The organism is Nonomuraea sp. NPDC049419, from assembly GCF_040676995.1.
In the GTDB taxonomy this organism is placed as follows: domain Bacteria; phylum Actinomycetota; class Actinomycetes; order Streptosporangiales; family Streptosporangiaceae; genus Nonomuraea; species Nonomuraea salmonea.
The window spans coordinates 230,057-287,118 of record NZ_JBFAQB010000010.1 but is presented as its reverse complement, the minus strand read 5'-3'; the positions used below and the strand labels follow the sequence as shown (position 1 = coordinate 287,118).

The window sequence follows — 57,062 nt, the reverse complement described above, 5'->3', positions numbered from 1 at the left end:
CTCCGTCCACAGGTACGCCGACGTGCCGGACGGCTCCACCCCGCACTGCACGCCGTGCCCGAACCCCATGAGGTACATGTGCCCGAGGATCGTGCCGGACAGGCTGAGTTTGGTCAGGCAGAGGTCGCCGGCCGCGTTGGAGCCGGAGCCGTTCTTCACCTGCAGCGTGTAGATGTGGCCGTTGCGGTTGTCGAAGGCGAAGGACTGCAGGACGGTCTCGTCGTACAGGGCCTTCTTCCAGATGAGGGAGGTCGAGGGGGCGGTGAGCTGGAAGCGGCCTTCAGCGGCGCGCGCCGGCGGGGAGGCCAGCGCGGCGGCAGCGGCCGTACCTGCGCCGATGGTGAAGAGGCTCCTACGGGAAACGTTTACAGCGGGCATGCGTAACGGTCACCTTCCTGGTGCTGGAAGCCGAGCGGACAGGCGCGCCGTCAGGTTAACACCGGGGTGTCAGGGGGGCGAGGGGTTGGAGTTACCTCCGTAACATTCGTGACATATAAGGCGAAAGAGGTCGGGGCGGAGTGCCCAGATCTCGGATGGCTGGCGTGTCATCGTCCGCATAGGTGGCGGTCGCGGCAATCATGCTTGCTGTGTTGAGCAGGAGGTCCTTCCTGGCGGCGGGGTTCACGACCGGCCTGCCGTCCCTGGTGCCGTCGGCCGGTTTCGGCGAGCCGTTCACGCTGGGCGTCGCCAGCGGCGACCCCGACCCGGGCGGGTTCGTGCTGTGGACCCGGCTCGCGCCGGACCCGCTGGCCGAGGACGGGTTCGGCGGGATGCCGCAGGAGCCGGTGCCGGTCCACTGGCAGGTCCTCGCCGACCCGGCGGGCAAGACCGTCGTCCGCAGCGGCACCGAGCCGGCCGTCCGCGACTGGGCGCACAGCGTGCACGTCACGGTGACCGGGCTGCGGCCCGGCCGTCCGTACTGGTACCGCTTCAAGGCCGGCCCGTACGTCTCGCCGACCGGCCGCACGCTCACCGCCCCCGCCCTCGGCACGATCGGCCGCCCGCTGCGCATGGCGGTCTGCTCCTGCGCCAACTACCAGCACGGCTACTTCACCGCGTACGCCGCCATCGCCGCCGAACAGCCCGACCTCGTGCTCAACCTCGGCGACTACATCTACGAGCAGGGCAGCGACCACCTGCTCGGCCCCGGCGGCAACGTCCGCGACCACGGCGGCCCCGAGGCCGTCACGCTGGCCGACTACCGGCGCCGGCACGCCCTCTACAAGACCGACCCCGACCTGCGCGCCGCCCACGCCGCCGCGCCCTGGGTGGCCGTCATGGACGACCACGAGGTGGTCAACAACTGGACCAACCTGATCCCCGCCGAGCGCCGCCAGGCCGCCTTCCGCGCGTACTACGAGCACCTGCCGCTACGCCCCGCCGCCCGCCCCGGCGGCGCCGCCGTCCAGCTCTACCGGCGGCTGCGGTGGGGCGGCCTGGCCACCCTGCACGTGCTCGACACCCGGCAATACCGCGACCCCCACCTGTGCGGCGCCGGCTTCAGGGACTGCCCGGCGCCGGACGGGCCCAGCCGCACTATGCTGGGCCTGGACCAGGAGCAGTGGCTGCTCGACGGCTTCCACCGCTCGCGCGCCCGCTGGGACCTCGTCGGCCAGCAGGTCTTCTTCGGCCAGCGCGACCGCGACCCCGGCCCGGGAAGGCTCGTACGCCAGGACGCCTGGGACGGCTACACCGCCGCCCGGATGCGCGTCAGCGAAGGCTGGGTGGAGGCAGGCGCGCGCAACGTCGCCGTGCTGACCGGTGACGTGCACGCGCACTGGGCGGGCGACCTCGTCCTCGACTACGACGACCCCGCGGCCGGCCCGATCGGCGCCGAGTTCGCCGTCACCTCGATCACCACCGGTGGCGACGGCACCGACGTCGACCCGGTCACCGACCCGCTGCCGGCCGTCAACCCGCACCTGAAGCTGCACCTGCGCCACCGCGGCTACCTGATGCTGGAGGTCACGCCGAGCACGCTGACCGCCGCCTTCAAGATCGTGCGGTACGTCAGCCGCCCCGGCGCGACCGCCGAGACCGCGGCCACCGCCCGCCTGCACGACCGCGTCCCCGGCCTGGGCGCGGCTACGGCGTGAGGAGCACCTTGACGGCGCGGCGCTCGTCCATCGCCCGGTAGCCCTCGGCGGCCTGCTCCAGCGGCAGGGTCAGGTCGAAGACCTGCCCGGGGTCGATGACGCGGCGCCAGATGAGGTCGATGAGCTCGGGCAGGTACTCGCGCACGGGGGCGGGGCCGCCGTGCAGGTGGACGAGGGAGAAGAACAGCTCGTCGCCCGGCAGCGCCACGTCGTGGGCGTAGCCGACGAACCCGATGTGGCCGCCGGGCCTGGTGGAGCGGATGGCCTGCGTCATCGAGCTCTGCGTGCCGACCGCCTCGATGACACTGTGGGCGCCGAGCCCGTTCGTCAGCTCCATGATCCGCGCCACGCCCTCGTCGCCGCGCTCGGTCACGATGTCGGTGGCGCCGAAGCGGCGGGCCAGCTCCTGGCGCGACTCGTGGCGGCTCATCGCGATGATCCGTTCGGCGCCGAAGTGCCGGGCGGCCAGCACCCCGCACAGCCCGACCGCGCCGTCACCGACGATCACGACGGTCTTGCCGGGCCCCGCCGCGGCGGCGATGGCGCCGAACCAGCCGGTGCCCAGCACGTCGGAGGCGGCCAGCAGGCTCGGGATCAGCTCGGGCTCCGGCATGCCAGGGGTGGCGACGAGCGTGCCGTCGGCGAGCGGGATGCGGGCGTACTGCGCCTGGGTGCCGATCGAGCCCATCAGGACACGGTTGACGCAGCCGCTCTGGTAGCCGGCCCGGCAGATCTCGCAGGTGTTGTCGGAGGCCCAGAACGAGCCGACCACGAACTGGCCCGGCCTGACCGTGGCGACCTCGGGGCCGACCTCCTCGACGACGCCGACGTACTCGTGACCCATGGGAGCCGGGTCGCCGTTCTCCTCCAGGCCCCGGTAGGGCCACAGGTCGGAGCCGCAGATGCAGGCCGCGGTCAGGCGGATGATCGCGTCGGTGGGCGCGACGATCTCCGGGTCGCCGCGCTCCTCGACACGGACGTCGCCGGGACCGTGCAGCACTGCTCCGCGCATCGTGGCTCTCCTTCGGACGTTCTCCCGTACGCCTTCCTTGTTTCCGCACGCGGCCGTCCGGTTGCCGTGCAAGGCGAAGTTTGGCCTGTTCGAGGGGCTTCGCCGACCTACGCGGGACAGATTCCGAGAGCTGGCGCCCCGCCCAATAGGATCATCGTCCGCCCCGAATGGAGTCATTGTGATGGATCGTCGTCATTTTCTGGCCCTGGCCGGCGCCGCCGCCGGTGCGGGCGTCGCCGCGCCCGCGTACGCCGCCGGCTACCCCTCTTACGACAGCGGCGTGCCCGCGGAGGCGCACGGCAAGCTCGGCGAGCTGGCCCCGTACGGCATCACGGCGCTGGCCTTCACGCCGTCCGGCGGCTGGGTGATCGTCACGCAGGACGGCCGCTACTTCGCCCGCGGCATCCCCGACGCCTGCTTCACCGAGCTGGGCGCGCTCGTCAAGGCCGGCCGGCGCATCCACTGCGTGGCCTTCCCGCCCGAGGGCGGCGACCGCTGGGTGATCACCACCGACAAAGGGATGTCGGCGCGCGGCCTGCCCGAGGAGTGCCGGCAGCGCATCGCCGCCTACTACGACGCCGGGCAGCAGGTCGTGTCCGTCGCGTTCCCGCCGGCCGGCGGCAACCGCTGGGTCGTGGCCGCCACGAACGGCTTCTACGCGCGGGGCGTGGACGACGAGTGCTACCAGATGATGCGCAACCTGACGCAGGGCGGGCGCCGCGTCACGCACGTCGCCTTCCCCAAGGCCAAGGGCTGGGTGGTCGTGGCGCAGGACGAGTATTTCGCGCGCACCATCCCCGACGCCTGCTACACCCGCATGAACACCCTGCACGGCGGCGGCTGGCAGGTGCACGCCCTGGCCTTCGCCCCGTCGGGCGGCTGGGCGCTCGCGACGCGCGGCAAGGTGCCGTCCCTGCCCGCCGACCGGGTCAGGCAGGTCGAGAACGCGGTCGCGGGCGGCACGATCTGGCAGCGGATGAGCGCGTACAAGACGCCCGGCGTCTCCGTCGCGGTGGTCACCGGCAACAAGATCACCTGGTCCACCGGCTACGGCTGGCTGGAGGCCGGCAGCGGCGCGGCGGCCCACCCCGAGACGGCCTTCCAGGCCGCCTCCATCAGCAAGGCGGTCGCGTCCGCCGGCGTGCTGCGCCTGCTGCAGACCGAGAAGATCGCCCTGAACGCGGACGTCCGCCCCCTCCTCAACTGGACCCTGTCGCGCCGCTCCTGCCTCACCTCGACCGCCGTGCCGACCATCGACCGGCTGCTCACCCACCGCGCCGGCGTCATCGGCCGCGGCTCCACCTCGCCCGCGGACGTCTGCTCCGGCTTCGACGCCGGGGGCGGCGGCTTCGCCGGCTACGGCCCGGGCGCCACCGTGCCGACGCTGCCGCAGGTCATGAACGGCGCGGGCAACTCGCCGAAGATCGAGCTGACCACCGCGCCCGGCGCCGAGTACCACTACTCCGGCGGCGGGTTCGTCCTGCTGCAGCGCATGGTGGAGGAGCAGAGCGGCATGCCGTTCGACCAGTACATGACCGAGCAGGTCCTCGCCCCGCTCGGCATGAAGACCAGCTCGTACGCCATGTCCCCCGGCTTCGAGCTGGCCGCGGGGCACACGACCACCGGGGCCGTCATCGCCGGCAAGCGCAACCGCTATCCCGAGTCGGCCGCCGCCGGCCTCTACACCACGGTCCTCGACCTGAGCCGCCTCATCTCCTACCTCAACCGGGCCTGGAAGGCGTCCGGCGACATCGCGGGCCCGCTGACCAGGGCCTCGGTGCGGACGCTGCTCAGCCAGGGCCCGCAGCCCGGCATGGGCCGCGGCCTGTTCATCGCGAACGCCGGCACCGACCGCTTCTCCTACACCCATGACGGCTCCAACTACGGCTTCAGGTCGCTGTTCCAGGGCTACCCGGAGCTGGGCGCCGGTTACGCGGTGCTCGCCAACGGCAGCAACACGGCCCTGGTGACCGAGATCGGCGCCGCCATCAGAAAGGTGTACGGCTGGTCGTGACCGTACGCGCTGGATCCCTCCCGTCCCATCCGTGATCTTCTCCTCGTCCGGAGGTCCCTCATGCATGCCGTCAACGTGGCCTTAGCCCTCGTCACCGCCTTCCCCGCGCACGCCGTCGCGCCCGAGCCCGACCCCGTCGCCGCCCTGCGCACCCTCCTTGCTCGCGGGGCCGGGGCGACGACCGAGTTCTACGGGCAGGCCTCCACCGACATCTCGCGGGAGGTGGTGCGGAACGGCAGGCGGACGTTCATCGGCAGCGGCATGGCGCTGCGCGGCACCGGCAAGGTCAAGCTGGGGCGAGCCGGCGTGGTCGCCTCCGAGCACGTCCGTCACCTCAGCATCGGCAACAGGCACCTGGTGGTGGACGAGGCCGCCAAGGACCCCTATTACGCCGGCCTACTGCCCACCGTGGGCACGCTGCGCTCGATCAGCGTGGGCGGGCGGCAGTACCAGCTCGCGCCGGGGAAGAAGTCGTGGGTGGGGGTCGGGCGGGCGAGCGGGGCCGCCGCCGCGTTCGGCGACCAGTTCATCAACGTGCTGGAGCCCGCCACGTTGCGCAAGCTGCTGTCAGGGAAGGTCAAGAAGACCGTGTCGTCCTGGCAGAAGGACCATACGACCGGCCGCCGCCAGCGCATCTACCACGTGACAGGGACGGTCACCCTCGAAGAGCTCTACCGCGTCTCGCCCAGCTTCCGTGAGGCGGCGGGGCCAGGGGCGAGGCGGGGAACGGCCGAGGTGACGTGGACGTACATGTACGACGACCGCGGCTGGCCGTACCGGGTCGGCTGGCGCTTCTACGCGCATCCCCGGCCGCAGGTCAAGGGGCTCGGCGACGACCGGATCCTGCGCGGGCACTTCGCCACCCAGTACCGGTACTGGGAGAAACCGATGCGGATCACCGCGCCCAAGGCGCGGCCGGGCCGGGGGCTGGCGACCGACGACCTCGCCGACGTCCTGAGCGCCCCCAAGCGCTGACCTGTACGGGATGTGCGCCGGCATCCCGCATGATCGCCTATCCGATCACAGAATGTCAGCATGATTACTCTCAGTCACGGGCATAACGCTCATCGTCTCACCAAGGGGCTACCTAGTCGGACATATGCCTAAGTGTCGGGGGAATCGGAGGCGTCGGCGATGCGGAACGGCGGCACCCTACTCATCAGCACGTGCGCGGTGGTGCTGCTCTGCACCGCCGCGTGCACGTCTTCGAGCGGCCCGGGCGGCCCTGGCGGCTCTGGCGGTCCTGGCGGCTCGCTTGAGCGGGCGCCCCTCCCGCCGCCCCAGCTGGTCATCACACCGGCGCACGGGGCCAAGAAGGTGCCGCCGGACACCGGGATCGGCGTCAAGGTCACCGGCGGCAAGATCACCGCGGTGTCCGTCGTCGACGCCAAGGGCCGCGCGGTCGGCGGCGCCCTGACCTCCGACGGGACGTGGCGGCCGACCTGGCCGTTCAAGCCCGCCGCCGCGTACACCGTGCGCGTCCAGGCCGCCGCGCCCGACGGCGGGAACGTGATCACTGAGCGGGCCGCGTTCACCACCCTGAAGCCGAAACGCGTGCTCGAGACCGGCATGTCCCCGCTCGACGGCGAGAAGGTCGGCATCGGCATGCCGATCCAGCTCCTGCTGTCGAAGCCCGTGACCACGCAGAAGGACCGCGCGGCCGTCGAGCGGTCGCTCACCGTCCACATGTCCAAGCCGGTCGAAGGGGCCTGGAGCTGGGTGAGCGACCGGGAGGTGCAGTACCGGCCGCGCATGTACTGGCCGACGGGCGAGAAGGTCACCGTGGTCGCCCACCTGGCCGGCCTGCGGATCGGCCGCGACCTGTGGGGCCTCAAGGACCGTACCGTGCACTTCACCGTCGGGCCCCGGCACATCACCACGATCAACAGCAAGACCCACCGGGCCGTCGTCCGTGACAACGGCAAGGTCGTCAAGACCATCCCGGTCAGCCTCGGCAAGCCCGGCTACGAGAGCTGGTCAGGCACCATGATCGCCCAGGAGAAGGCGCCCGACTTCCTCATGGACTCCGCGACCATCGGCATCCCGGGCGAGTACCTGCACCACACCAAGTGGAACGTCCGGATGACCTACAGCGGCATGTTCTTCCACGCCGCGCCCTGGTCGGTCGGCGACCAGGGCCGCCGCAACGTCAGCCACGGCTGCGTGAACGCCAGCACCACCAACGCCCACTGGTTCTACAACTTCACCCAGCGCGGCGACATCATCCGCGTCACGGGCACCTCGCGCAAACTGCGGTTCGGCAACGGGCCGACGCCCTGGACCAAGTCGTGGCAGGAATGGCTGGCCGGCAGCGCACTCAAAACCTCAACCGACGCCTGACCGGCCTTTCCTTAGGAGTGCCACGATGCTCACAACCATCACCGGCGTGACCGCCCTGGCCTGCGCCCTCACCCAAACCCCGGCCTGGAGCGCCGTACCGGCGGGCAACGCCCCGATGTGCGTCGCCGTCTGGCAGACGACCGGCCGCATCACACAGACCGGCTACGCCCGCAACGACTGCCGATCCCGCCTCCGCCTCAAAATCATCTGGGGAAGAGGCGGCGACGGCGACTGCCAGACAGTAGACCCAGGCAAGACCATCTCCTCCCAGGTGTTCAGGGGAGTACGCGCCTTCGACGGCGCGAACACCTGCTGACACGTGGGGCGTGGCCTCGTCCCGGCAGCCCCTGGTACTCCGGTGACATTTTGCGATCATGGTTCGGATCTGCGCTGGTAGTGGCAGCGTCGGGCTCTGGCTTGGCTCTTTTGACGAGCTCTGTCTCATCCACGATCAGGACACCGCCGGGGCCGAGCCGGTCGACAGCGAACGAGCGCACGTCATCATGCACGGCGACGGCGTCCCAGCGGGCGGTGCGCAGCAGCAGCCGCAGCGTCTGCGGGCCGTCGACGGCCGCGTGTCCGGCCAGGAAGTGTCGTCGGCCCGCCGCAGGCTGTCCCGTTACCGGCCGGTGCCGGCCGCGGCCTGGGCGAATGCCCGTACGCGTTGGGTCGCATTGCTTTTCAGCCACATGGCTCCCCACTGGATGGGCGGAGCGTCGTGCAGGGGAACGTAGGCGATGTCGGGGCGCGGATAGAACCGCACGACGTGTTCTCCCACGGGGAAAACGCCGCGGCCGGCCGCCACGAGGGTGAGCGTCTCGGCGAAGCTGTCGGCCCGCGGTCCTTGCGGCACCGGCTTGCCCGCCGGGGTGTGGGCGGGGGTCCTGGCGTCCTGGAACGCCTCAGGCGTGTCGGCGGGCATGCGGATCACCAGCTGGTCGGCGAGCGCCTCCAGCGACAACGTGTCGTGGCGGGCCAGTGGGTGACCGGCCGCCACGGCGAGCATGCGCGGCTCGGACAGCAGGACGGGGCCGGCGACCAGGTCGGGATGGGTGGCGAAGAGCAGGTCGGTGATCAGGATGTCGATGTTCCCCGAAAGCAGCCGTGTGAGCGCGTCGTGGACTTGTGTCTCGCGGAAGTGCACCTCGCAGTCGGGGTGCCGGGCGGAGAACGCGGCCACGGCCTTGAGCAGCAGTTGCCCGGCGATGGCGCTGAGGAACCCGACGTGCAGGTCGCCGGTGACGCCGCGCCCGGCGTCGATGGCCCGCTGCACCGCCTGCTGCATGCCTGCGGCGAGCGGGGCCAGGTCGTCGGCCAGTCGCCGGCCGATCGCGGTGAGCCGGACCTTGCGGCTGGTGCGTTCGAACAGCGGCGCGCCGATCATGCGCTCCAGCTTCTTGATCGTCTGGCTCACACTTCCGGTGCTGATCCGCAGCCGTTCGCCTGTGCGCCCGAAGTGCAACTCCTCGGTCAGGGTCAGGAAGACCTCGACCTCGTGGCGCTCCAGCATCACACACCCATCGTTTAGCTCACGTGAACGGTCTTAGCGTAATCGCCCGTTGATGCCCTCCACCCCTGGACGGGATGGTTGACCCACGCCACCACGCGTAACCTGCGCGATCAAGGTGGCGGCACCCTGTCGAATCAGCCAAGGAGCGATCGCGCATGTCCACCGAACGCAAGATCGTCACCGGTCTGTTCATCTCGCTGGACGGCGTGGTGGAGGCACCGGAACGGTGGCACTTCCCGTACGTGAACGAGGAGATGCACGCTGCCGTGGACGAGCTGCACACCCAGGCCGACACGTTGCTGCTGGGGCGGGTGACCTACGAGGCCTTCGCCGCCGTCTGGCCTTCCCAGACCGGCCGGCTGGCCGACACGATCAACGGGATCCGAAAGCTGGTCGCCTCCACCACCCTGCAGGAGCCCGGCTGGAACAACGCCGCTGTGATCGACGGAGACGTCGTCCCCGCGCTCAAGGACCTCAAGCAGCAGCCGGGCAGGAACATCAACCTTTCGGGCAGCATCAGCCTGACCCGCGCGCTGCTGGCGGCGGGCCTCCTGGACGAGTTGCGGCTGCTGGTGCACCCGATCGTGCTGGGCTCCGGACAGCGGCTCTTCCCCGACGGCATGACGCAGGTGCCCCTGTCACTCACCCGTTCGGCCACCTTCACGACCGGCGTGCTGGACCTGACCTACCAGCCCGGCTGACACCCCACCTCACAAGAACGGAAGACACCCATGACCAGCCTTGAGACCAAGACCCTTCCGGTTCCTGGAGCACAGCTGCACTACGAGGTCCGCGGATCAGGGCCCTTGCTGCTGATGATCCCAGGAGCACCCGCCGACGCCGGGGCGCTGGCCGGAGTCGCCGCCTGCCTTTCCGGCCATTACACCGTCGTCACCTACGACCAGCGCGGCATGTCCCGCAGCTCCCTGACCGGCGCGGCCGAGGACCAGAGCGTCGCGGCCTTCAGCCGGGACGCGCACCACCTCCTCGCCACCCTGACCGGCGAACCTGCCTACGTGCTGGGCAACAGCGGTGGCGCGCTCACCGCCCTCGATCTGGTCGCCCGCCACCCGGACCAGGTGCGTGCCCTGATCGTGCACGAGCCGCCGATCCCCGAGATCCTCACCGACGCCGCGCACTGGCGAGCGGTGTTCCAGGAGGTGCACGACATCTTCCGCAGCCAAGGCGCAGGGGCCGCGATGGGCAGATTCATCACCACCGTTGACGGAGAGGACAGCGTGCCTCCAGCCATGCCGGACTTCTCACAGATGCCGCCCGAGGCACTGGAGATGATGGGCCGCATCCAGGGGAACCTCGACCACTTCCTCGGCCACGTGCTGCTGCCGGTGCTGCGCTTCCAGCCCGACCTCGCCGCGCTGCGTGCCGGCCGGGTGCCGATCGCCGTCGGTGTGGGAGCCGCCTCGGGCCAGGGGGTGCCCGTCAAAGCCGCCATGGAGCTGGCGGACCGCCTCGGCGTCAAGGTGGTTGAATTTCCCGGCGATCACCAGGGACTGGCCATCGACCCCGCCACCAGCGCAACGATCATCCACGAGACCTTCGCTCGCATCGATCTGGCAGGTTCCGCCGCAGGGTGATCCGCCGGCCGGCCTTCTTCTCGACGGGGACGATGTCGGCGGCGCCTTCGTAGCCCAGGCCGGCCGGGCTCGGCAGGTCCGAGCGGACCGCGGCCAGGGCGGTGACGACGCCTATCTCCGGCTCTACGTCGGGTGGTGGCAGGTCCGGGGTAAGGAAGCGGTCCGCCGCGCGCCCTGGCGGGGGTCAGTCGCGGGCGCCCTGGAGGAGGCTTTCCAGGCGTTGTTCGACGGCGGCGAGGCGTTCGGTCAAGGGGCGGCTGTGCAGGAGGTCGGCCACCTGGTCGGCTTCCTGCTGGTCGAACTCCACGGTGGCGATCGGGGTGTCGGGGACCTGCCGGTCGTACACGATGAGGGAACGCTGTCCCGTCGGGCTGATGATCACCGCGAGGTGGTCGCCTCGGCGGGTGTCGAAGTGGCGGACGACCCCGCCGCCTGGGACGGGGGTGTGGGTGATGTTCACCGGTGGGTGTCTCCTTCCTTGAGGCGTACGGCTGCCGCGGGACGCGGGGCTCCCTGCGCCGGACGCGGGCGACCAGACCGGGCAGGTCGGCCAGGTCCTGTCGGCCGACCTCCCGGCGCGGCTCCGCCTCGGCGGCGCTGGTGGTCGCCGTCAGCGGGTCGTCCGGCGTCGTCGCGTACCGGACGGAGTCGTCCACGGACGCCACGGCGGTGGCCTTCCGCGCGCCCCCGCTTACCAGCTTGGCCGCCGCCCGCGCACCGGCACCATTGGGCTCAGCACCCATCTGCACGGGTGAACACCATGCAGAGGCATGGCCCCTGACAAGGGGTCCTACGGACGGAAGCGTTCCCGTTGGGGCGCGCGTCGGCGCGTGCGGAGGGCTAGCGGACGCGGATGAAGACCGGGTTGGAGTAGAACCACAGGTCCTCCCAGGGACTTTCCTTCCCGTCGGCCTGCGGCTCCATCTCGTCGGTGCTGGTGCCGCGCACCCGCAGGTAGCTGTCGTGCCCGACGTCGCGCAGCGTGTACCGGATGACGCGGTCCTGGCCCTGGCGGCGCCAGTCGTTCGGGCCGAAGCGGGCCACGACCTTGGTGGTGGGGTTGGTGTCGGCGTCCAGGTTCGAGCTGACGCCGGTGACCTGGCCGACGATGAGGTCGACGCGCCGCACCTCGGGGTGGTCGCCGTTGCCGTTCTTGCCGTCCAGCGGGCGGAAGCGGATCTCCACCTCGACGTCGTTGCGGCCCCGGTTGGTGACGACGAGCGTCTCGCTGACCGTGGCGCTGCGGCCCTGGCTGCTCGCGGTGACGTCGAGCGCGGTGATCAGGTCGCCGGTGGTGACGAAGATCCGGCCGTTGCGCAGGGCGTCCATGATGTCGCCGTAGTCCTGGCGGGCGGCCACGTACGTCTTGCTGTACTCGCCGGGCCAGAAGTCGGAGCCGCCGCGGGTCCAGTGCACGTGCGAGTCGGAGGTGGCGGTGATCCACCAGTGGCGTCCCTCGCCGAGCAGGGAGTCCCACAGTCCGCCGACGCGGGCGGTCATCTGGTCGAAGCCGCCGTACGTGGGGTGGTTGCCGTAGCCGCCTCGGGCGCCGCCGTTCAGCGGGCCGGCCTGGTGCCCGGGAGCGCCCTCGAAGCCGACGTACACGTCGGGGGCGGCGTTGTTGCCGTTACGGAACTCGCGCGGCGTGTCCTGGCCCCACACGCCGAGCCCGGTGGCCGACCGGGAGGCGTGGTGGGCGATCACCAGCGGCTTGCGCGGCATGCCGCGGGCGGCCTTGAGGAACTCCACCATCTTGGCCTCGGTGTCGCGGCCTGGGTCGTTCGGGAAGGCGTCGAACTTGGCGAAGCGGCTCTCCAGCTCGAACAGCTGCTGCGCCTCACCGTCGTGGTGCGGGATCATCAGCGTGTGGTGGTCGAGCGCGGGCGCGTCGAACTCCATGCCCCAGAACTGCAGCACCTCGGGCACCAGCACGCGCGAGCGCAGCAGGTCGGGGTAGGCCTGCTCGAGGTTCACCTTGGAGTGCGTGGGGCCGCCATGGTCGGTGCACATCGCCCAGGTCAGGCCGAAATGCTTGGCCATGATCGCGTTGGTGACGATCGGGTAGACGGCGTCCGCGCCCTTGTGGAAGGTGGGCGGGTTCGTCTTGGTGTCGAACTCGCCGCTGTACTCGGAGTGGACGTGGTGGTCGCCGGCCCGCCACATGCGGCCCTTGTTGCCGCCGTTGCCGAACCTGCGCTCGTCGTCGGCCTGCGCGGGGGTGCCGCCGACGAGGGGTGCCGCGGCGGCGAGCGTCGCGCCGACGCCCGCGTACTTGACCAGCCGGCGGCGGGAAAGCCCGGAGTGCTCGGTCTCCTCGGCCTTCTTGTTCTTCACAGTGCTGCCTTTCCTGCAAATAAGGGTGACAGCCGACAAACCTCCAAGACGGGCATGAACGCCTCATGAACCACCATCGGCGGCAGCGAGAACAGTGCACGCAGGGCGAAAAGCGTTTGAGGAGGTACGGGGGCGCCGGTTAGCGTGCCGCTCATGACCCCCCTCGTACGGCACCGCCTGACCCGCGAGCAGACCGGCCCCGCGCTGCGCGCCTTGAGCGAGTGGACCCCGGCCGACCTGCCGGGCGGCGGCCTCCATCCTGGCGACGTGGGCTGGTACCTCCGCTTCGACGACGCGGTCGTGCACCTGTGGAGCGCCGGCGGGACGCCGGTGGCCGTCGGGTTCCTCGACGGGCACGTGCTGCGCGTGACCGCCGCGCCGGAGGCCGACCTGGAGGCCGTCGCGGCGGACGCCGAGGAGGTGCTGGGGCCGGACGACGACCGTACGGACGGGCTGCCCATGCCCGGATGGACACGCGACACGGACGAACCCTGGACCGCGCTGACGTGGACCCCGCGCCCGGTCACCACCCGCGCCGAGCTCGTCGGCCCCGGCACCGCCGCCGACCGGGTGCTGGTGCAGCGCGCCGCGTTCGCCGGCTCCACGTTCACCGTCGAGCGCTGGCAGGCGATGAAGGGCTCGCCGGCGGGCGGGCTCCTGGTGGAGACGCTCGTCCGCACCCCGTCGGGAGCGCCCGCCGCCGCCGCGACCGGCTGGTTCGCCGGCGAGGGCAGATGCGGGCTGCTCGAACCGGTCGGCACCGACCCCGAGCACCGCGGCCACGGCTACGGCCGCGACGCGGTGCTGGGCGCCTGCGCCGCGCTCGCCGAGCGGGGCGCGAGCGCGGTCGCCGTCGTCACCCCGTCGTCCAACGAGGGCGGGGTGGCGTTCTACCGCTCGGTCGGCTTCACCGTCGTCCGCGAGAACCTCGACTGGGCACGCGCCTGACGAAAACGCGCCTCGACGGGCCGAAGGTCCTCTGGGGTGTGCGGGTTTTCGGCCCATCGCCCAGCGGCGGGAATGAGCGCGGCGGGCCCGTTGTTGATCTCGGGCATGGCTGATCAGAGCGTTGAGCTGAGCCCCACCGACTGGGTACGCGACCAGACGAAGAAGATCCTGGAAGCGGGCACCACCGAGGTGGCCGACATCCACGGCTTGAAGGTGGTGCTGCTGACCTTGCGCGGCGCCAAGACCGGCAAGCTGCGTTACACGCCGCTCATGCGGGTGGAGCACGAGGGCGGCTACGCCGTCGTGGCCTCCAATGGCGGCGCCGCCGAGCACCCGACCTGGTACCACAACCTCAAGGCCCACCCGGAGATCGAGCTCCAGGACGGCACCGTCACCCGCACCTACGTCGCCCGCGAGGCCGACGGCGACGAGCGGGCGGCCTGGTGGGAGCGGGCGGTCGCCGCCTTCCCGCCCTACGCCGAATACCAGGAGAAGACCGACCGGCTGATCCCGCTGTTCGTGCTCGACCCGAAGTGAAGGTGACCGCCGCCGTCGCCCGTCCGGCACTAGGAGGCGACGGCGGCGGAGCTCATCAGGTGCCGGCGTTCATCAGGTGCCGGCGTTCATCAGGTGTCGGGGTGCTCAGGTGTCGGGGTTCTCAGGTGTCGGCGGCGAGCGCGCCGACCGTCACCCGCCACTCGCGCAACCGGCGGTCCTTGGTGACGTCGAGCTGCGTGTAGGGGTCCTGCTCGACGAGCGCCTGCGCCGCGCTCTCGTCCTCCGCCCGCAGCACGATCATGCCGCCCGCCAGGTCCGTGTACGGGCCGGCGGCGACGAGGCTGCCCTGCTCCCTGAGCTTCTCCAGATGGGCGACGTGGTCATCGCGGCGCTCGGCGCGCAGCGGGGTGTCGTGGTAACCGTAGGTCAGAACGAACAGTGCCATAACGGGCTCATTCCTTTCAGCGTTGTACCTGTCAGCTCTCCAGCCCGTACACCCGTCGGGCGGTGCCGGCGAAGACCGCCTCCTGGTCGCCGGGCGGGAGGTGGGCCAGCGCGTCCTTCCACGCGCCGACCAGTGGGGGCATGGTGGTCCAGAGCTTCTCCACGGGGAAGTTGGTGCCGAACATGGCGCGCCCGGCGCCGAACCGGCCGATCACCTCGTCGGTGACGAGCGAGATGAGGCCGGGGTCCACCCGGTGCACGAACGTGCCCTGCCCGGTGAGCTTGACGACGACGTTCGGCAGCCCGGCCAGCGCCGCCAGCCCGGAACGCCACGACCGCACGTACGCGTCGCCGATGAGCATGCCCGCGTGCACGAGCACGAACGTGACCTCGGGAAAGTCCCCCACCAGCTCGGCCGCGTCCGCCATCTGCTCGGGGAAGACCTGCAGCTCGAACAGCCAGCCGAGACCGGCCAGCGCGCCGACGTTCTTCCTGAACACCGGGTCCTTCATCCGGTCGGGGGCGTCGGCGAAGCGGAACTCGGGGCGCTCGTGCCAGTGCAGCTGCTGCCGGACGCCCCGCACCAGCGGAGTGAGGGCGGCCTGCCGCCGCATGACCTCGGGGGCGTCGTCGGCGAACATGTCGGCCGCCGCGACGACCGCCGTCGGCCAGCCGCTCCGCTCGTGCACCTCGCGCAGCCAGCGCACCTCGTCCTCGACCCGGTCGAGCGGCCAGTTCGTCTGCACGTAGACGGACTGGGCGATGCCGCAGGCGGTGGCCTCGGCGACGTACTCGTCGATCAGGTAGTCGCGCCTGATGGGCTCGTACGGGCCGAAGATGCGCGGCACCATCGGCCCGGACAGCCACGGCTGGTCGGCCACCCGCCAGATGTGGTGGTGCGCGTCGACGATGGGGCCCGTGTACATGACGATCACTCCCTGCCCAGAAGCCGTACCTGCTCGTACGCCGTGCGCAGGTCACGGACGCCGGCCAGCGCGTCCAGGTGGCCCAGCACGGCCGACATGCCGCGGGTGACCGGCCGGTACGCCGGGTCGCAGGCCAGCGGCGACCACCACAGCAGCCGGTGGCCGAGCAGCGACAACCGCCGTACGGCCGCCCGCATCGGCTCGCAGTCGCCGCGTTCCAGGCCGTCCGACAGCACGATCACCAGGGCTCCGCGCGCCATCGTGACGTAGCGGGCGTTGCCCAGGAACTCCTGCAGCGCGGCGCCGATCCTGGTGCCGCCCTCGGCGTCCAGGACGACCTCGCTCAGCGCGGCGACGGCGGTGTCCACCTCGCGGGCCCGCAGCGCCGCGGTCACCCGGGTCAGCCGGGTGCCGAAGGTGAACACCTCGGCCCGCTCAAGCCGGGCGGTCACCGCGTGCGCGAAGCGCAGGTAGGCGGCGCTGTGCTGCTTCATCGAGCCCGACACGTCGATGAGCAGCAGCACCCGGCGGTGCCTGCGCGGCCGGTCGCGGCGGCGCAGCGTCACGATCTCGCCGTGGGTGCGCCAGGACTCGCGGCAGATCCTCGCCAGGTCGATCCACGGGCCGCGCCTGGCGGGCCTCCTGCGGCGCGAGCGTACGGACGGCACCGCGCGGGGCAGCTCCCTGCGCAGCAGCGTGAGCAGCGCCCGCTCGTCCTCGCTCGCCTCACCGAACCTCGGACGCCGCTCGCGCTCGGCCCGCCCTGCCTCGCGGCCCGCCCGGCCGCCGAGCGCCGCCGCGAACGGCGACTCGTCCCCCTTGCCCTGCGGCGCTGGCGTCTCGTCCTCGGGGGATTCCTCGCCGGGGACGTGCCGGGTCCCTGCCGTGCCGAACCAGCGCTCGAACGTGGGGGTGTAGACGTCGAGGTCCTCGCGGGCGGCGGTGAGCGTGCCCGCCCCGATCCAGTACAGGTGCGTGACGTCGCGCGGGCCCACGGCCTCGATCGCCCGCAGGAACACCAGCCGCCGGGGGACCGGCACCCGCAGACCCTGCTCGTGCAGGTCGCGCAGGAAACCGTGCACGTGGTCGGCGACCCGATCGGCGAAGCCGGGCTCGGTCGCGGGTGCTGACGCCGGCCCTTTCGCGGGGTCAGTCACAGAACACCTCCGCCGCGTGCCGTTCGACCAGGGCCAGGTCCTCCTCGTGCTTGACGAGCAGCCCCGCCGACCTGCGCATCGCATCGGGCCAGCTCGCCCCCTCGCCGGCCAGCGTGCGCACGCCGCGCGCCCACGACGTGGACTCCGCGATGCCCGGCCGCTTGAGCAGCGCGAGCGCGCGGATGCGGTGCACGGCGTCCACCAGGCGGGCGGCGCTGCGCTCGTCCAGCCCCGGCTCCTGCGCCTGGATGATGGCCCGCTCGCGGTCCGCGTCGGGGAAGGGGATCCAGTGGTAGAGGCAGCGGCGCTTGAGCGCGTCGTGCAGCTCGCGGGTCCTGTTGGAGGTGAGCACGACGAACGGCGCGCTCGCCGCCCGCATGGTGCCGAGCTCCGGGATCGTGATCTGGAAGTCGCCGAGGAACTCCAGCAGGAACGCCTCGAACTCGCTGTCGGCCCGGTCGATCTCGTCGATCAGCAGCACCGCGCCGGACGCCGCCCGCAACGCCCGCAGCAGCGGCCGCTGGAGCAGGAACTCCTCGCGGTAGAGCTCGCCGACCTCGCGCCCCTCGACCTCGGCGGCCCGCAGCGACAGCAGCTGCTTGGGGTAGTCCCACTCGTACAGGGCCTGGGAGGCGTCCAGGCCCTCGTAGCACTGCAGCCGGATCAGCTCGCGGCCGAGCACCCGGGCCAGCACGTTCGCGATCTCGGTCTTGCCGACGCCCGGCTCACCCTCCAGCAGCAGCGGCAGCCCGAGCACGCCGGCCAGGTGCACGGCGGTCAGCAGGCCGTCGCCCGCGAGATAGCCCTCCGCGCCGAGCCGGCGGCCCAGCTCGTCCTGGTCGGCGAGCAGCGCGTCAGCCGGCCCCTCAGGTCGCACGGCCGGCCCGCAGCTCGTCCAGCCCGCGCAGCACCTTCTCCGGCGTGAACGGCATGCTCGTCAGCCGTACGCCCACCGCGTCGTACACCGCGTTGGCGATCGCGGGGATCGGCGCGTTCGCCGTCATCTCCCCGATCCCCTTCGCCCCGAAGGGCCCGTTGTCGGCGGGCCGTTCGAGGAGCACGCTGGTCTGCGCCGGGATGTCGGCGGGCCCCGGCATCAGGTACTCGGTGAAGTCGAGGGGGCCGTGCTCGCGCGAGTGCGGATAGTACGGCTCCGTCGACTCGAACAACGCGTGCGACAACCCCATCCAGGCGCCGCCCTCCACCTGCTGCGTCGCGATGGCCGGATTCAGCGCCCTGCCCACCTCGTAGGTGTTGTAGAGCCGCAGCACCTCGATGACGCCCGTCTCGTCGTCCACCTCGACCTCGGCCACCGTGCACGCATGCGCCTGGCAGGAGTCGGGGTCCATCTCCCCGGTCTCCGGCACCACCGGGCTCGGCTCCTTCAGGAAGATGCCCCGGCCTGAGATCGTCCGGCCCTGGCGGAAGTGCGCGGCCAGCGCCACCTCGCTGACGTGGATCTTCTTCTCCGCCGAGCCCTTGAGCCGGACGTAGCCGGTGCCGTCGGTCTCCAGGTCGCCCGCGTCCACCTCCAGCTCGTCGGCGGCCACCTGCAGCATGACCTCCCTGGCCTCGCGCGCCGCCATGATCACCGCGTTGCCGACGCGGTGGGTGCCGCGGCTGGCGAACGTCCCCATGCAGTGCGGTCCCGTGTCGGTGTCGGCGGTGTCGACGATGACGTTCTCGATGGGGATGCCGAGCGTCTCGGCCGCGCACTGCGCGACGACCGTGCGCAGCCCCTGGCCGAGGTCCACCGAGGAGAGCGTCACCACGAAACCGCCCATGGTGGTGGCGTGCACCAGGGCCTGGGACGGGTCGCCGCCCAGGTTCATCCCGGTCGGGTAGTTGACCGCCGCGTACCCGCGTCCGCGCCGCAACGCCATCTGCTCAGCCCTCCGCTCGCTCGGTCGACGACATCGCCCGGTACTCGGGCGGCAGCTCGTGCCCCACCAGATCGGCGGCGCGCTGGATCACCTCGACCAGCGCCGTGCCCGACGCGATCTTGCGGTGCGCCTTCATGTCGCCGTCGCGGTAGGCGTTGAGCAGCCGCAGCCGCAGCGGGTCCATGCCCAGCTCCCTGGCCACCAGGTCCATGTGCGACTCCAGCGCGAAGTCGCCGATCGTCACGCCGAAGCCGCGCATGGCGCTGGACGGCGTCCGGTTCGTGTAGACGCAGTAGCAGTCCACGTGCACGTTCGGGATCGTGTACGGGCCCGGCATGTGCGCCGCTGCCTTCGTCACGCCGTAGGGGCTGTGCCGGGAGTAGGCGCCCGCGTCCACGTACAGCCTGACCTGGCGGGCGACGATCCGGCCGTCGTCCATCACGCCGTCCTTGATGTAGATGCGCTCGGCCGCGCGCGTGGACGACACCTGCATCTCCTCGGCACGGCTGTAGACGTACTTGGCGGGCCGGCCGGTCAGCAGGGCCGCCAGGCAGGCCAGCGGCTCCACGATGACGTCCACCTTGCCGCCGAAGCCGCCGCCCACGGTGCCGCCGACGACCCGCAGGTCCGTGGGCGGGACGCCGAGGATGAGCGCGGTGTTGTCGAGGGTGAAGAAGGCGGCCTGCGTGTCGCTGTGGATGCGCAGCCGGCCGTCCCCCTGCGGGACGACCACGCAGCCGGTCGGCTCGGTCGGCGCGTGCTCGATGGGGGAGGAGTCGTAGCGGCCCTCGATGATGCGGTCCGCCTCGGCGAAGCCCCGCTCGACGTCGCCGAAGCGGACCCGGCGGCAGTGGTGGCCCTCGTAGACGAAGTGGTTGGTGCCGGCCTGCTTGATGATCGGCGCGCCCTCGGCCAGCGCCTCCTCGACGTCGAGCACGGCCGGCAGGTCGGTGTAGTCCACCACGACCTTGGCGGCGCCCTCGCGGGCGGCCTCCTCGGTCTCGGCGACCACGGCGACGATCGGCTCACCCCGGTACAGCACCCGGTCCTCGGCCAGCACCGGCTCGTCGTCGGGGCCGACTCCGATCAGGCGGAGGACGACGTACCAGTTGTTCGGCACGTCCTCGTGGGTGATGACGCGCAGCACGCCCGGCACCTGGAGGGCGGCGGAGACGTCCACGCTGTTGATGCGGGCGTGGTGGCGGGTGGAGCGGTGGATCTTGACGTGGGTGAGGCCCGGCGGGGTCATGTCCTCGAAGAACGCCGTGCGGCCGGTGACGTGGGAACGGGCGTCCGAGCGCTGGACGGGGGAGCCGATGACGGCGAAGTCGCCCGTCCGCTCCTGGGTGAAGTACGCGGTGTCGATGGGGGTGAGGCGGGGCGTCATCGGTCGGCCCCCGCGGTCTCGGGCGTCGCGGGCTCTGGCGTACCGGGCTCGGCTGCCGCCTGGCGGCGGCGTTCTGCGGCCGTCAGGACGGCGGTGATGATCGGCTCGTAGCCGGTGCAGCGGCAGACGTTCCCGCAGATGGCCTCGGCGACCTCCTGGCGGGTGGGGTCCGGGTTACGGTCGAGCAGGGCCGTGGCGGACATGATCATCCCGGGGGTGCAGAAGCCGCACTGCGTGGCGAACCCGTCCACGAACGCCTGCTGCACGTCGCTGAGCCGCTCGCCGTCCGCCTGACCCTCGATCGTCTCCACCGCCGCGCCGTCCACCGTCACGACGGGGATCAGGCACGCGACCACCGGCCGGCCGTCCAGCAGCACCGTGCAGCTGCCGCACCCGCCCTGCGCGCACCCGCGCTTGGCGCCCATCAGCCCTAACGTCTCGCGCAGCGCGGCCAGCAGCGTGGTCGAGGGCCGGGCGATCAGCTCGCGTTCCGCGCCGTTCACCTTGAGCGTGACGATCCTTGACGGCATGCGTTCCCCTTTCATGCCCCGAGCAGGGCGCGACGCAGGTGGACGGGGTAGACCCTGGCGCGGTACCAGGCCGAGGCGTAGGCGTCGCCGACCGGCTCGAAGGCGTCCGCCTCCGCCGCGCGGGCGACGGCCTCGGGGGTCAGTGGCTCGCCGAGCAGCGCCCGTTCTGCTCCGGTGGCGCGGACCAGGCGGTGGGTGAGCCCGCCGACGGCCAGCCGTACGTCGGCGACCACGCCGTCCTCGACCGTGATCCTGGCCGCGACCGTGACGATGGAGCCCGAGTTGAGCCGCCGCCTGGCCGCCTTGTGGAAGCGGAAGGTGTCCGGCGCCGGGGCGGCGAACCGGATCCGCGTCACCAGGTCGCCCTGGGGCAGGCCCTCGGCCGCGATGCGTTCCAGGGGCTCGCGGCGGGCGCCGTTCGCGCCCAGGACGTCCAGCTCGGCGTCCAGGGCCAGCAGGGCCGCCGCGAGGTCGCCGTACGGCTGCGGCACGAAGAGGTTGCCGGCCACGGTGGCGAGGTTGCGGACCGGCGGTGCGGCGATCGAGCGCACGCAGGGGGACAGGTAGGGGAGCCGGGGGTCGTCCTCCACGTCGGCGAGCGTGGTGGCCGCCCCCAAGGTGACCGTGCCGTCCTCGGCGTCGATGCCGCGCAGGCCCGCCCTGCGCAGGCTGACCAGGCGTACGTCGGTGCCGGCCGTGTCGTCCAGCTTGGCCATCAGGTGGGTGCCGCCGCCCAGGGGGAGTGCACCGTCTCGGAGGTAGGCGTGCGCCGCGTCGGCACTGTCCGGCATCTCAACCGATATCAGCATCTGCGCTCCAATTATCGATATCGATAATTTGAAGGTAGATGAGATGATTCGAGAGTCAAGAGGGACTTTGAAGGGAGGTCTGGTGCCAGAACCCACGGCCCACACAGCCCATCCGTCCACCGCGCCGCGCTCCGCCCGGCCGACCCTGAGCCGGCAGATTCGCGACGGCCTGCTGCGCCGGATCGTCACCGGCGAGCTGGGCGAGGGGGAGCGGCTGATCGAAACGAAGATCGCCGCCGAGTACGGCACCAGCCAGGCCCCCGTCCGCGAGGCGCTGCGGCAGCTCGAAGGGCTCGGCCTCATCGAGAGCCGGCCCCGGCACGGCAGCCGCGTGCTGCCCTTCGCCGAGCAGACGATCCGCGAGGCGTACATCATGCGGGCAGCCCTGGAGGAGACCGCGACCAGGCTGGCGATGCTGGCGGAGGCGCTGCCGTTCGACCTGCTGGAGGCGGCGGTCGAGGACATGTACGCCTGCGCCCGCGCCGCCGACATGACCGGCATCGGCCTGGCCAGCGCCCGCTTCCACCGCCACGTCGTCCAGGCCGGCGGCAACGGCCTGCTGACCCGCGCCTGGGAGGCCCTGCAGATCGAGGCCCGCACGGCCATCGCCCTGATGGTCACCAGCCCCGAGCTGGAACGCGTCGCGGACGAACACCGCGACCTCCTGGACGTGATGCGCACGGGGGACGTCGAGTCGGCCTGCCGCCACGCCAGGGACCACCAGTGGGCCTACGCCGACACCCCCCACGACCCCTACGGCACCCCCCGCCCCCGCCTCCGCCCTCAGCAAACCTGACCCTCACGCGGGCAAGGGGGGAAGGACGGGAACGAGGCAGAGCCGGGCTATCGCCCGTGCCATGGGCCACTCGCTGACCCTGACGAGCAGGGCGGCCGGACCGACCTCGGCGGTTGAATGCCCTTTTCGTACGGTCTGGGCTATGGTCGGGCTTATGACGGGACCGTGGGGCACCACGACACCACGAGGCTCCCTCACGCGGTGCGGCGTGATGGGCCTGCTCCTGCTGTCCCTGCTGGCGGCCGGCCTGATGACCGGCGCCCACAACGGCTGGTACGAAGCCGACCAGGTCCCCCGATCGGCCCTGGCCCCCAGCAAGACCAGCGACGAACACGCCGGCGACGACGGCCTGTCCAGCCTGCCACCGCAGGCGACCAGCGTCCGCGAACATCCCGTGCTGACGCTGTGGCCGCCCCTGCGCGGCATGCGGCACGCCGAGGCCGCCCACCTCGCGCTGCTGCCCGCGCCACGTCCCGAAGGGGACCTGACCGGCGACCCCCAGCAGTTCGGGCACCGCACCGCGGGCTCACGCAGCCCACCCCTGATCTGACGCCACCCCTGTCTTCACGATCACCGTCACTCCAGCGTGCCGCTGGAGCAACCCCGTATCCGATGGGGACGCCGTCCTTTCCTTTCGCGTCCAGCGAGGAGCAGATCAGCGTCATGGCCGACGACAGATCAGTCCACACCCACCTGCAGCACTACGCCGAGCACCTGGAGCGGCTCGAGGAGCTGCGCGAGCTGCTCGACGACCGGCTCGCCGCCACCGACCCCGTGCCCGACAGGGCCGCCGCCGGCCGCATCAGGGCCGCACTCGAACGCATGGACCGCGGGCTCTACGGCATCTGCCGGGGCTGCGGGATCTTCATCTCCTTCGACCAGCTGCTCCAGGCACCGGACCGGACGTCCTGCGACGCGTGCTCGCAGCTGCGCGGCCAGGAGGAAGCCGCCTAGCCCCTGGGGTACGACCTAGGAGGTTCCCCAGTCGGGAGCGTTCCGCTGCCGGGAGGTGCGGCCGCGACCTAGGATGGCGGTCACCGACCTCCAGCGATCGGACGGCGGTGAGACGTGCGATGAAGCGGGTCGCCTCCCAGCAGGCCGGCTACGACGTGTTCATCTCCTACAGCCACAGCCGGGACACCGGGCTGGCCGAGGCGCTGCAGTCCGAGCTGCAGCGCTTCGCCTGCCCCTGGTACCGGCCCAGAGCGCTGCGCGTCTTCCGCGACAAGACGGACATGGCAGCCAGCCCGCGGTTATGGCCGGAGATCGAGAGGGCGCTGAGCGCGTCCCGGTGGTTCGTGCTCATGGCCTCCCCTGACTCCGCCGCTTCCCCCTGGGTGTGCAAGGAGGTGGAGTGGTGGCAGCGCCACCGGTCGCCCGAGCGCCTGCTGATCGCGCTCACCGACGGGACGATCACGTGGGCGGGGGGCGACTTCGATTGGGCGCGTACGGACGCGATCCCGCAGTCCCTATCACGATATTTCGCGTACGAACCGCTCTGGATCGACCTGCGGCCGCTGCGCCCGCCGCCGGGCACGACGGGGCGTCCCCGGCTGGGCGGCGTCGTCGCCGAGTTCGCCGCACCCGTCCACGGCCGGCCGAAGGACACGCTGGTCGGCGAGCACATCAAGCGACAGCGGCAGACCAGGCGGGTGATCCGCCAGGTGATCGCGGCGCTGTCCACACTGGCCACCCTCGCGACCGCCGCCGCCGTGGCGGCCGTCGTGCAGCGCGACGAGGCGGTCAGGCAGGCGCTGATCGCGACCGCCGGGCGGGCCGCCGCCGAGTCCGCGGCCATGGCGCCGGACCGGATGGACGTCGCGCAGCTCCTGGCCGTGGAGGCGTACCGGATGTGGCCGGACGAGCAGACCCGCGCGGCGCTGCTCAGCGCGGTGACGGCGAGCCCCGCGCTGGTACGCCACCTCCAGGCGGGCGCACCTGTCTCGGCGGTCGGCGGCTCCCAGGACGGGCGGGTCGTCGTCGCGGGCACCCGTGACGGGCGGGTGCTGTGGTGGCGGGCGGTGGACGGGGCGCGGGCGGGCTCCGCCGAGCTGCCCAGGCCGGTCAAGGACGTCGCCGCCGACCGTACGGGCCGGGTGGTGGCCGCCACCGACGGCACCTCCCTCCTCACGACGCCCGCCACCCGCCTCCCGAAGACGTGGGGCGGCCCCGTGAACGCCGTCGCTCTGTCACCGTCCGGCCGCTTCCTGGCGGTGGCCGTCCCCGGCCGGCTCACGAGGGTGGACCTCACCACGGGTGCCCGGCGCACCACACGTACGTTCAACAGGCCCGTGGACGTGGCGATGCCCAGCGACTCCACGATCGTGGTGGGCGATGTGGCGGGGAAGTGGGAGTACTACACGGGCACGAACCTGCGGCCCACGCTCAGCTCGCGCCACTCGGTGATGGGCGCGCACGGTTTCGCGCCCACGTTCTCCAACAACGGCGCCTACTTCACCCACACCCGCACCAATGGCGGGCCCATGCCGCTCTATCCGACCATCCGGCCGCTGACGATCACGAACGACTCCGCACCGAAGGAAGCGCGGTCTCACGGCAACTCGCCCCAGGCGATCGCCCTGAGCGACGACGGCTTGCACTTGGCGGTGGCCGATGGCACCGCGATCTACGTCTCCTCCGTCGATCTGGGGGGTGAGCAGGTCACGCTGCCCGGCAGTGGTGCAGTGATCGAGGGCGGCCTGCGTTTCCTCGGCGACCGCGATCACCTCGTGTCGGCTGCCGGTGACGTCGTCACGGTATGGGATCTGCAGCACGCGGGACGTATCGGGGAACGGGCCAAGGTGCGCCTGCTCGACTCGTGCAGTGGCTGCGACGCGCCGCGAGCCGAGGTGAGCGCCGACGGCAGGCGCGTGGCCGTGCAGACCGTGGGTGAGCTCGTCGCCGTGCACGACTGGAAGGGGCGGAGCAGCCACACCTTCGAGGCAGCGGGACAGCTTCTCGGGTGGAGCGCCGACGACGCCCGGCTCTTCACCGCCCAGACCGACCACCTGGAGACGCTCGACATGCGGGACCTGACGCGTGCCAGGAGCCCCCTCAGAGATGAGCTGCTCGGCACACCGATCGCCGTCACCCCGGACGGGCGCAACCTGCTCCTGAGCGACATGGGCGCTCTTGAGATCCGCGATGCCATGACCGGCGTCGCACGCGCCCGGATCCCACCGCCGACGGAGGTGACCGGGGCCTACCGGTCGGTCGTCGACTTCGAGCGCGGCATCGTCGTGGCCCAGGGCGACGTCGGGACCACGGCGTATGCCGTCGTGTACGACCTCGCCGAGGGCACGAGCCGCGTCATCGGATCCGGCTCCTCCCAGTACGTCGCGACCGGCGGCGGAAACGTCGTCGTGCAGCGCCGTGACGGCCCCCTCGAAGTGTGGGACCACACCGGCACCACCCTGCGCCGCACGATCCCCCGTGACACGACCTTCAGCCCCCGCGAGCTGCCCCCGCAGAGCGTCCCCGCCGTCAACGACACCCTGGTCGTCCAGCGAAAGTCGGACGGGGTGATCGTGCTCACCGACCTGAACACCGGCACCGACGTCGGCACCCTCCGCCTGCCCGGCTCCTGGGCGCAGTTCAAGACCTCGATGCGGCTGACGGCGGACGGCTCCCACCTGATCACCGCGACCGACCCCGGCGGCTCCCCGGGTCTGCTCGTCCGCTGGCGCCTGTCACCGTCGCCTGGACCGAGGCCGCCTGCGCCGCCGCCGGCCGGAACCTGACCCCGGAGGAGTGGCGCCGCCACATCGGCACCCCGCCCCCGGACGACCTGTCCTGCACCCGTCAGAGGTAGCGGGCCAGGAAGCCGAGGACCGTGCGGGCCAGGGTGACGCGGTGGTCCGACAGGGCGTGGTCGGTGGGCAGGACCTCGTGGTGCAGGCGCTTGACGGGATGGGCCTGGTACGCCGCCACGAGCGGGTCGTGGTGCACCTCGGACGGGGTGACGTCGTCGCGGCCGGTGCCGATGAGCAGCACCGGGCGGTCGGCGAGCAGCGGCGCGAGCCCGGCCAGGCGCCACGCGTCCCCGGCCGCCTCCATCTCCGCAACCAGGGCCTCACCGCTGGTGCCCTGGAGCGGGCCGAGCGAGTCGGCGAACGCCTCCGTGTAGACCGCGCGGTGGGCCGGATCGTCGCGGATGAGGGCGGCGACCGTGCCGAAGTCGAACCCGGCGATCGAGGCGACGGCGGCGATGGACGGGTCCGCCGCCGCGGTCATCAGCGCGGCGAAACCGCCCAGGCTGTGCCCCACGACCGCGATCCGCCCGGGATCCAGGCGATGGGCGGCCGCGAGATCAGGCTCGCGCAGCCTGGACACCACGGTCGCCGCGTCCTCCAGCACGTGGGCCCACGACCAGGACCCGCCGACGCCCCACGAGCCGCGGTAGTGGAACACCAGAGCCGCGTACCCCGCCCGGCGCAGCGCCTGCGCGAGGTCGAAGTTGCGCTCGTTGCCGGGAAAGCCGTGCAGCAGCACCACGACGGGATGCGGCCCTGGCCCGCCGGGCACGTGCAGGACGCCCAGCAGGTCCGTGCCGGCGCTCTCGAAGGTCAGCGCCGGGGTGGTGGCCGGGAAGCCGGGGTCGAGCGGCGGGTCGTCGGCGAGGGGGTCGGTCATCGTTACGCTCCCAAAAAGGCAATTCGGTGTGGCCGGTAGCAGCTTGCCATACCCAGCCCCCGTATAGAGGGAAAGGACCGCATGGTGAACACGCTGAATCTATGGCGCCGGCCGCTGGGAGAGGTGCCCGGCGAGGTCTGGGAGCGTACGGACCTGGAGGTGCTGATCCTCGCCGAGACCGGGCTCAAAGCCCTCCCGCCCGAGATCGGCCGACTCCACCGGCTGGTCACCCTCGACCTCGGTCACAACGAGCTGACCACCGTGCCGGACGAGCTGGGTGGGCTGACCGCCCTGAGCGGCTGCCTCTACCTGCACGACAACCGCCTGCGCGAGCTGCCCGGCACGCTCGGCGGGCTGCAAGGGCTGCGCTACCTCAACGTCGGCGAGAACGAGCTGACCGCCTTGCCGGAGTCGCTCGGCGGCATGGCCTCGCTGATCGAGCTGCGCGCCCAGCACAACCGGCTGACCACGCTGCCCGCCGGCCTCGGAGGGCTGTCCCGGCTGCGCGAGCTGTGGCTGCGCGGCAACGCGATCGAGCGCCTGCCGCCCGAGATGGCGGGCCTGCGCGAGCTGCGCCACCTCGATCTGCGCGACAACCGGCTCGCCGAGCTGCCGGAGCCGCTCGCCGGCCTGCCGCTGCTGCGCCAGGTGGACCTCAGGAGCAACCGCCTCACCGGGTTGCCCGGCTGGGTGACCCGCATGCCCGCTCTGGAGAAGCTCGACCTGCGCTGGAACCCCTGCGACCCCGACCCGTCCCTGCTGGCGGAGCTGGAGCAGGCCGGCTGCGTCGTCCTGATCTGACGCAAATTCATGCAAAGCAAGTAGGAAATATTGACTTCACCGGAGGGTGATCGTATCTTCGAGACCATGAGCCAGGGCCTCCTCCTGACCCGGCGCCCGCACGTGGACCACGGCCACGTCACCAGCGCGCAGTGTCGCTGATTCACGGATCCACCTCGCCCCGTGCCCGCTTCGGGGGTGGGCGCGGGGCCGGCACCGCCCTTCCCCCCGGCTCCCATCTGGAGGAACCAACGTGACGCGAGAAATGCACCTCAACGCCTTCCTCATGGGCGTCGGCCACCACGAGGCGGCCTGGCGCCACCCGCGCAGCGCACCCGCCAGGCTCACCGACGTCCGCCACTACCAGGAGCTGGCGAGGATCGCCGAGCGCGGCACGCTCGACTCGGTGTTCCTCGCCGACGGGCTCGCGCTGGCGGGCAAGGTACGCCACAACGCGCTCGGCGGCCTCGAACCGCTGACCCTGCTGACGGCCCTGGCCACCGTCACCGAGCGCATCGGGCTCATCGCCACCGTCTCGACCACCTACAACGAGCCCTTCCACGTGGCCCGCACGTTCGCCTCGCTCGACCACATCAGCGGCGGCCGGGCCGGCTGGAACATCGTCACCTCGGCCGGCGAGGCCGAGGCCGCCAACTTCGGCGTCGAACGCCCCGCGCACGCCACCCGCTACGCGCGAGCCACCGAGTTCCTCGACGTGGTCACCAAGCTGTGGGACAGCTGGGAGGACGACGCCATCGTGGCCGACCGGGCCGCCGGCGAGTACGCCGACCTGGCCAAGATCCACCCGATCGACCACACCGGCGAGCACTTCTCCGTCAAAGGCCCGCTGAACACCTCGCGCACCCCGCAGGGCCGCCCGCTGCTCGTCCAGGCCGGCTCCTCGGAGGACGGCAAGGAGTTCGCCGCCCGGCACGCCGAGGCCGCCTTCACCGCCCAGCAGACCCTCCAGGACGGGCAGGAGTTCTACGCCGATCTCAAGCGGCGCCTGGCCGCGTACGGGCGGCGGCACGAGGACCTGCTCGTCCTGCCCGGCATCTCGCCGATCATCGGCTCGACGGAGGAGGAGGCGTACGCACTGGAGGAGGAGCTGGAGGAGCTCATCATCCCCGCGTACGGGCTGGCCCAGCTGTCGTACATGACCGGCGTCGAGCTGACCGATGAGCACCTGGACGGCCCGCTGCCCGACGTGCCGGTCGAGACCGAGGGGGCGCAGAGCCGCCGCAGGCTCGTCGTCGAGCTGGCCAGGCGCGACGGCCTCACGGTCAGGCAGCTGCTGTCGCGGCTGGCGGGCGGGCGCGGCCACCGTGTCGTCGCCGGCACGCCCGAGCAGATCGCCGACCAGCTCCAGGAGTGGTTCTTCAACGGCGCGGCGGACGGCTTCACCATCATGCCGCCGCTGCTGCCGAGCGGCCTGGAGTTGTTCGTGGACCACGTGGTGCCCGAGCTGCGGGCGCGCGGGCTCTTCCGGCACGAGTACGGCAGCCACACCCTGCGCGCCCACTACGGCCTGCCCCGCCCGCGCTCCCGCTACGCCGCCCGCCGCGAGCCGGCCGCGGTCTGACGGTCACCGCTGGGCGGCGAGCCCGACGCCCAGCCCGACGAACAGGGTGCCGGTGGCCGCGTCCAGCCGCCGGCGCACCTGAGGGCTGCGCTTTCGTGCCCGTTGGGCAGAGGACGGTTTTTCCGTTCTGGCAAGGGGAATGCATCGGCCAGAACGCCTACGAGGGCTTTCGTCCACCAAGGCACGGCGGGATTCGGGGCATGCCGGTCATTAGGGCTAAGGGGCAGCCTGTGCCGGAGATGAATTTCGACTGGGAGGGTCTCCTCCGTCTCGTCGCCAACCACCTCTACAGCGAGAAGAAGGTCTTCATCCGGGAGCTCATTCAGAACGCCCATGACGGGATCAGGCGGCGTGCCCGGAATGACGCCGGCTTCGGGCGGATCGACATCGAGACCCGCCCGCAGGACCTGGAGATCACCGTACGTGACAACGGGATAGGGATGAACGACGAGGACCTCATCCACTACCTCTCGAGCATCGGCAAGAGCTTCACTCGCCTTCAGCAGGAGAACACCGAAGGACTGATCGGTCAGTTCGGCATCGGTTTTCTGTCGGCCTTCGTGGTCGCGCGGCGGGTGCAGGTGCGCACCCGCAAGCTCAACGAGGAACAGGGCTGGCTCTGGGAGAACGACGGCAGCAAGGAGTACCGCCTCACTCCCTGTGAGGTGTCGGCTCCCGGCACGACGGTGATCGTGTCGCTACAGGGTGAGGAGGATCGGGGCCTCATCCAGGAGTCGGAGGTGCGGAACCTCATCAGGAAGTACGCGGACATGCTCACCGTGCCGATCCACCTCAATGGCGGCAGCGAACCCGAGAACACCATGCACATGCCGTGGGAGAAGGCCGGGATCACCGAGGGGGAACTGAGGTTCGACCTGCACGCGTACCTGACGAAGACCATGAGCGACTCGGTGCTGGAGGCCATCCCGGTGCGGCTCAATGAACCGGTGCGGGTCGAGGGCGTCCTCTACATCAGCCGGACCAGGTTGGTGAACATCGACCAGCCCCGGACGGTGCGAGTCTTCCAGAACCGTATGTTCCTCTGTGAGAACGCCGCAGACGTGCTTCCGACCTGGGCCCGGTTCGTCAACGGGGTGATCAATACGCCGGACCTGACCCCCACCGCCGCCCGCGACAACTTCATTCGCGACGAGGCGGCCGGCCGCCTGAGCGCAGCACTGGGCGACGTCATCATCCGTCACCTCGAAGGCTTGCGCCAAAGCGATCCGGAACGTTTCACTGACATCATCCGCTACCACCGGTTAGGTTTCCTCGCGGCGTGCTACTACTACGACGCCTTCTTCGAGAAGTTCGCCCATCTGCTCCTCTGGCGCACCAATGATCGGGTCCCCGGACGAGCTGACACCGGGCTCCCGAAACCGGCGGAGGTGCTCCGCACCCTTCCCGAGATCATCGCCGACATCCCCCGTGACGAGGGCGAGCCGGTGCGGCTGGCCTGTTTCACCACGGCGAGCACCGCCAGTCAGTATTTCGATGTCGCGAACGCCGCGGGCAGGGTCGTGGTCGACGCCAGCTACCCCTTCGAGTCCGAACTGCTTGAGGCCTACACTCGTCTGCCGGACGTGCGGCTTGAGCTGGTCCACGTCGACCGGGAGGACGACCCAGGCTTCTTCAGCCCGCCAGACGCGGAGGAGAACCAGCAGGTCCTCGGGCTGGCGGAGACGATGTCGCTGGTGCTGCGCACCCCTGCGGGCGCAGGCATCCGCGTGGAGGCCAAGCGCTTCAAGCCCGTCGACATCGCCGCAGTCCTCCGGTCCGACGCGGTCACCCGCGCCCAGCAGAAGGCCGAAGAGGTGCGCCTCGACCCGAACGTCTCCGACGACCTGCGCGAGATGGCCGAAGAGCTGACCCGGATGACCGCTCACCAGTCTCGCCGGTTGACGATCAACGCGGACAATTCGCTCATCCGCCGGCTCGCGCGGCATGACTTGAACAGCCCCGACGTGCGCGAACTGATGCTCGGCGTCTACAACAACGCGATCCTGGCCAACCAGGAGCTGATCACCAAGCAGGACGCGGCCATCTTCCACCACCAGTTCCAGGACCTGATCGCAAAGGGACTGGAACTACTGGAGGTCAGAGAAGAACTGCTCGCATCACAGGAACGGATGCGACGGGAGGAGGAACGGCGACGTCCCACGCAGCGAGCTCGGCACCGGATCTTCTTCATGATCACCCCGTTCGCCGACCGCTACACTCCTCTCATCTCCGCGTGCCGACGGGTGGTCGAGGAACGTTGGAAGGCGCAGCTCATCGTGGCCAGCGATCAGCACGCGGACCATCGGCTGCTGGAAAACGTCGAGTCGCTGATGAGCCAGGCGCACGGCTTTCTGGCTGAGATCACCCACGCCAACCCGAATGTCATGTTTGAGCTGGGAGCGGCTTTCGCTGAGCGGCACCGGCGCCCATTCGCTCTGCTCCGGGAGCAGAGCCAGAGCCCGGACCTGCCGGCGGACCTGCGGTCCCTGCTGTATATCGACTACACGTTGGATGCCGCGGACCTCGACGGGCACCTGAACCAGGAACTGCGCAAGAACACGCAGATCCGCGAACTGATCGACGGCGCCGGTTGGGACAGCTATGTATCGCCGGCCAAACTGCGCTCGATCATCCCGATCAATCTCCAGCAGAGTGTCATCGAGCGCCTGGCCACGAGATTTCCTACCGCCGAGGACTGGGCGCGGGCGACGCGCGAGGATGTCGCTGCCATCCTCGGCAAAGGAGACGAAGATTTCGCCGATGCGATTCTCAACCGAACGCAGCACAAGCTATGAACGCGGAATCACAGCTCCGAGAGCTTGAAGCGCAGGCGATGGCGGCGCGTAACGCAGAACAAAGTAGATCCGCGGCTTTCCTTTTCGAGCGTGCGCGGGGTGTTGCTCTGGATATGGGCCTGGCTGGCAGGGCCTTCGATCTAGGAATCCGCGCGGCTGAAGCCCATGGCGTCGCTGGCGATAGACTGCGCGGGCTGACGCTTCTCACCGAGTTGCTGGCCGAGGTGCCCGCTGATGCTAGTCGATGGGCGATCTACAGTGCGAGCCACCAACGTGTTGAGTTTCATCTCTATGACACAGAAGAACCGGATTATCGTCGGATCGACAAGTTGATCGACAATCTGGACGCCTTGGGTGCGGAATTGGGATGGCCGGCCGACCGGAATCGCGATATCCCTTATCATCGGTCACGACTGCTGACATATCAGGGAAGATGGGCGGAATCCCTTGAGTGGGCGGAGGTCGCCTGGGCACGTCAGCCAGGAGAGGGCATCGACCCGTCCTGGATCGCTTCATCGGCCGCAACCCGCGCACTGAACCTCGGGGACGTTGCGGCGGCCAAGCGTTGGCTGGCCTTGATTCAATCCGATCACTGGCCCAAGTACGCACAGACGGCCAGAAGCGCGATCCGGCTATGTGTGGCCTTGTGGGAGAATGACGGGTCCGGCGCTGTCGCTGCTCTGCTCCAGGCCGAGGAGGGCGAACGCTCCAGACAGCGTGAAGCCAGGGCGGGCCTGATGGAGCCGGGCATTTCGGCCTTGCTGGTCAGCGGATCATATGGGGATCCGCTTGATCCACGGCATCCCGCGAACATGCGCCATGCGAGTTTCCCGAAGGGTTATCTTCGCGTGCCGTATCAAGCTTACCTGTGGCATTGCAGCAAGGCCCGGATCCGGCTCGCCGGGCTTCGTTACGCGGTGGGGATGGCGCCGGTCGACGACTGCTATTATCGCAAATCTCAAGAACTGGTTCCGCGTGCTTCCGCCAGGCTTCCTGCCGAAATCAATTCGCGCGTCAGGACTGCACAGCAGGCGTGTGACGACTTGCAGCTCGTCGCGGACCGGCTCGACAATGCCTTTGATTGTTCCTTTCGGCGAGAAGGGGTCGCAATGTTGCGTGGTCGAATCCAGGAGATCGCCGATAACTGCGCGCTATAGAGAAGCTCTGCAAGAAGCGATGCTGACCCACGTGGTGTCTCATTCCGAGGACCTGGTGGCAGCCGGGAAGCGCAGAAGACGGCGGAACATCATCCTCTGACATCGACGTTCGCCATTGACTCACGGTGGGGGAGGTGGCGAGGATCGCGACATGGCACGCACAGAACACCGGTCCCGCAGCAAGGTGCACCTCCTGCCCAAGTCGCCGGCCGACGACGTGGCCGGGCTGCCGCCCGACGTGCCGGGCACCCTCTACGTCAGGGGCAGCGGCGGCGGGATCAGGGTGGCGCCCGACGCCGGGTTCGAGGTGGTGTTCGGGCGCAGCGAGCTGGACGTGCACGTCTGCGTCGGCCCCGACGACCCGTACGTCAGCCGCCGCCACGGCTCCATCACCCGCGAGGACGGGCACTGGGTCCTGCGCAACCTCGGCACCCTGCCGATCCGCCTGCCCGGTGGCCGGCTGGTGCTCACCGGGCACCGGGCGCCGCTGACGGCCGCGTACACGCCGCTGTTCATCGTCGCGCCGGAGCAGGAGCACCTGCTCGAAGTACGGGTCGTCACGGCCCCCGCGGCGCGGAAGACGCGCAGCCGCGAGGAGGCCGACACCCGCGAGCCGAACGGCTGGGCGCTCAGCGACGTCGAGCGGCTGGTCCTGGTCTGCCTGGGCCAGCGCTACCTGCGTCCCGAGCCGTGGCCGCAGCCGCTCACCTGGTCACAGGTCGCCGACGAGCTGAGCCGCCTGCGCCCCGACGAGCAGTGGACCGCCAAGCGCGCCGCCCACGTCGTCACCCAGACCCGTAAGCGGCTCAGCGCCAAGGTGCCCGGCCTGCTGGAGGAGGAGATCCCGCCGCCGCTCGGCAACGCGCTCAACCACAACCTCATCACCGCGCTCCTGACCAGCGCCACGATCGGCCCCGCCGACCTCCGCCTGCTCGACGACCCCGAGGACTCGCACCCGTAGACCTCCGGGGTTGCCGGGTGGTCGCGCGCGGGCCAGGAGCGGGAGATCGCGGGCGCGGTGGTGGAGGGGCCTGGTGCCTGAGGACGCGCGGATCGCCGGGGACGGGCCGGCCGGGCGCGGGAGGGAGGTGCACCCGTGCGCTCACCCGGCGGGCAGCCGCTCGAAGCGGGGCAGGCGGGTGAGGTCGCAGGCGACCGTGACCTGGGCGGGGCCTTCGAGCACCGTGCCGTCGTCGGCGCGCCAGCGGCCCTCCGGGAGGACGACCGTCCGTTCGGTGGCGCCTTGCGCGATCACCGGCGCCACGATGAGGTCGGGGCCGAGGAAGAACTGGTCGGTGACGTCGTCGAGGCCGGCCGCGTGGTACGCCATCGGCCGCACGATCGGCTCGCCCGTGGCGGCGGCGTGGTCCACCAGGCCGAGGATGCGGGGGAGCAGCGAGGCGCGGACGGCGAGCGTGTCGCGGACGGCGGCCAGGTGCACCGGGTCGAGCACGCGGGTGGGCAGCACAGAGAACTGCATGATGGGGCTGAGCGCGGCGATCTGGGCGTAGCGGACGAAGAACTCCTGATCGGTCGCCCCCTGCGCGGACACCGACCCGATCTCACCACCGCCGATCATGTCGGGACAGACGAACGGATGCCCGATCATGCCCTGCGCGAGCATCTCGGGGATCAGCGACCCGATGCCGGAGGGCCCCCACAGCGGCGGCTTGTCCTGCAGCCGCTGGACGAGCGGCTGCCCGCCCATCCGCCAGCACGCACGGAACTCGTTGTACGGATACCGCAGCCCCACCCGCGCCCACGCCTCGCACAGGTCGACCGGCTCGGCGGGCTCGGCCGTGCGGTCGCCGGCCCGGTAGTCGCGCACGTCACCGGCGTCGAACTTGAAGCCGTCGATCCCGGTCTCCTCGATGAGCGCGTCGAGCCGGCCGGTGATCCACGCGACGGCACCGGGGTGGGTGAGGTCGAGGGTGGCGCTGAACCCGTTCCACCACCGCCGGATCGCGGTCTCGCCGGCAGCGTCGCGCAGCAGCAGCCCCCGCCCTTCGAGCTCGCGGAAGACGGCGGAGTCGGGGCTGACGAACGGCACCACCCACACCATCACCGAGCAGCCCAGCGCGTGCAGCTCGGCGACCATGGCGGCGGGGTCGGGGAAGCGGGCCCGGTCGAAGCGCCAGGTGCCGTAGTCCTCCGCCCACAGGTCGTCGATCAGCACGACGCCGGGCGGCATCCCGCCCTCCAGCAGGTCGCGGGCGAAGCGCAGCACGCCGTCCTGGGTCGGCGTGTACGGGTGCTCGATCCACGTGTTGTACTGCGGACCGGAGAACAGCGCGCGGGCGGGGGCCCGCCCGGACGGCGGGAAGAAGCGCCGCGAGGCCGACAGGAACGCCTCGCGCAGCGTGCCGCCCGCCCTGCCGACCTCGATGCCGCGCCCCGACAGCCGCAGAACATCGTCCTCGAAGGCGAACGTGAACGGCCGCTCCGACCACACCACCCGACCCCGCGTGGACAGCAGCACGGGGGCGCCCTGGTTGGACGGCCCGAGAGGCTCCCTGGGCGCGGCGAGGTCGCGGGCGAACGGCCGCGCGCCGAACGGCATCGCCAGCCCTTCGTCCACGGAACCGCCCCACCACCGCTCACCCGCCTCGACGGCCAGCTCCAGCACTTCGGATGTCAAGGGGTGCAGCGTCATCGAGGACCTCTCGGAGGGGTGGGCGGCCGGAAACGGATCAGCGGGAGCTACCAGTTGAACATCGTGCCGTCCTCCAGCCGGCTCACCGGCAGGTACGCCCGCCGGTACGGGAACCGCTCCGCCACGTCGTCCCGGTAGTCCACGCCCAGCCCTGGCGCGTCGCCGGGATGCAGGTAGCCGTCGGCGAAGGTGTAGGCGTGCGGGAACACCTCGTCGGTCTCGGCCGTGTGCCGCATGTACTCCTGGATGCCGAAGTTCGGGATCGACAGGTCGAAGTGCAGCGCGGCGGCCATGGTGACGGGCGACAGGTCGGTGGCGCCGTGGCAGCCGGTGCGCACGTGGTGGACGGCCGCGTAGGCCGCCGCCGTGCGCAGGTGGGTGATGCCGCCGCCGTGCACGACGGTCATGCGCAGGTAGTCGATGAGGTTCTCGCGCAGCAGCAGGGTCGCGTCGTGGATGGTGCTGAAGATCTCCCCGACGGCCAGCGGCGTCGTGGTGTGCTGCCGGACGATCCTGAACGCCTCCTGCTGCTCGGCCGGCACCGCGTCCTCCAGCCAGAACAGCGCGTACGGCTCCAGCTCCCGCCCCAGCCGGCCGGCCTCGATCGGGGTCAGCCGGTGGTGGGCGTCGTGCAGCAGGTGGACGTCCCTGCCGTACTCCTCGCGCACCCTGGCGAACAGCTCCGGCACGGTCGCCAGGTACTTCTCCGTGCTCCACGCGTCCTCGGCGGGCAGCCCCTCGCCGGCGGGCTCGTAGAACAGCTCGCCCCTGCCCACCCCGTACGTGCCCTTGAGCCCCGGCACCCCGGCCTGCACGCGCACGGCCTTGTAACCCATGTCGAGGTAGCGCCCGACGGCCTCCACCGCCTCGCCGACGCTCTGGCCGTTGGCGTGACCGTACACCATGACGCCGTTGCGGCTCGCGCCGCCGAGCAGCTCGTAGACCGGCACGTTGAGCGCCTTGCCCTTGATGTCCCACAGCGCCATGTCCACCGCGCCGATCGCGGTCATCGTGACGGGGCCGCGCCGCCAGTAGGCGCCCCGGTAGAGGTACTGCCAGATGTCCTCGATCTGGAACGGGTTGCGGCCGATCAGGCAGGGGGCGACGTGGTCGCGCAGGTAGGAGGCGACGGCCAGCTCGCGGCCGTTCAGCGTGGCGTCGCCGATGCCGTACACGCCTTCGTCGGTGCGGATGCGGATCGTCACGAAGTTGCGTCCCGGGCTGGTGACGAGGACTTCGACGTCGGTGATCTTCAAGCGGACTCCTTCTGGCGCGCACCCGGTCAAGGGGTTGTTCCAAGACGGTAACGGGGGCCCGGAACCGGCCGTGCGGGACCCCCGTCAGTCGCTGCCGGTGATGAAGCTCTGGATGGCGACGACCGCGCCGCCGCGCGCCCACTCGCGGAAGTCGTCCGACTCGATCACCACCTCGACCGAGCCGGGCAGGCCGCGCCGGTGCTCGGTGAGCGCCGCGTCGAGGTCATCCTTGGCGACGCGGGCCAGCTCGACGCCCTCGCCCGCCAGGATCACGGTCTTGACCAGGGAGATCGTCGCGACGATGCCGATGAGCCTGCCGAGTGCGCGGCCTGACTCGCGGACGAGCGCGCGGCACGCACGGTCGCCCTCGGCGGCCAGCCGCATGACCTCGTCGTAGCCGGCCTCCCGCCGCAGCGCCAGCGCCGCGGCCATCTCGATCGACCGGCTCGACAGGTACGCCGCCGCGCACCCGCGATGCCCCCCGGGGCAGGGCGGCCCTCCGGGGTCGAGCACCAGGTGGCCGAACATGCCGAGGTCCGCCTCCGCCGCCGGCATCAGGTGGTCGTGGGTGATGAGCGCGTACCCGATGCCCGCGCCGATCGTCACCAGCGCGAAGTCGCGCAGCCCCCGGCCTGGGCCGAACCAGTGGTGCTGGTGGGCCAGCGCCGCCACGTCGTTCGTCACCACGCACGGCACGCCCAGCGCCCGCTCCATGAGCGGTCGCAGCTCCACCTGCCGCCAGCCCAGGAAGGGCGCGTCCACCAGTTGCTCGCCGCCGAGGTGGGTGGCGGCGCGGGCGTTGCCGCCGAGCGTCACGCCGGCGCCGACGAGCGCGCCCGCCCCGTCGGACAGCTCGTCGAGCAGCCGCCTGGCCTGCCGGCACACGGCGCCGGGGTCGTGGTCGGCGATCGGCTCGTCGCGGGCGGCGAGCACCTCGGCGCGCAGGTCGGTGACCACCGCGTGCACGCGGTCGGCGGTGAGCTTGAGCCCGAGGAAGCGGTGCTCGGCGGCGGCGACGTCGAGCGGGCGGGTCGGCCGCCCGTTCACCGGGTCGTGCACCACCTCGCGCTCGACGAGGAGACCGGCGTCGACCAGCGGCTTGGTGAGCCTGGTCAGGCTGCCGGTGGACAGGTGCAGGGTCTTGGCCAGCGCGGTCCTGGACTGCGGGCCGTGGATGATCAGCTCCTTGACGATGGAGCGCGCGGCGTCGGGCAACGTGTCCCACATGCCGCCCCATCTTCGGGGCCGGACGGCCATCACGCCAGCCTCCCTCTGTTTTGCTTTTGCAGCAAAGCTAACATCCTTTCGTGCTCACGCGTGTCCCGGTGATTTTGTGCAGAGGTAGTGACATGCGCCTCACTTGTTCTCTAGGTTGGCTTTTCTGCAAAGCCAAGTCGACGCTTGGCCTGGAAGGAGACGCGGATGCGTATCAGAGGGGTCTCCCGTTCGGTGGCCGCACTCGGCCTGGCCGTCCTGCTGGCCGCCTGCTCGTCCGGCACCGGAGAGAGCGGCGGCACCGCCACGCAGGCGGCCGAGACGGGGCCGGTCACGCTGCAGTTCTGGTGCTGGGGCGCCGGGAAGAAGGAGAAGGTCGCGGCCTTCAACAAGGCCCACCCGGACATCCAGGTGCGGCACACCGACGCCGGCGGCGGCATGGACACGGCCACCAAACTCCTCACGGCCAGCCGGGCCGGCAACGCGCCCGACGCCGCCTGCCTGGAGTATCAGACGCTGCCCGCCATGATCGTGGCCGGGGCGCTGGCCGACATCTCCGCGCACACCGGCGGCATCAAGGACGCCTTCACACCCGAGGTGTGGTCGCTGACCAGCTTCGACGGCGCCGTCTACGGCGTGCCGCAGGACATCGGCCCGATGGTCATGGTCTACAACAAGAAGCGCTTCGACGAGCTGAAGATCGAGCCGCCGAAGACCTGGAAGGACTTCGCCACCGTCGCCGCCGAGGTACGCAAGAAGGACAAGGACGCCTACCTCGCCACCTTCGCCCCCGCCGAGTTCGGCAACTTCGCCGGCCTCGCCCAGCAGGCCGGCTCATCGTGGTGGAAGATCGACGGCGACACCTGGACGGTCGGCATCGCCGACGGCCCCTCCACCCAGGTCGCCGCCTTCTGGCAGGACCTCATCGACAAGGACCTCGTCAAGGCCCAGCCGCTGCTCACCCCCGAGTGGAACAACCAGCTCAACAAGGGCAACATCCTGAGCTGGCCGAGCGCCCTGTGGGCCCCCGGCGTGCTGTACGGCATCGCGGAGAAGCAGGCGGGCGACTGGGCGATCGCGCCGCTGCCGCAGTGGACCGAGGGCGACGACCGGGTGGCCTTCCAGGGCGGCAGCGCCATCGCCGTCAGCAAGAACTCCAAGCACCAGCAGGCCGCAGCCACGTTCGCCGCCTGGATGAACACCGACAAGACCGCGTACGACATCCAGATCACCGCCGGCGAGTACCCCGCGGCCATCGCGGGCCAGCAGGCGACCGCGCAGAGCGACCCGCCCGCGCTGGTAGCCGGGCAGAAGGACTACTGGGAGGTCGCCACCAAGGCCGCCCAGCGCACGATCCCGCACATCAGCTGGGGGCCGAACGTCAAGACCGCGGAGAGCGCCTTCCAGGACGCCGTGGCGGCCGCGGTCCGTGACAGGACGCCGCTGGTGGACGCGTTGAAGAAGACCCAGCAGGTGGTGGTGGACGACATGAAGTCCACGGGCTTCAAGGTCGCCGGCCCGTGAGCGCCCCGGTAAGGGCCAGGAGGAGCACGCGGGCGCCGTACGTGTTCGTCGCGCCCGCCGTGCTGCTGTTCGTGGCGTTCCTGGCGATCCCCATCGGCTACGCGCTCTACCTCAGCCTGCGCGGGCTGCGGCTGACCGGCGGCGGCATCTTCGGCACCCGCCAGGAGGTCTTCGTCGGCCTCGAGAACTACGGCACCACGCTGACCGACCCGGAGTTCTGGTCCGGGTTCGGGCGGCTCGCGCTCTACGGGCTGATCAGCGTGCCGCTGACGCTGGGGCTGGCACTGCTGTTCGCGCTGCTGCTCGACCACGCGGGCTCGCGGGCCCGCCGCTTCTCGCGTACGGCGATCTTCCTGCCGTACGCGATCCCCGGCGTGACCGCGTCGCTGCTGTGGGGCTTCATGTACCTGCCCTCGACCAGCCCGTTCAGCTACCTGACCGAGCGGCTCGGGCTGGGCGAGATCCCGTTCCTCGGCGCGGGCGGCATCTTCCCCTCGCTGGCCAACATCGCCATCTGGGGCGGCGTCGGCTTCAACATGATCATCATCTTCACGTCGCTGCGCGGCATCCCCGCCGAGCTGTCCGACGCCGCCCGCATCGACGGCGCGTCGGAGTGGCGCATCGCCTGGCACGTGAAGATCCCGCTGGTGGCGCCCGCGCTCGTGCTCACCGGCCTGTTCTCGCTCATCGGCACCCTCCAGGTGTACGGCGAGCCGACCACGCTCAAACCGATGACCACCGAGATCTCGCAGGGCTGGGTGCCGCTCATGCACATCTACACCAGCGCCTTCGTCCGCGACGACCTGCCGCTCGCCTCGGCCGCCTCGGTCATCCTGGCCGTCGGCACGCTCGCCGTCTCCGTCGTGCTGCTGAAGGTCACCCAGAAGCGCGCCTTCGGAGGCATGTCGTGAGCGCCGTCGCCACCCGCGCGTCAGGGAACCGGCGCGCGGCGAAGGCGGCGGGCGGGCCGCTGCCGCACCAGCGCGCGAAGATCCTGCCCACGATCGTGCTGCTCGTCGGCGCGTTCTACTGCCTGGTGCCGGTCGCCTGGGTGGTCGTGGCAGCCACGAAGTCCAGCGGTGAGCTGTTCTCCACCTTCACCTTCGCCCCCGGCACGGGCCTGCTGGACAACCTGCGCGAGCTGTTCACCTACGGCGACGGCCGCTTCGTCACCTGGGCGGGCAACAGCGCCCTGTACGCCGGGGCCGGCTCGGCCGCCTCGACGCTCATCTCCGCGCTCGCCGGCTACGGCATGGCCAAGTACGACTTCCGCGGCCGGAACGTGCTCTTCTACGCCATCCTCGGCGGCGTGCTGGTGCCCGGCATGACGCTGGCCATCCCGCAGTATCTGCTCATGGCGCAGACCGGGCTGGTCGGCAGCTATTGGTCGGTGCTGCTGCCCGGCCTCATCTCGCCGTTCAGCATCTACCTGGCCCGCGTCTACGCCATCGCGTCGGTGCCGGACGCGACCCTGGAGGCCGCCAGGATCGACGGGGCCAGTGAATATCGCATCCTCGGCACGATCGGGCTGCCCATGATGCTGCCCGGCATGGTGACGATCTTCATGCTGCACTTCGTCAGCACGTGGAACAACTTCCTGCTGCCGTACATCATGCTCTCCGACGAGTCGAAGTTCCCGATCACCGTCGGCCTCTACACCCTGCTCGCCCAGGGCTCGTCCGAGCCCGCCCTGTACGGCATCGCCATCGTCGGCGCCGCCGTCTCCGTCATCCCGCTCATCGCGCTGCTGCTCTTCCTGCAGCGCTTCTGGCGGCTCGACCTGCTCAGCGGCGGGCTCAAGGGCTGACGGCGCCACACCATCCAGGAACGGAAAGCAACCGCATGCATCTCCACCATCTCCGAGCCGCCGGCGTGTCGGTGGTGCTCGAATGCCCGCCCGACGCGCTGCCGGCGATCCTGCACTGGGGGCCCGACCTGGGGCCGCTCGGCGCGGGCGCCCTGGAGCACCTGGCCGCCGAGCTGCGGCCACGCTCCGACCAGACCGTCGAGGTGCCGATCCGCACCGCGATCGTGCCGGAGGCGCGTACCGGATGGATGGGGATGCCCGGCCTGTCCGGCCACCACGACGGGGGCGGCGGCTGGTCGCCCGCCTTCACCGACGTGACGTGCGAGCAGCACGGGCAGCGCGTCGTCGCCGCCGCCACGGACCCGTACGCCAGGCTCGGCCTCACCGTCAGCGTCGAGCTGGACCCGTCAGGGCTGCTGCGCGCCCGCGCCGAGCTGCGCAACGGGCACGACCTGCCCTACACGCTCGACGCGCTCAACCTCGTCTTCCCCGTCCACGGCAACGCCGTCGAGCTGCTCGACCAGGCGGGCCGGTGGTCCAAGGAACGCGTGCCGCAGCGCCGCCCGCTCACCGTGGGCACCCACCTGCGGGAGAACCGGCGCGGGCGCACCGGCGCCGACGCCGCGACCGTGCTGTTCGCGGCCACCGCCGGGCTCGGGTTCCGGCGGGGCGAGGCGTGGGGCGTGCACGTCGGGCACAGCGGCAACCACCGCCACTACGCCGAGCGCACCGCCACCAGCCGCACCATGCTCGGCGGCGGCGAGCTGCTGCTGCCCGGCGAGGTCGTGCTGGCGGCGGGGGAGACGTACCGCACGCCGTGGGTGTACGCCACCTACGGGCGCGGCCTGGACGAGGCGGCCCACCGCTTCCACGAGCACCTGCGCGCCCGCCCCGCCCACCCCGTGCGCCCCCGCCCCGTGGTGCTCAACACGTGGGAGGCCGTCTACTTCGACCACGACCTCGACCGGCTGCTCGACCTCGCCGACCGGGCCGCGCGCGTCGGCGTCGAGCGGTTCGTGCTGGACGACGGCTGGTTCCTCGGCCGCCGTCACGACGGCGCGGGGCTCGGCGACTGGTACGTGGACCCCGCGGTCTGGCCCGGCGGGCTGCACCCGCTGGCCGAGCGGGTCAGGAAGCTCGGCATGGAGTTCGGCCTGTGGGTCGAGCCCGAGATGGTCAACCCCGACTCCGAGCTGGCCCGCGCGCACCCGGAGTGGATCATGAAGGCCGGCGACCGGTTGCCTCCGCCGGCCCGCCGCCAGCAGGTGCTCGACCTCACCGACGAGGCCGCGTACGCGTACGTCAAGGAGCGGCTGCTCGCCATCGTCGGCGAGTACGACCTCGACTTCCTCAAGTGGGACCACAACCGCGACCTCGTGGACCCCGGCTCCACCGCCCACGGCGGCCGGCCCGCCGCGCACGCCCAGACCGAGGCCGTCTACCGGCTGCTCGACGAGCTGCGCGCCGCTCATCCCCGGCTGGAGATCGAGGCGTGCTCGTCCGGCGGCGCCCGCGTGGACCTCGGCATCCTGCAGCACACCGACCGCGTCTGGGCCAGCGACTGCATCGACCCCGTCGAGCGGCAGGACATCCTGCGCTGGACCGCCCAGCTCCTGCCGCCCGAGCTGATCGGCAGCCACATCGGCGCCGAGCGCTCCCACACCACCGGCCGCCGCCACGAGCTGGGCTTCCGCGCCGCCACCGCGTTCTTCGGCCACTACGGCATCGAATGGGACCTCACCTCCCTGGCCGACGCCGAGCTCGACGACCTGGCCGGCTGGGTCGCCCTGCACAAGCGCCACCGCGAGCTGCTGCACACCGGCACGATGGTCCGCGTGGACGACACGCCCGAGAGCGTGCGCGCCCACGGCGTCGTCGCGCCCGACGCCTCTGAGGCCGTCTACGAGATCGCCGTGCTCGGCCGCCCTGCCACCTGGCCGCCCGGCCCCGTCCGGCTGCCCGGGCTCGACCCGGAGACCGTCTACCGCGTCCGCCCGCTCACTCCGGTCGCCTCCAGGGGCGCCGCGCCCGCGTGGGTGTCCGGCGAGCTGGAGCTGCCCGGCTCCGCCCTGGCCGCCGCGGGCGTCGCCGCACCGCCCCTGTTCCCCGAGCAGTCGGCGCTGCTGCACGTCGAAGCCGTGACGACGACCGCCTGACGGCCGTGTAGCGGAATTGTGGTGCCGATGTGGCGGCGGTTCCTAGGCTGGCGCACGCCATCCAGGACCTCGGGAAAGGACACCTCGACGACCCCACGCTGACGGCGTCCCCCCACCCCCTGAGGGCGACGCCACCTCCTGTGCTCTCTCTCAAGGCGCGGCTGGCCGCCCCCACCCCCTCCACGGCCGGCCGCGCCGGCCTCTTCCCCGGCGACCTGCCGTCGACCGGCCAGGCGGTGCCGGACTCGCCCTGGCCGTGGCCGTCGCGCCGGAAAAGCGCGGGCGCTTCGCAGCGGCGCCCGCGCTTCCTCCTTCCCGCTTCCTCCTTCCCGTTCGCCTCCCGGGATGCTGGGATGGGGACATGTCCCAAGCGCAGCTGTACGACACCATCGGAGCCGGCTACACCGTCACCCGGCGCACGGAGCCGTGCATCGCGGCCCAGATCGAGGCGGCGCTCGGCGACGCCAGGACCGTGCTGAACGTCGGCGCGGGCACCGGCTCCTACGAACCGGCCGGCCGCCACGTCCTCGCGGTCGAGCCGTCGGCGCTCATGCGCGCGCAGCGTGCCCCCGGCGCGGCCCCGTGCCTCATCGGCACCGCCGAGCACCTGCCCTTCGACGACGGCGCCTTCGACGCCGCGATGTCGGTGTCGTCCCTGCACCACTGGCCCGACCTCATCGCCGGGCTGCGCGAGCTGCGCAGGGTGGCGCGGCGCGTGGTGGTGTTCACCCACGACACCAGCCGCGCCGGGTGGCTCGACCGGTTCTGGCTCACCCGCGACTACCTGCCCGAGGTGGCCGATCTGCTGACCGGCCGCCCCTCGCTGCCCGAGCTGGTCGAGGCCATCGGCGCCAGGGTGGAGCCGGTGCCCGTCCCGTGGGACTGCGCCGACGGCTTTTTCGAGGCGTTCTGGCGGCGGCCCGAGGCGTACCTGGACGAGCGGGTGCGCCGCGGCATGTCCGTCTGGACCAAGGTCGGGCCGGACGCCGAGCGGCGGGCCGTGCACGACCTGCGCGCCGACCTCGGCTCGGGCCGCTGGGCCGAGCGCAACCGCGACCTCCTCGGCCTCGACGCGGCCGACCTCGGCCTGCGCCTGCTCATCGCCTGACCTTCCTTCTCAGCGGCCGGGCCGCCGCAGGTAGCGGCCCACCGGCGGGCCGACGATCTTGCCCGACTCCAGCACCCGGTGCCCCCGGACGAAGGTGTCGGTGACCTTGGCCGTCATGGGGAACCCCTCGAACGGCGTGTACTCCTGCGCAGACTCCGACTCCTGCGCCCGCACCGTCCAGGCGTGCTCGGGATCCACCAGGCACAGGTCCGCGTCGTAGCCGGGCGCGAGCGTGCCCTTGCCGCGCAGCCCGAACCGCCTGGCCGGGTTCCACGAGGTGAGCGCGGCGATCCTGCCGTAGGGCAGGCCACGGCGGCGGCCCTCGCTGATCAGGCCGGGCAGCAGGTACTCGGCGCCGCCGAACCCCGCCTTGGCCAGGAACACGTCGTCGCGCGGTTCCCCGAATTTCGCCTCGTCTCTGCAGCACGCGTGGTCGCTGACCACCCAGTCCACGGTGCCGCCGAGCACGTGCCCCCACAGCGCCTCGACGTCGGCGCGCGGCCTGATCGGCGGGTTCACCTTGCCGCCGATCCCGGCGGCGGTGGAGACGTCGGCCAGCAGGTGCCCGATCGTCACCTCGCGCCGGAAGTCGATCTCGGGGAACGTGGCGGCCATCCGCACGGCGGCGTCCATGGCCTTGTCGGACGACAGGTGCAGCAGGTTCACGGTGGCCAGGCCGGTCTCGTGCGCCAGGTACGCGGCCACGAACACCGCGAGCCCCTCGGAGTGCGGCGGCCGGGAGGCGCTGTAGGCGGCCAGCCCGCGCAGCTCGCCCGCCTTCTCCACCAGCCGGGTGTAGGCGGTCATGATCTCGGCCGTCTCGCAGTGCAGCGACAGCGAGATCTCCCCGGCCAGGTCGGGCCGCGCCCGCCGGAGCGCCTCCACACCGCGCATCACGAACTCGAAGTGGGCGTAGTCGTAGCGCTCGCCTTCAGGGAGCATGAGGAACGAGCGCTGGTCGTCGGAGCGGCCGTGCAGCCCGTGCCCGCCGTAGAACATGAAGATCTTGAACGACGGCACCCCGAACCGCTCGACCAGCTCGGGCAGCTCGGCGATGTGCGCGCCCGACATCGGCGCGAGGTGGAAGCCGTAGTCGACGTACGCCCTGCCCTCGGCCTGAGCCAGCACCTCGGGGAAGAACTCCGCGTACGGGCCGCCCCTGTTGAGGTAGTACTGCCCGGTCCGCATGTACGTCAGCGCGGTCGTCACCCCGCCCTGCGCGCTCGCCCTGCTCTCCGACGCGGCGTCGGCCGGCAGCGGGTTATAGATGCCCCAGTGCTGGTGGGCGTCCACGACGCCGGGAAAGGCCAGCCGGCCGCCCCCGTCGATCACCTCGGCGGCGCCGGACAGCCCGAGCCCCACCCGCTCGATGCGGCCGTCCGCCAGCGCGATGTCGGCTTCGACCGGGTCGTCCCGGTCCGGCGTGACGATCCTGACGTTCTTCAGCAGCAGGTCGGTCATGGCGGGGGAGCCCTCCTCAGGCGGGACGGCGGGCGTCGTGGTGCCAGGCCAGCACCTTGCGCTCCACCGTCAGGAACAGGGAGTTGAACGCGAAGCCGAGCACGCCGAGCAGCAGCACGGCCGCCCAGATGGCGGGCATGTCGGCGTTGCCCGAGGCCAGGTTGAGCAGGTAGCCGATGCCTTCCGTGCTGGCCTTCAGCTCGGAGATGACCATGAGGATGAGCGCCAGCGAGACGCTCAGCCGCAGCCCCGCGAAGATCTGCGGCGCCGCCGCCGGCAGGATGACCCGCCACAGCCGCAGGTGGGCGGGCAGGCCGAAGACCACCGCCGTGTCGATCTTGAGCGGGTCCACGTGGCGGGCGCCGTCGATGGCGTTGAGCAGGATCGGCCAGACGATGCCGAAGACGATGGTGGCGACCTGCACCTGCGGGCCGATCGGGAACAACACCAGGAAGACGGGCAGCATCACCGGCGGCGGCACCGCCCGCCCGAACGCGATGAGCGGCTCCAGGCAGTCGGCCAGCCAGGCGATCCTGCCGATCGCCACCCCCAGCCCGACCCCGGCCGCCACCGCGATGGCCCACGACCCGATCACCCTGACCAGGCTGGGCAGGAAGTGGCCGGCCGCCTCGTCGGTGAGCACGTAAGGACCCGAGAACCACATCTCGTACGCCCGCGACACCACCAGCACGGGACCGGGCAGGTACGGCGTGGCCAGCCAGGCCGCCAGCGCCTGCCATCCGGCCAGTACGACGGGCACCAGCCAGAGCCGCTTGACCAGGGTGACGATCATGCCTGCCGCCACCTGAACAGCCGCCGCTCGGCCCTGGCCAGCAGCGCGTTGGCGGCAAGACCGATCGCGCCCGACCAGATCAGCACCGCGATGACGTCGATCAGCGCGTCCATGCCGATGCCGGTGCTCGCCTGGATGAGGAAGCCGCCGATGCCGGTCGAGCCGCCCACGACGTACTCCACGCTGATGGCCAGGATGAGCGCGACCGAGGCGGCCAGCCTGACCCCGGTGGCCACGAACGGGGCCGCGCTGGGCAGCAGCACCCACACCACCACCGCGCCGCGGCCGAACCCGAACGACCGCAGCGTGTCCTTGGCCAGCGGGTCGGCGTCGCGCACGCCGTACAGGGTGTTGATGAGGATCGGCCAGGACGCGGCGAACGCCACCAGCGCGATCTCGGCGTTCAGCTCCGGCTGGATGAAGAACAGCGCCAGCGGGATCAGCGCCACCGACGGGATGGGCCGCAGGAACTCCACGAACACCCGCGTCATCTCCTCCAGCGCCGGCACCGTCCCCAGCAGCAGCCCGACGGGGACGGCGATCAGCACCGCGAGCGGCAACCCGAGCGCCGCCGCGGTGAGCGTGCCGCCGAGCCCGGCGAGGAACTCGGGGTCGGCGGCCAGCTCCGCCGTCCTGCCCAGCGTGCCTGCGGCCGGCGGCAGCCAGCTCACCAGGCCGGACATGCCGAGCGCCTGCCAGGCGAGCAGGAAGGCCGCCACGCCCGCCACGTTGCGGGCGTACCTGGCGCGGGCACCGCGGCCCGCGGCAGGCGCCACCGTCATCCCTTGGGCGCCGCGTAGATCATGGAGCTGACGTCCATCTTCTGCTTGAGCAGCCCCGCCTCCAGCATCAGGTCCGCCACCCGCTGGATGTTGCGCGCGTCCAGCGTGGTCGGGTAGGCGCCCAGGTTGATCGTCGCGGCCGTCTCGGCCGGGATCTTCGTGTACGTCGGCAGGATCGCCGTCACCGCGCCCTTGTCCGTGGCCGCGATCTGCTGGGCCTTGGCCATGGCGCGCTGGAAGGCGGCCAGCGTCTCGGGGTTGTCCTTGGCCCACTTCCCGGTGGCGGCCCAGCCGGTGATCGGCAGGTTGGCGGTCGGGCCCGACATGGTGTCGAGCAGCATGGTCGCGCCCAGCTGCCGTTCGGCCTGGCTGAGGTACGGGTCGGTCATCCAGACCGCGTCCACGCTGCCCTTGTCGAGCGCGGACAGCCACTCCGTCGTCGGGATCACCACGTACTGGACGTCCTCAGGGGCGAGGCCGGCCTGCTTCAGATGCGGGCTCATGGTGAGCGTGCCGAGCCCGCCGATCACGTTGACCCCGATCTTCTTGCCCTTGAGGTCGGCGACCTGCTTGATGGGGGAGTCCTTGGCCACCATGACGCCGAACGCGCCGGGCGCGCCCTGGTAGGAGTCGGCGATGTAGACGAACTTCTCGGTGCCCTGCTCCTGGATGGTCAGGATGGTGGCGTAGCTACCGAGGACGACGTCCATCTGGCCGTTGGACAGTTTCGGGAGCACCGCCTGCGGCGCCTGGATGGGCTCCTGCTTGACGTCGAGGCCCTCTTCCTTGAAGAAGCCGCGCTCCATGGCGATGAACAGCGGCGCGGAGTCCGCGCCCGGATATTGCCCGACCAGCAGGCTGGTCTTCTTCTGCGGCGGGTCGCCCTCGTCGCCCGAGCCGCCGCCGCACGCGGTCAGGGCGAGTGCCAAGGCCACGCATGCCAACACATGTAATGCCGTACCACCTGGTCTCATGGCCTGACTCCTTGAGGCAAGGGAAAGTGACCGAGCTCGTGGTGACGCTGAGCCAAGAGTAGGCACGATCGGCGACCCCCGGTGTAACGATCATGTTCCATCGGGGGCCGCCGGGTCAGGTGACCTTGCGGCGGTAGGTGGCCATGGCGAGGACGTAGACGACGACGAGCAGGCCGGCGCACCAGGCGACGGCGGTCCAGACGTCGGCGGCGGCCGGGTGCCCGGCGAACAGGCCGCGGATGGCGTTGACGATGGCCGTCACCGGCTGGTGCTCGGCGAAGGCGCGCAGCGGGCCCGGCATCGTGGCGGTGGGCACGAAGGCCGAGCTGACGAACGGCAGGAAGAGGAGCGGGTAGGAGAACGCGCTGGCCCCGTCGGCGCTCTTGGCGGTGAGCCCGGGGATGACCGCGAGCCAGGTCAGCGCGAGCGTGAACAGCACGAGCAGCCCGGCCACGGCGAGCCAGGCGAGCACCCCGGCCGGCGAGCGGAAGCCCATCAGGAGGGCGACGACCACGACCAGCGCGAGCGAGATGAGGTTCGCGACCAGCGAGGTCAGCACGTGCGCCCACAACACCGACGAGCGGGCCACCGGCATCGACTGGAAACGTTCGAAGATGCCGCTCTGCATGTCGAGGAAGAGCCGGAACGCGGTGTAGGCGATGCCGGAGGCGACCGTGATGAGCAGGATGCCGGGCAGCAAGTAGTCGACGTAGGCGACCTGGCCAGTGTCGATCGCGCCGCCGAAGACGTACACGAACAGCAGCATCATCGCGATCGGCATGATCGTCGTGGTGATGACGGTGTCGGGGCTGCGGGAGATGTGCCGCAGCGAGCGGCCCAGCATGACGGTGGTGTCGGAGAGGAAGTGGCGGGTCATCTCGCGTCCTTGGAGTCGGCGCCGACGAGGGTGAGGAAGACGTCTTCGAGGGTCGGCTGCTTCTCGACGTACTCGACCTCGGCGGGCGGGAGCAGCCGCTTGAGCCCGTCGAGGGTGTCGTTCACGAGGATCCGGCCCTCGTGCAGGATGGCGATGCGGTCGGCGAGCTGCTCGGCCTCGTCCAGATACTGCGTGGTGAGCAGCACCGTCGTGCCGCGGCCGGCCAGCTCCTTGACCGCCCGCCACACCTCGATGCGGGCCTGCGGGTCGAGCCCGGTGGTGGGCTCGTCGAGGAAGATGACCGGCGGATCGCCGATCAGGCTCATCGCGATGTCGAGCCGCCGGCGCATGCCGCCGGAGTAGGTGCCCACCCGGCGGCCGCCCGCCTCGGTGAGCGAGAACCGGTCGAGCAGGTCGTCGGCGATGGCCTCTGGCCCGTCGAGGTGGCGCAGCCTGGCGACCATCACGAGGTTCTCCCGCCCGGTGAGTATCTCGTCCACGGCGGCGAACTGGCCGGTGAGGCTGATCGAGGCGCGCACGTCGGCGGCCCGGGTGACGACGTCGAAGCCGTTGACGGCGGCGCCGCCGGCGTCGGGCTTGAGCAGCGTGGCCAGGATCCGCACGATCGTGGTCTTGCCGGCGCCGTTCGAGCCGAGGAGGGCGAAGATGCTGCCGCGCGCCACCTCGAAGTCCACGCCGCGCAGCACGTGCAGCTCCTTGTACGCCTTCTTCAGGCCGCGCACGCTGATGGCCGGCCCCTGGTGAGCTGTCATGTCAGGTCCCTTCTGCGTCGGGCCTGTCGTCCGCGACGCGGTCGATGGAGGTGGTCAGCCGGGTGCGCTCGCGGCCCAGCCACTGGCCCTCGGGGTAGTTGCGCAGGAACGTCTCGGCGAACTCGACGGGGTCGTCCCCGACGATCTCGCGCACCGACGTCCCGCTCGCCGCGCTCTGCTCGAAGAGGTCGGCGAGGTCCTCCAGCATCGCCAGCAGGCTCTCGCCGGTGCCGGGTCCGAAGTAGATCATGTAGCGCTGCAGCGCCTCGACGGCCGTGCGGTGGCTCGCGGGCAGCCGTTCGACGCGCGCCTTGTAGTCGCGGTAGCGCTTCTTGTGCTCGAGCGGGCCGGTGAGCACTTCCACGTACCGTCGCAGGCCCTTGCTGGGCTCGCCTTGCGTGGTCATGATGGGTGGCCTCCTTCGCGGAGCTGTTCGAGACGTTCGGCGAGGAAGCTCCAGGTCCTCCAGAACTCGTCCAGGTGGTCGCGTCCCCGCGCGTTGAGGGAGTAGACCTTGCGTGGCGGGCCCTTCTCCGACGGCACCTTCTCCACGTCCACGAGGTCGCGCTGCTCGATCCTGACCAGCAGCGCGTAGACGGTGCCCTCGGCGATGTCGGAGAAGCCCTGCTCGCGCAGCCACGCGGTGATCTCGTAGCCGTACGCGGAACGGCCGGACAGGATCGCGAGCACGATGCCCTCGAGCGTGCCTTTCAGCATCTCCGTCGCCTGCCTGCTCATGGACCTCCTTCAGCTACTTAGCAGTGTTAGGTACTGGTACATAGTAACGCTGAATACCGGCGGCGGCGCAAGTCCCGGCACAACGAAAACGGGCCCGTCCTTCAGGACGGGCCCGTCGGCAGCGGTGGATCAGGAGAGCTTCTCCAGGTCGCTGCGGGTCAGCTTGATGGTGTTCTCCGGCAGCGGCGCCGGGTTCTTCGACGCGTCCAGCGGATACTTCGCCTGGACGGGGTTGAGCAGCGCGGCGGGGGAGTCGGGGTAGGTCTCCAGGAACAGCACGTAGCCGGTGTCACGCTGCAGCGCGGTCGTGCTCTCCTCCTTGTACGTCACCCCGTCGACGACGCCGCCGAGCTCCTTGACCTCGATGGACTGCCCCACCTTGGCCTCACCCTTGTGGACCTGCAGCACCTGGGCGGTGTAGACGGTGATGACGGTCGCCGGGACCTCGGGCTCGTCGCCGTTCAGCTTGGCGGGAGCGCCCGCCTCCGGGTTGAGCCGCGGATCCGTCGTGGTCGGGTCGGGTGCGGCCACCTCCTGCAGGTAGCGCGGCTCCCCGACGATGCGTGCCTCGACCACCAGGTTCGCCCGGTCGAAGAGCGCGTCGGCGCTTTCGTACTGGGGGTAGTCGGCACGGTAGAGCACGGCCTCCTCGTGCATGGAGCACGCGGACACGAACAGCGCAGTCAGGATGAGCGCGCCGAGACGCCGGAGCATATGGCGGCCTCCTTTAGTAATAGGCGTTGACGTCGGAGACATCATGTGCCTGCGGCTTGGTCATCGTGTTGCGGTTGCGGCCATGGTTCATGATGGACGTCGTGGAGTTGTGCGCCAGGTTCAGCGCGTGCCCCAGTTCGTGGACGAAGACGCTGGTGACGAAGTTCGCCCAATTGGACGCGTCTCTGTTGATGGTCCTCGAATTGAGCTTGACGTACATGCACATGCCGCCGCAGCGTGTGTAGTAGCCGTACCACGTGTTGCTGTACGACTTCACCGTCAGGGTCGATCCCGAATTACTGCTCTTGTAGAAGTTGGCCGGGCTCGACGTGGCGTTCCAGTTGCTCAAGGCCCTGTTCAGCGGCGTCTGCCAGGTGCTGTTGTAGCTGTACGGATAAATGTGGATGCTGGCGATGTCCTGGCCGGTGCCGTTCCAGTGCGCGAGTGCCGGAGTGGCGCTCGCGGCCATTGCCAGAACGAGGGCGGCCGCCACCGCGGTGCCCCGTCGTGTGATACGACCTAACGCTCCCGAAGGCATGTTGAATGGTCACCCCTTGGGTGTCGGAGGAGCCGCGCCTGAATTCCGGTGATGCGTCGGAAAAGGGTTTCCACGGGCCCGTGAATATGTGCGGAAAAAAACTGACCGAGGCGCGTTGATCGGAGTATGCAAGTGGGGTGATCTTGTGTCAAGAGGTGAACTCCCGCGCCGCTCGCCGAGCCGAGGGGCGCGGGGGCCGGCCCGCCGGAGCCGTCCCCGGCGGGAGGTGCGGCGACGGCATGACGGTGAAAATTTTCAGTGGAGTCAGGGTGGGTGAAAAAATCTGTGAGCAGAAGGAGCAAAACTCTGGACCTACGGCTTGCCCCAGGTGACGATGCGATCACCATCGTGATCGTCTCCTCACACCCGGCGAGACCCGCGAGGGTCTCGCACCTCCGCACGGTCCGCCGGGCACCGCACACTCGCCCGGCGGCCGTCACGTAGCCCTGGAGAGCTCTCATGGATCTGCCGGACGAGTTATCCCTGCCCGCCTCCCGATGGAACGGCCTGCGCCAGAGACCACCGGACACCCCGGAGAACGCGGACCCGTCGTGGAACAGGTTCGCGACCGCGGAAGCCAAGCCCCCCTCGCGCTGGCCTCGCAGGCTGGCCCCCCTCCTCACCGTCGTCCTGCTGGTGGACATGGCCTACGCCGTGCCCGCCGAGGCGGCGCCCCGCACGGCGCCCGCCGTCCAGCGGGAGCAGCCCGTGACCGGCGGCAAGGTCCCGATCAAGGCCCCGCTGCCCGACCCCGCCGCCAAGCAGGCGTGGAAGGCGGCTCCGGCCGTCAGCTGGCCCAAGCCGCAGAAGGCGGAGCTGGGCGGCACCACAACCGGCACCACAGCCAGCACCACAAGCGGCGACACAAGCGGCGACACAAGCGGCGACACGGCTAGGACCACCGCGGGCGGCTTCCCCGTGCGGCTGGCCCCCAGCACCGACAAGTCCGCGAAGGCCGCGCAGGCGGCGGACACGGCCCCGATCACCGTCGAGCTGCTCGACACCGACCTGCTCGGCCTGGCCATGCGCGTCACCCCAGGCCAGGGCGTCACGGCCAAGGCGGCGCAGAAGACCCGCGTGGAGGTCGACTACTCCGGCTTCCGCCACGCCTTCGGCGGCGACTACGGCTCCCGGCTGCGCATGGTGAAGCTGGAGGAGTGCGCGCTCACCGGCGCCGACGGCTGCGCCGCGCCGCAGCCCGTCAAGAGCGAGAACAACGCGACGGCCGGCACGGTCACCGCGGAGGTCGAGACCAACGCCCTGTACGCGCTGACCGCGGCGCCGTCGGGACCCTCCGGCGACCACGCCGCGACCTCCCTGTCGGCGGCCTCCGACTGGAGCGTCGGCACCCAGTCGGGCGACTTCAGCTGGAGCTACGACCTGCGGCTGCCGCCCTCGCTGGGCGGCGAGGAGCCGGAGATCTCGCTCGGCTACTCCTCGCAGAGCGTGGACGGGCGTACGGTCTCCACCAACAACCAGACGTCCTGGGCCGGTGAGGGCTTCGAGCTCAACCCCGGCGGCTTCATCGAGCGCCGCTACAAGTCCTGCATGCTCGACGGCAAGAAGACCGGCGACCTGTGCTGGGACCAGGAGAACGCCATCCTGTCGCTCGGCGACTCGTCGGTCGAGCTGGTCAAGGACGCCACCACCAAGCAGTGGCGGCCCAAGCGCGACGACGGCACCAGGATCGAGCTGCTCACCGGCGCCACCAACGGCGACAACAACGGCGAGTACTGGCGGGTCACCACGCCCGACGGCACCCAGTACACCTTCGGCATGAACCGGCTGCCCGGCTGGGCCAGCGGCAAGCCGGAGACCAAGTCGGTGCAGACCGTGCCGGTGTTCGGCAACAACAGCGGCGAGCCCTGCAACAGCGGCACCCCGGCCAACGCCTGGTGCCAGCAGGGCTACCGGTGGAACCTCGACTACGAGGTGGACACGCACGGCAACGCCACCACGTACTGGTACGAGCGGGAGACCAACTACTACGGCCGCAACATGAAGCCGGAGCAGGGCACCCAGTACGTGCGCGGCGCGTACCTCACCCGCATCGACTACGGCTACCTGGGCACCGAGCTGTTCACCAAGCAGCCGGCCGCCCGCGTGGTGTTCGAGGTGGCCGAGCGCTGCCTGCCGAGCGGCTCGGTGACCTGCGCGCCCGACCAGCTCAAGAAGGAGACCGCGAGCCACTGGCCGGACGTGCCGTTCGACCAGATCTGCGACAGCGGGGTGAAGTGCACCGACCGCCTGGCGCCGACGTTCTTCACCCGCAAGCGGCTGGCCAAGGTCACCACGCAGGTGCGCAACGCCGCCGGCCAGTTCACCCCGGTGGACTCGTGGGCGCTGACGCACCAGTTCCCCGCCTCGGGCGACGGCATGAGCCCGGCGCTGTGGCTGGCCTCGATCCGGCAGACCGGCCACGTGGGCGGCACGATCACGTTGCCGCCGGTGACGTTCACCGGCGTGCAGCTGCCCAACAGGGTCGACTCGGACGAGGGCAGGGCGCCGCTGGTCAAGTGGCGGGTCCAGGCCATCAACAACGAGTACGGCGGCGAGCTGCGCATCAACTACTCGGCCGCCGACTGCAAGCCGGGCGACGTGCCCACGGCCGACAAGAACACCAGGCGCTGCTTCCCGCAGCGCTGGGCCCCGCCGGACGAGGCCGAGGTCACCGACTGGTTCCACAAGTACCTGGTGACCCAGACCGTCGAGGTGGACCGGGTGGCCGGCTCGCCGAGCGTCGTCACCGACTACGAGTACCTCGGCGGTGCCGCCTGGCACTACGCCGACAACATCCTGGTCAAGCCCGCGCACCGCACGTGGGCCGACTACCGCGGCTACGGCCGGGTCCGCGTCCGCCAGGGCGACGGGCAGGACGGCAAGCGCACGCTGACGGAGTTCCGCTACTTCCGCGGCATGCACGGCGACAAGCTGGCCGACGGCTCCAAGCGCAGCGTCCAGGTGGAGGACTCCGAGGGCGTCAAGAAGGACGACCTCGACCAGCTCGCCGGGTTCGAGCGGGAGGAGATCCTCTTCGACGGTGACGGCGGCGCGCTGCTGACCGCGACCGTCCAGGACGCCTGGTCGGCCAAGACGGCCGAGTCCACGCAGGGTGGCGTCACCAAGGCCGCGCACGTGGTGCAGCCCGAGTCCATGGTCACCCGCACCGCGCTGGCGGGCGACAAGTGGCGGCGGACCGGCGAGGACCGCACGTACGACACCAAGGGCCTGCTGCTGCAGGTCGAGGAGAAGGGCGATCTGGCCACCGCGGACGACGACCAGTGCATCCGCTACACCTACGCCCGCAACGACTCGAGCTGGATGCTCGACTTCCCGAGCCGGGTGCAGAAGGTCGCGACGACCTGCGGCACCGGCACGGCCAAGCTGGCCGCCGAGGAGATCCTGTCCGACGAGAAGATCCAGTACGACGGCCAGTCGCACGGCCAGGCCCCGACCAAGGGCGACGTCACCGCGGTGCAGGAGCTGGTCTCGCCCGACGGGCAGACGATCACCGGCACCGCGCGGACGTACGACGCCTACGGCCGTGAGCTCACCGAGACCGACCCGGTCGGCACCAAGTCCGTCACCGCCTACAGCCCGGCCTCCGGCGCCCTGCCGACGGAGACCACCGAGACCAACCAGCTCGGCCACACCGAGCGCACCCTGCTCGAACCCGCCTGGGGCGAGCCGACCGCCGAGATCGACGCCGCGGGCAAGCGCGTGGACATGGAGTACGACGCGCTCGGCCGGCTGACCAAGGTCTGGCAGCCGGACCGCAGCAAGGCCGCGGGCCAGTCGCCCAGCACCGAGTACGCCTACCTGGTGCGCAACGACGGCCCCAGCGTCGTCACCACCAGGACGCTCAACGCCGACGGCACCTACACGACCAGCCACGAGCTGTTCGACGGCCTGATGCGCGAGCGCCAGACCCAGGAGCCGGCGCCCGTCGACGAGACGGCGCAGGACCCGGCGCTGCGCAACGGGCGCACGATCACCGACACCCTCTACAACTCCCAGGGCGAGGAGTACAAGGCCAACACCGGCTACTTCGCCACCGGCACGCCGTCCACCGACCTGTTCGGGGTGGCCGACGCCGCCGTCCCCACCCAGGTCGTCTCGGTGTACGACGGCACGGGCGAGGTCAACGCCGAGGTCTTCAAGTCCAAGGGAGCCGAGAAGTACCGCGTCTCGGTCAAGGAGGAGGGCGACCGGCTGCACATCACGCCGCTGCCCGGCGACACCGCCACCACCAGGATCGGCGACGCGCACGACCGGCTCGTCGAGCTGCGCCAGTACAAGGGCTCGACCCCGACCGGCGAGTACGAGGCCACCAAGTACACCTACGACCGCGCCGGCCGGCTGGCGACGGTGACCGACCCGGCGGGCAACGTCTGGCGGCACCACTACGACCTGCGCGGCCGCGAGATCAGGACGGAGGACCCCGACAAGGGCGTCACGACCACCACGT

51 protein-coding genes (2 of these 51 running past the window's edge) are annotated in these 57,062 nt (G+C 70.9%); 24 read left to right on the top strand and 27 right to left on the bottom strand.

Features of this window, described 5'->3' with window-relative positions; all coding sequences use genetic code 11:
• On the bottom strand, nt 1-378 hold the start of the coding sequence (locus tag AB0K12_RS28330) for a teichoic acid biosynthesis protein C (RefSeq protein WP_364567479.1). It extends 573 nt beyond the left edge of the window; only the first 378 of its 951 coding nucleotides appear in the window; its start codon is at nt 376-378; its stop codon lies off the left edge, out of view.
• 212 nt (nt 379-590) lie between these two features.
• On the opposite strand from AB0K12_RS28330, the gene AB0K12_RS28325 reads away from it, so the two are divergent.
• The gene (locus AB0K12_RS28325; RefSeq protein WP_364567476.1) at nt 591-2,096 is read left to right on the top strand and encodes an alkaline phosphatase D family protein; all 1,506 of its coding nucleotides are present in this window, start codon (nt 591-593) and stop codon (nt 2,094-2,096) included.
• Here the strand turns inward: AB0K12_RS28325 and AB0K12_RS28320 are convergent.
• Nucleotides 2,086-3,108, bottom strand: coding sequence for a zinc-dependent alcohol dehydrogenase family protein (locus AB0K12_RS28320; protein ID WP_364567473.1), 1,023 nt, complete (start codon nt 3,106-3,108; stop codon nt 2,086-2,088). The genes AB0K12_RS28325 and AB0K12_RS28320 overlap by 11 nt on opposite strands.
• Nucleotides 3,109-3,289: 181 nt before the next feature.
• On the opposite strand from AB0K12_RS28320, the gene AB0K12_RS28315 reads away from it, so the two are divergent.
• From AB0K12_RS28315 to AB0K12_RS28300, 4 genes are all read left to right on the top strand, one after another.
• Nucleotides 3,290-5,122, top strand: coding sequence for a serine hydrolase domain-containing protein (locus AB0K12_RS28315; protein ID WP_364567470.1), 1,833 nt, complete (start codon nt 3,290-3,292; stop codon nt 5,120-5,122).
• A gap of 60 nt (nt 5,123-5,182) precedes the next feature.
• On the top strand, nt 5,183-6,097 hold the full coding sequence (locus tag AB0K12_RS28310; protein ID WP_364567467.1) for a hypothetical protein: 915 nt from the start codon (nt 5,183-5,185) through the stop codon (nt 6,095-6,097).
• Nucleotides 6,098-6,229: 132 nt separating this feature from the next.
• Nucleotides 6,230-7,462: an Ig-like domain-containing protein gene (locus AB0K12_RS28305; protein WP_364567464.1), complete on the top strand. Its 1,233-nt coding sequence runs from the start codon at nt 6,230-6,232 to the stop codon at nt 7,460-7,462.
• Nucleotides 7,463-7,487: 25 nt separating this feature from the next.
• Nucleotides 7,488-7,778 (top strand): hypothetical protein, encoded by a 291-nt coding sequence (locus AB0K12_RS28300; protein ID WP_364567461.1) that lies wholly within the window; start codon nt 7,488-7,490, stop codon nt 7,776-7,778.
• Between the two features lie 303 nt (nt 7,779-8,081).
• Here the strand turns inward: AB0K12_RS28300 and AB0K12_RS28295 are convergent, their stop codons facing one another.
• The gene (locus AB0K12_RS28295; RefSeq protein ID WP_364567526.1) at nt 8,082-8,972 is read right to left on the bottom strand and encodes a LysR family transcriptional regulator; all 891 of its coding nucleotides are present in this window, start codon (nt 8,970-8,972) and stop codon (nt 8,082-8,084) included.
• Between the two features lie 155 nt (nt 8,973-9,127).
• Between AB0K12_RS28295 and AB0K12_RS28290 the strand changes: the two genes are divergently transcribed.
• Nucleotides 9,128-9,673: a dihydrofolate reductase family protein gene (locus tag AB0K12_RS28290; protein WP_364567458.1), complete on the top strand. Its 546-nt coding sequence runs from the start codon at nt 9,128-9,130 to the stop codon at nt 9,671-9,673.
• A 30-nt stretch (nt 9,674-9,703) separates the two neighbouring features.
• On the top strand, nt 9,704-10,567 hold the full coding sequence (locus AB0K12_RS28285) for an alpha/beta hydrolase (protein ID WP_364567455.1): 864 nt from the start codon (nt 9,704-9,706) through the stop codon (nt 10,565-10,567).
• 184 nt (nt 10,568-10,751) lie between these two features.
• Here AB0K12_RS28285 and AB0K12_RS28280 read toward each other — a convergent pair whose 3' ends face one another.
• Complete coding sequence (locus AB0K12_RS28280) at nt 10,752-11,027, bottom strand: hypothetical protein (RefSeq protein ID WP_364567452.1); 276 nt, start codon at nt 11,025-11,027, stop codon at nt 10,752-10,754.
• Between the two features lie 380 nt (nt 11,028-11,407).
• Nucleotides 11,408-12,901 carry a phosphoesterase gene (locus tag AB0K12_RS28275; protein ID WP_364567449.1) on the bottom strand — a complete coding sequence of 498 codons (1,494 nt, stop codon included), beginning with the start codon at nt 12,899-12,901 and terminating at the stop codon, nt 11,408-11,410.
• 153 nt (nt 12,902-13,054) lie between these two features.
• On the opposite strand from AB0K12_RS28275, the gene AB0K12_RS28270 reads away from it, so the two are divergent.
• Nucleotides 13,055-13,849: a GNAT family N-acetyltransferase gene (locus tag AB0K12_RS28270; RefSeq protein ID WP_364567446.1), complete on the top strand. Its 795-nt coding sequence runs from the start codon at nt 13,055-13,057 to the stop codon at nt 13,847-13,849.
• A gap of 105 nt (nt 13,850-13,954) precedes the next feature.
• The gene (locus AB0K12_RS28265; protein WP_364567444.1) at nt 13,955-14,386 is read left to right on the top strand and encodes a nitroreductase family deazaflavin-dependent oxidoreductase; all 432 of its coding nucleotides are present in this window, start codon (nt 13,955-13,957) and stop codon (nt 14,384-14,386) included.
• A gap of 121 nt (nt 14,387-14,507) precedes the next feature.
• Here AB0K12_RS28265 and AB0K12_RS28260 read toward each other — a convergent pair whose 3' ends face one another.
• The 8 genes from AB0K12_RS28260 to AB0K12_RS28225 are packed head-to-tail and all read right to left on the bottom strand — an operon-like array spanning nt 14,508 to nt 21,483.
• Nucleotides 14,508-14,792: a YciI family protein gene (locus AB0K12_RS28260; RefSeq protein WP_345385207.1), complete on the bottom strand. Its 285-nt coding sequence runs from the start codon at nt 14,790-14,792 to the stop codon at nt 14,508-14,510.
• A 31-nt stretch (nt 14,793-14,823) separates the two neighbouring features.
• Nucleotides 14,824-15,717, bottom strand: a complete 894-nt coding sequence (locus AB0K12_RS28255) for an amidohydrolase family protein (RefSeq protein WP_364567440.1) — start codon at nt 15,715-15,717, stop codon at nt 14,824-14,826.
• Nucleotides 15,718-15,722: 5 nt separating this feature from the next.
• On the bottom strand, nt 15,723-16,874 hold the full coding sequence (locus tag AB0K12_RS28250) for a VWA domain-containing protein (RefSeq protein ID WP_364567438.1): 1,152 nt from the start codon (nt 16,872-16,874) through the stop codon (nt 15,723-15,725).
• Nucleotides 16,867-17,751, bottom strand: coding sequence for a MoxR family ATPase (locus tag AB0K12_RS28245; RefSeq protein ID WP_364567435.1), 885 nt, complete (start codon nt 17,749-17,751; stop codon nt 16,867-16,869). The genes AB0K12_RS28250 and AB0K12_RS28245 overlap by 8 nt, the downstream gene beginning before the upstream one ends.
• Nucleotides 17,741-18,757 carry a molybdopterin cofactor-binding domain-containing protein gene (locus AB0K12_RS28240; protein ID WP_364567432.1) on the bottom strand — a complete coding sequence of 339 codons (1,017 nt, stop codon included), beginning with the start codon at nt 18,755-18,757 and terminating at the stop codon, nt 17,741-17,743. The genes AB0K12_RS28245 and AB0K12_RS28240 overlap by 11 nt, the downstream gene beginning before the upstream one ends.
• A gap of 4 nt (nt 18,758-18,761) precedes the next feature.
• Nucleotides 18,762-20,144 carry a molybdopterin cofactor-binding domain-containing protein gene (locus AB0K12_RS28235; protein ID WP_364567429.1) on the bottom strand — a complete coding sequence of 461 codons (1,383 nt, stop codon included), beginning with the start codon at nt 20,142-20,144 and terminating at the stop codon, nt 18,762-18,764.
• Entirely contained in the window at nt 20,141-20,674 is a 534-nt protein-coding gene (locus AB0K12_RS28230; protein ID WP_364567426.1) for a (2Fe-2S)-binding protein, read from the bottom strand. Before AB0K12_RS28230 ends, AB0K12_RS28235 begins: the two co-directional genes overlap by 4 nt.
• 11 nt (nt 20,675-20,685) lie before the next feature.
• Nucleotides 20,686-21,483, bottom strand: a complete 798-nt coding sequence (locus AB0K12_RS28225; RefSeq protein WP_364567423.1) for an FAD binding domain-containing protein — start codon at nt 21,481-21,483, stop codon at nt 20,686-20,688.
• 82 nt (nt 21,484-21,565) lie between these two features.
• On the opposite strand from AB0K12_RS28225, the gene AB0K12_RS28220 reads away from it, so the two are divergent.
• From AB0K12_RS28220 to AB0K12_RS28205, 4 genes are all read left to right on the top strand, one after another.
• Complete coding sequence (locus tag AB0K12_RS28220; protein ID WP_364567420.1) at nt 21,566-22,279, top strand: GntR family transcriptional regulator; 714 nt, start codon at nt 21,566-21,568, stop codon at nt 22,277-22,279.
• Nucleotides 22,280-22,433: 154 nt separating this feature from the next.
• Nucleotides 22,434-22,829, top strand: coding sequence for a hypothetical protein (locus AB0K12_RS28215; protein ID WP_364567417.1), 396 nt, complete (start codon nt 22,434-22,436; stop codon nt 22,827-22,829).
• 113 nt (nt 22,830-22,942) lie between these two features.
• Nucleotides 22,943-23,233 (top strand): hypothetical protein, encoded by a 291-nt coding sequence (locus AB0K12_RS28210; RefSeq protein WP_364567414.1) that lies wholly within the window; start codon nt 22,943-22,945, stop codon nt 23,231-23,233.
• A gap of 107 nt (nt 23,234-23,340) precedes the next feature.
• Nucleotides 23,341-26,019, top strand: coding sequence for a TIR domain-containing protein (locus AB0K12_RS28205; protein ID WP_364567411.1), 2,679 nt, complete (start codon nt 23,341-23,343; stop codon nt 26,017-26,019).
• Between the two features lie 61 nt (nt 26,020-26,080).
• Here the strand turns inward: AB0K12_RS28205 and AB0K12_RS28200 are convergent, their stop codons facing one another.
• Complete coding sequence (locus AB0K12_RS28200) at nt 26,081-26,911, bottom strand: alpha/beta fold hydrolase (protein ID WP_364567408.1); 831 nt, start codon at nt 26,909-26,911, stop codon at nt 26,081-26,083.
• Nucleotides 26,912-26,992: 81 nt separating this feature from the next.
• Between AB0K12_RS28200 and AB0K12_RS28195 the strand changes: the two genes are divergently transcribed.
• From AB0K12_RS28195 to AB0K12_RS28175, 5 genes are all read left to right on the top strand, one after another.
• Complete coding sequence (locus tag AB0K12_RS28195) at nt 26,993-27,712, top strand: leucine-rich repeat domain-containing protein (RefSeq protein WP_364567405.1); 720 nt, start codon at nt 26,993-26,995, stop codon at nt 27,710-27,712.
• 244 nt (nt 27,713-27,956) lie between these two features.
• Complete coding sequence (locus AB0K12_RS28190) at nt 27,957-29,273, top strand: LLM class flavin-dependent oxidoreductase (RefSeq protein WP_364567523.1); 1,317 nt, start codon at nt 27,957-27,959, stop codon at nt 29,271-29,273.
• Nucleotides 29,274-29,512: 239 nt separating this feature from the next.
• Entirely contained in the window at nt 29,513-32,068 is a 2,556-nt protein-coding gene (locus tag AB0K12_RS28185; RefSeq protein WP_364567520.1) for an ATP-binding protein, read from the top strand.
• On the top strand, nt 32,065-33,225 hold the full coding sequence (locus AB0K12_RS28180; protein WP_364567402.1) for a hypothetical protein: 1,161 nt from the start codon (nt 32,065-32,067) through the stop codon (nt 33,223-33,225). The genes AB0K12_RS28185 and AB0K12_RS28180 overlap by 4 nt, the downstream gene beginning before the upstream one ends.
• Nucleotides 33,226-33,376: 151 nt before the next feature.
• Complete coding sequence (locus AB0K12_RS28175) at nt 33,377-34,186, top strand: FHA domain-containing protein (protein ID WP_364567399.1); 810 nt, start codon at nt 33,377-33,379, stop codon at nt 34,184-34,186.
• A gap of 141 nt (nt 34,187-34,327) precedes the next feature.
• Here AB0K12_RS28175 and AB0K12_RS28170 read toward each other — a convergent pair whose 3' ends face one another.
• The 3 genes from AB0K12_RS28170 to AB0K12_RS28160 all read right to left on the bottom strand — a co-directional run bounded on the left by AB0K12_RS28170 (nt 34,328) and on the right by AB0K12_RS28160 (nt 38,361).
• Nucleotides 34,328-35,863 (bottom strand): glycoside hydrolase family 31 protein, encoded by a 1,536-nt coding sequence (locus tag AB0K12_RS28170; RefSeq protein ID WP_364567396.1) that lies wholly within the window; start codon nt 35,861-35,863, stop codon nt 34,328-34,330.
• A 62-nt stretch (nt 35,864-35,925) separates the two neighbouring features.
• On the bottom strand, nt 35,926-37,134 hold the full coding sequence (manD, locus tag AB0K12_RS28165; RefSeq protein ID WP_364567393.1) for a D-mannonate dehydratase ManD: 1,209 nt from the start codon (nt 37,132-37,134) through the stop codon (nt 35,926-35,928).
• 84 nt (nt 37,135-37,218) lie between these two features.
• A complete protein-coding gene (locus tag AB0K12_RS28160; RefSeq protein ID WP_364567390.1) occupies nt 37,219-38,361 on the bottom strand; it encodes an ROK family transcriptional regulator in 1,143 nt (380 codons plus the stop codon).
• A gap of 195 nt (nt 38,362-38,556) precedes the next feature.
• Here AB0K12_RS28160 and AB0K12_RS28155 point away from each other — a divergent pair, with 195 nt between their 5' ends.
• The 5 genes from AB0K12_RS28155 (at nt 38,557) to AB0K12_RS28135 (ending at nt 44,944) form a co-directional block, all read left to right on the top strand.
• On the top strand, nt 38,557-39,873 hold the full coding sequence (locus tag AB0K12_RS28155; RefSeq protein ID WP_364567387.1) for a sugar ABC transporter substrate-binding protein: 1,317 nt from the start codon (nt 38,557-38,559) through the stop codon (nt 39,871-39,873).
• Nucleotides 39,870-40,784, top strand: a complete 915-nt coding sequence (locus AB0K12_RS28150; protein ID WP_364567385.1) for a sugar ABC transporter permease — start codon at nt 39,870-39,872, stop codon at nt 40,782-40,784. The genes AB0K12_RS28155 and AB0K12_RS28150 overlap by 4 nt, the downstream gene beginning before the upstream one ends.
• Nucleotides 40,781-41,680 carry a carbohydrate ABC transporter permease gene (locus tag AB0K12_RS28145; protein WP_364567383.1) on the top strand — a complete coding sequence of 300 codons (900 nt, stop codon included), beginning with the start codon at nt 40,781-40,783 and terminating at the stop codon, nt 41,678-41,680. Before AB0K12_RS28150 ends, AB0K12_RS28145 begins: the two co-directional genes overlap by 4 nt.
• Nucleotides 41,681-41,715: 35 nt before the next feature.
• Nucleotides 41,716-43,836, top strand: a complete 2,121-nt coding sequence (locus tag AB0K12_RS28140) for an alpha-galactosidase (protein WP_364567381.1) — start codon at nt 41,716-41,718, stop codon at nt 43,834-43,836.
• A 361-nt stretch (nt 43,837-44,197) separates the two neighbouring features.
• Nucleotides 44,198-44,944, top strand: coding sequence for a class I SAM-dependent methyltransferase (locus AB0K12_RS28135; protein ID WP_364567378.1), 747 nt, complete (start codon nt 44,198-44,200; stop codon nt 44,942-44,944).
• A gap of 9 nt (nt 44,945-44,953) precedes the next feature.
• Here AB0K12_RS28135 and AB0K12_RS28130 read toward each other — a convergent pair whose 3' ends face one another.
• From AB0K12_RS28130 to AB0K12_RS28085, 10 genes are all read right to left on the bottom strand, one after another.
• The gene (locus AB0K12_RS28130; protein WP_364567375.1) at nt 44,954-46,405 is read right to left on the bottom strand and encodes a dihydroorotase family protein; all 1,452 of its coding nucleotides are present in this window, start codon (nt 46,403-46,405) and stop codon (nt 44,954-44,956) included.
• A gap of 16 nt (nt 46,406-46,421) precedes the next feature.
• Entirely contained in the window at nt 46,422-47,198 is a 777-nt protein-coding gene (locus AB0K12_RS28125) for an ABC transporter permease (protein ID WP_364383979.1), read from the bottom strand.
• Complete coding sequence (locus AB0K12_RS28120; RefSeq protein ID WP_364567371.1) at nt 47,195-47,974, bottom strand: ABC transporter permease subunit; 780 nt, start codon at nt 47,972-47,974, stop codon at nt 47,195-47,197. Before AB0K12_RS28120 ends, AB0K12_RS28125 begins: the two co-directional genes overlap by 4 nt.
• Before the next feature lie 2 nt (nt 47,975-47,976).
• Nucleotides 47,977-48,915 carry an ABC transporter substrate-binding protein gene (locus tag AB0K12_RS28115; RefSeq protein ID WP_364567369.1) on the bottom strand — a complete coding sequence of 313 codons (939 nt, stop codon included), beginning with the start codon at nt 48,913-48,915 and terminating at the stop codon, nt 47,977-47,979.
• Nucleotides 48,916-49,069: 154 nt separating this feature from the next.
• A complete protein-coding gene (locus tag AB0K12_RS28110) occupies nt 49,070-49,831 on the bottom strand; it encodes an ABC transporter permease (RefSeq protein ID WP_364567366.1) in 762 nt (253 codons plus the stop codon).
• Nucleotides 49,828-50,604: an ATP-binding cassette domain-containing protein gene (locus AB0K12_RS28105; RefSeq protein WP_364567364.1), complete on the bottom strand. Its 777-nt coding sequence runs from the start codon at nt 50,602-50,604 to the stop codon at nt 49,828-49,830. Before AB0K12_RS28105 ends, AB0K12_RS28110 begins: the two co-directional genes overlap by 4 nt.
• A 1-nt stretch (nt 50,605) precedes the next feature.
• Complete coding sequence (locus tag AB0K12_RS28100) at nt 50,606-51,010, bottom strand: DUF1048 domain-containing protein (protein WP_364567361.1); 405 nt, start codon at nt 51,008-51,010, stop codon at nt 50,606-50,608.
• Nucleotides 51,007-51,342, bottom strand: a complete 336-nt coding sequence (locus AB0K12_RS28095; protein WP_364567358.1) for a PadR family transcriptional regulator — start codon at nt 51,340-51,342, stop codon at nt 51,007-51,009. The genes AB0K12_RS28100 and AB0K12_RS28095 overlap by 4 nt, the downstream gene beginning before the upstream one ends.
• Nucleotides 51,343-51,471: 129 nt before the next feature.
• Nucleotides 51,472-52,056 carry a hypothetical protein gene (locus AB0K12_RS28090; protein ID WP_364567355.1) on the bottom strand — a complete coding sequence of 195 codons (585 nt, stop codon included), beginning with the start codon at nt 52,054-52,056 and terminating at the stop codon, nt 51,472-51,474.
• Between the two features lie 13 nt (nt 52,057-52,069).
• Nucleotides 52,070-52,549 carry a matrixin family metalloprotease gene (locus AB0K12_RS28085; protein WP_355426817.1) on the bottom strand — a complete coding sequence of 160 codons (480 nt, stop codon included), beginning with the start codon at nt 52,547-52,549 and terminating at the stop codon, nt 52,070-52,072.
• 504 nt (nt 52,550-53,053) lie between these two features.
• Here AB0K12_RS28085 and AB0K12_RS28080 point away from each other — a divergent pair.
• Nucleotides 53,054-57,062, top strand: the 5' portion of a protein-coding gene (locus AB0K12_RS28080) for an RHS repeat-associated core domain-containing protein (RefSeq protein WP_364567352.1). 2,291 nt of this gene lie beyond the right edge of the window; the window shows 4,009 of its 6,300 coding nt (coding positions 1-4,009); the start codon lies at nt 53,054-53,056; its stop codon lies beyond the right edge, outside the window.

What these genes read in the sequence shown, in the direction of transcription:
- AB0K12_RS28140 (WP_364567381.1), top strand. Translation starts at nt 41,716, where the DNA reads ATGCATCTCCACCATCTCCGAGCCGCCGGCGTGTCGGTGGTGCTCGAA.
- AB0K12_RS28190 (WP_364567523.1), top strand. Translation starts at nt 27,957, where the DNA reads ATGCACCTCAACGCCTTCCTCATGGGCGTCGGCCACCACGAGGCGGCC.
- AB0K12_RS28125 (WP_364383979.1), bottom strand. Translation starts at nt 47,198, where the DNA reads ATGATCGTCACCCTGGTCAAGCGGCTCTGGCTGGTGCCCGTCGTACTG.
- AB0K12_RS28130 (WP_364567375.1), bottom strand. Translation starts at nt 46,405, where the DNA reads ATGACCGACCTGCTGCTGAAGAACGTCAGGATCGTCACGCCGGACCGG.
- AB0K12_RS28265 (WP_364567444.1), top strand. Translation starts at nt 13,955, where the DNA reads ATGGCTGATCAGAGCGTTGAGCTGAGCCCCACCGACTGGGTACGCGAC.
- AB0K12_RS28260 (WP_345385207.1), bottom strand. Translation starts at nt 14,792, where the DNA reads ATGGCACTGTTCGTTCTGACCTACGGTTACCACGACACCCCGCTGCGC.
- AB0K12_RS28155 (WP_364567387.1), top strand. Translation starts at nt 38,557, where the DNA reads ATGCGTATCAGAGGGGTCTCCCGTTCGGTGGCCGCACTCGGCCTGGCC.
- AB0K12_RS28290 (WP_364567458.1), top strand. Translation starts at nt 9,128, where the DNA reads ATGTCCACCGAACGCAAGATCGTCACCGGTCTGTTCATCTCGCTGGAC.
- AB0K12_RS28255 (WP_364567440.1), bottom strand. Translation starts at nt 15,717, where the DNA reads ATGTACACGGGCCCCATCGTCGACGCGCACCACCACATCTGGCGGGTG.
- AB0K12_RS28295 (WP_364567526.1), bottom strand. Translation starts at nt 8,972, where the DNA reads ATGCTGGAGCGCCACGAGGTCGAGGTCTTCCTGACCCTGACCGAGGAG.
- AB0K12_RS28185 (WP_364567520.1), top strand. Translation starts at nt 29,513, where the DNA reads ATGAATTTCGACTGGGAGGGTCTCCTCCGTCTCGTCGCCAACCACCTC.
- AB0K12_RS28300 (WP_364567461.1), top strand. Translation starts at nt 7,488, where the DNA reads ATGCTCACAACCATCACCGGCGTGACCGCCCTGGCCTGCGCCCTCACC.
- AB0K12_RS28180 (WP_364567402.1), top strand. Translation starts at nt 32,065, where the DNA reads ATGAACGCGGAATCACAGCTCCGAGAGCTTGAAGCGCAGGCGATGGCG.
- AB0K12_RS28175 (WP_364567399.1), top strand. Translation starts at nt 33,377, where the DNA reads ATGGCACGCACAGAACACCGGTCCCGCAGCAAGGTGCACCTCCTGCCC.
- AB0K12_RS28110 (WP_364567366.1), bottom strand. Translation starts at nt 49,831, where the DNA reads ATGACCCGCCACTTCCTCTCCGACACCACCGTCATGCTGGGCCGCTCG.
- AB0K12_RS28230 (WP_364567426.1), bottom strand. Translation starts at nt 20,674, where the DNA reads ATGCCGTCAAGGATCGTCACGCTCAAGGTGAACGGCGCGGAACGCGAG.
- AB0K12_RS28315 (WP_364567470.1), top strand. Translation starts at nt 3,290, where the DNA reads ATGGATCGTCGTCATTTTCTGGCCCTGGCCGGCGCCGCCGCCGGTGCG.
- AB0K12_RS28105 (WP_364567364.1), bottom strand. Translation starts at nt 50,604, where the DNA reads ATGACAGCTCACCAGGGGCCGGCCATCAGCGTGCGCGGCCTGAAGAAG.
- AB0K12_RS28095 (WP_364567358.1), bottom strand. Translation starts at nt 51,342, where the DNA reads ATGAGCAGGCAGGCGACGGAGATGCTGAAAGGCACGCTCGAGGGCATC.
- AB0K12_RS28100 (WP_364567361.1), bottom strand. Translation starts at nt 51,010, where the DNA reads ATGACCACGCAAGGCGAGCCCAGCAAGGGCCTGCGACGGTACGTGGAA.
- AB0K12_RS28310 (WP_364567467.1), top strand. Translation starts at nt 5,183, where the DNA reads ATGCATGCCGTCAACGTGGCCTTAGCCCTCGTCACCGCCTTCCCCGCG.
- AB0K12_RS28160 (WP_364567390.1), bottom strand. Translation starts at nt 38,361, where the DNA reads ATGTGGGACACGTTGCCCGACGCCGCGCGCTCCATCGTCAAGGAGCTG.
- AB0K12_RS28210 (WP_364567414.1), top strand. Translation starts at nt 22,943, where the DNA reads ATGGCCGACGACAGATCAGTCCACACCCACCTGCAGCACTACGCCGAG.
- AB0K12_RS28215 (WP_364567417.1), top strand. Translation starts at nt 22,434, where the DNA reads ATGACGGGACCGTGGGGCACCACGACACCACGAGGCTCCCTCACGCGG.
- AB0K12_RS28285 (WP_364567455.1), top strand. Translation starts at nt 9,704, where the DNA reads ATGACCAGCCTTGAGACCAAGACCCTTCCGGTTCCTGGAGCACAGCTG.
- AB0K12_RS28200 (WP_364567408.1), bottom strand. Translation starts at nt 26,911, where the DNA reads ATGACCGACCCCCTCGCCGACGACCCGCCGCTCGACCCCGGCTTCCCG.
- AB0K12_RS28135 (WP_364567378.1), top strand. Translation starts at nt 44,198, where the DNA reads ATGTCCCAAGCGCAGCTGTACGACACCATCGGAGCCGGCTACACCGTC.
- AB0K12_RS28195 (WP_364567405.1), top strand. Translation starts at nt 26,993, where the DNA reads ATGGTGAACACGCTGAATCTATGGCGCCGGCCGCTGGGAGAGGTGCCC.
- AB0K12_RS28270 (WP_364567446.1), top strand. Translation starts at nt 13,055, where the DNA reads ATGACCCCCCTCGTACGGCACCGCCTGACCCGCGAGCAGACCGGCCCC.
- AB0K12_RS28225 (WP_364567423.1), bottom strand. Translation starts at nt 21,483, where the DNA reads ATGCTGATATCGGTTGAGATGCCGGACAGTGCCGACGCGGCGCACGCC.
- AB0K12_RS28320 (WP_364567473.1), bottom strand. Translation starts at nt 3,108, where the DNA reads ATGCGCGGAGCAGTGCTGCACGGTCCCGGCGACGTCCGTGTCGAGGAG.
- AB0K12_RS28235 (WP_364567429.1), bottom strand. Translation starts at nt 20,144, where the DNA reads ATGACGCCCCGCCTCACCCCCATCGACACCGCGTACTTCACCCAGGAG.
- AB0K12_RS28240 (WP_364567432.1), bottom strand. Translation starts at nt 18,757, where the DNA reads ATGGCGTTGCGGCGCGGACGCGGGTACGCGGCGGTCAACTACCCGACC.
- AB0K12_RS28090 (WP_364567355.1), bottom strand. Translation starts at nt 52,056, where the DNA reads ATGCTCCGGCGTCTCGGCGCGCTCATCCTGACTGCGCTGTTCGTGTCC.